Here is a 56,554-nt window from a genome sequence, read left to right on the forward strand (position 1 = left end):
GCTCACGAACCCTGTGCCGGACTTCATCCCGTGCGCCCGGATCAGCGACCTGCTGCTGCGGCCGGGGCAGGAGATCCCCTACGACGGCGGTCGGCTGCGGTTCCCCGAGGTCAAGGTGGCCTACTGGGCGGGCGGCAACCCGTTCCACCACCACCAGGACCTGCGGCGGCTGCGCACCGCACTGTCCCGTCTGGACACCCTCGTCGTGCACGAGACCCACTGGACGCCCACGGCCCGGCACGCCGACGTCGTGCTGCCGGTCGCCACCACGCTGGAACGCGAGGACGTCGCCGCGGGCGCCGGGGACAGCAGGCTGCGGGTCATGCCGAAGATCGTGGCTCCCTTCGCCGAAGCACGCGAGGAGTTCGCGATCTACACGTCGCTGGCGCAACGGCTGGGCGCGGACTTCGCCGAGGGCCTCGACTCGCGGCAGTGGCTCGAGCGGATCTACGAGGAGTGGCGGGCCGCGCCCGGCTCGCCGCCCGCACCGCCGTTCGCCGAGTTCTGGCGCGACGGTGGCGTCGACCTCCCGCAGGAGCCCTACGACGACCCGGTGTTCACCGCGTTCCGCGCCGCACCGGAGGACTTCCCGCTGGGCACCCCGAGCGGCCGGATCGAGCTCGACTCGGTGGTGGCCGGGCAGGCGCGGTGGCGCGAGCCCACGCAGTGGTGGGGATCGCCGGCGGCCGCCGAGTTCGACCTGCACCTGCTGTGCAACCAGCCGTCGCACCGGCTGCACAGTCAGCTCGACATGGCCGAGGCGAGCCAGGCGAGCAAGGTCGCCGGGCGGGAACCGATCCGGCTGCACCCGGCCGACGCCGCAGCACGTGGACTGTCCACAGGGGACGTCGCGCTCGTCCGCAGCCCCCAGGGATCCCTGCTGGCGGGCGTGCTCGTGACCGACGCCCTGCTGCCCGGGGTGGCGCAGATGCACACCGGGGCGTGGTTCGACCCCAGCGCCCCGGAGATCGCCGACTGCGTCAACGGCAACGTCAACGTGCTCACCCGGGACGTCGCCACCTCACCGCTCACCCAGGCAACCAGCGGCGCGCACGTGCTGGTCGCCGTCACGGGGCACGACGGCCCGGTGCCGCCGGTGCGCGCCTACGACCCGCCGAGCACGCGCTGACCGGCCGCGATCAGGGCGGCGTCCTCCTGCGGCGGGTGGACCCGCACGCACAGGACGTCGCGCAGGTGCCGTTCAAGGGAGTTGCGCCGCGACAACGCGGGGTTGCCCAGCGCCGCCACCGCCGTCTGCACGGCCGCGACCACCGACCGGGCGATGGCGACCTTGATCACCGACAGCTGCGGATGCACCGTCTCGTCACCCGACTCGATCCGCAGCAAAGCACCGTGCAGCAGCGTTTCCGCCTGCGCGATCTGCAGGTCGATCTCCCCCGCAACGGCCTGGATCCGTTCGGTGGCGGCGATCGGCCTGCCGAGTGCGGCCGGGACGCGGGACCGGGTGAAGTCGGTGAACGCGGACCGCGCCGCCCGTGCCACGCCGATGTAGAGGGCGGGGTGGCCGAAGCTGCCGGGCCCGGCGACGGCCGCCGGGTCGCGGTAGACGCCGTCGGCACCGCGCGGGATCTCGACGAACGCGTCCAGCGGCAGCGCGACACCGTCGTAGATCACGTCGTGGGTGTTGGAGGCGCGCAGGCCCAGGTGGTCCCAGGTGTCGACCCACGTGATGCCGGGCAGGTCACCGGGCACGAGCACGTGCCCGACTCGGGGTTCGGGATCGTCGGTGACGACCCAGACCTGGTGGTAGGCCAGCGCGGAGGCACCCGTGGCGTAGGCCTTGTGACCGTTCAACACCCAGCCCTCGCCGGACCGGCTGATCGTGGTCTTCGGCAGGCCGCCGCGGGCCGGGGCGCCGAGCTCGGGTTCGGCCCTGATCGCGTTGATCGGCGCCGGTCCCGCGACCGACCGCCGCAGGACGTCGTCGTAGAACGCCTGCGGCCAGTGGGCGTGCGCGGCCTGGGCGGCGTGCGCCATCAGCGTGTTCGCCACGATCAGCGCCACCGACGGGTCGCCCTCGCCGAGCGCGGTGAGGATGCGCGCGGTCTCGCGGGGACCGGCTCCCGGTCCGCCGAACCGCGTGCCGACCGTGGCGGTGAGCAGTCCGGCCCGGTGCGCGACCTCCAGGCCCCGCACCGGGATCGCGCCGCTCTGGTCGTACTCCGCCACGGTCTCGGCCAGTTCGGCGGTGACGGCGGCGAGGTCCGTCGTCACCGCGGGCAGGTCGTAGGCGGTGCTCGTCATGCCTGGCCCGCCGCGTGCCGGCGGTAGTCCTCGCCGTACCCGCCGAGGTGCTCGGCCTGCAGCGTGCCGCGGGTTCCGGTGGCCTCGCGGTGCGCGAGTTCCTGACGCACCAGGGGAAGCACGTGCTTGCCGTAGTCGACGGCGTCGGCGAGCGTGTCGTAGCCCCGGATGCTCACCAGGTCCGCGCCCCGGTCGACGTAGTCCAGAATCGCCGCGGCGACGGTCTCCGGCGAGCCGACCAGCGCGGTCGACGCACCGGCCGCGTTCGTCACGGCGGCTGTCCGAGTCCACAGTGCACGGTCGTAGAGCTCGCTCTTCTCGGCGAACGACAACGCGCGCTGCGACCCGACGTTCTGCGGCGTTCCCGCCGTGAGGAAGCGCTGCTTGCCGTGGGCGGCCTTGCCGAACGTGTCGGCGATCCTGCCGACGTACTCGTGGGCCTTCTTCCACGCCAGTTCGTCGGTCTTGGCGATGATCGGCCGGAACGTCACCCAGATGCGCGGCAGCGTGGTGCGTCCGGCGGCGCGGGCGATCGCGTGCACCCGGTCGATCTCGCCGCGCAGGTCGTCGAGCGGCTCGCCCCAGAAGCTGAAGATGTCGGCCTTCTCGCCGCCGACCTGGAAGGCCTCGTCGGACTGGCCGCCGATGGAGATCGGGATCGGCGACCCGTACGGCGCGAAGCCGGGACCGAAGTCGTCGAACTTGTAGAACTCGCCGTCGTGGCTGAACGGCGCGGGCTCGGTCCACGCCCGCCGCAGCAGGTCGATGTACTCCGAGGTGCGCGCGTACCGGCGTTCCTTGGGCAGGTAGTCGCCCTGGCGGGCCTGTTCGGCGTCGCTGCCGCCGGAGATCAGGTGGACGACCGCGCGGCCCTCGGTCAGCTGGTCCAGGGTGGCGAGCTTCTGCGCGCCCACCAGCGGGAACGTGGTGTTGGGCCGCAGCGCCACGATCGGCCTGATCCGCTCGGTGAGCTGGCCGACCGCCGACGCCACCACGAACGAGTCGGCGCTCGCGGCACCGTAGGGCAGCAACGTGTAGTCGTACCCGCCCTCTTCCAGCGAGCGGACGTACGTGCGGAAGTACTTCAGGTCGATGCCGCGCGTCGGGATCGGGTTCAGCTCCGTCGACGGGTTGAGGTGCGACAGGCTGATGAACTCGACCTTCGGCGAGGCCGACTCGGGGATCTTCGCGTCGAAGACGGGGGCACTGGTCACGTTCTCGACCGTATGGGCCGGTCAGACGGGGTGTCCAAGACAAGTCCGCGAACGGAACCGATAGCCGTGTCTTATCGACTCACGCTCCCTTCGGCACCAGTTGCAGGTGCGGGCGCTGGGCGAAGAAGTCCGTGCCCGCCGTCAACGCGGTCCGCTCGACGTCGGAGGACAGGCCGCGCCGGGCGACCATGCGCAGGTGGGTGGTCCCGGCGTCGGGGAGTTCGGTGTGGACGGTCAGTCCGGACGGGCGGCCGCCGGCGCTCGGCAGCAGCGCGACCCCCAGGCCCGCCCGCACCCCGGCGAGCACGCCCTCCAGCGTCGTGGACTGGCCGACGACCTCGACCCGGTGGCCCTCGGCGGCGAGCACCGACAACGCTCGTTCGCGCAGGCCGCAGGGCTCTTCGAAGGCGACGAGCCGGCACGACGGTTCCGGGGTCCAGCCCCGTGGCGCGTACCAGACCAGCGGCAGCGTGCCGACGAGGTGACCGGCGCCCTGGCCGCTCGGGTCGAGCACGAACGCGAAGTCGACCGTGCCCTTGTTCACCGCGTCGGTGAGCTGCGTGGACCTGCCGATCTCGAACCTCGTGGCGCAGCCGGGGAACGCGGCCTGCAGCGCGCGGATCATCTCCGGCAGGATCTGCTCCGCGCTGTGCTCGGTCGACCCGACCACGATCGTCCTGTCGCGTTCGGCCTCCAGCCTGCGCAGCGAGGCGTCGTGCACCTCGATGATCGCGCGGGCCTCGGCCAGCACGCGTTCTCCCTCGTGGGTGAAGCGCATGGTGCGGCCGTCGCGCTCGAACAGCTTGCGCTTGAGGCCGCGTTCGAGCTGCCTGACGTGCTGGCTCAGCGCGGGCTGGCTGATGTGCCGGACCGCGGCGGCCTTGCTGAACCCACCGCACTCGGCGATCGCGATCAGCGTCCGCAGGTGTTCGAGGTCGAGCGAATTCGTCATGGCTCGATTAGAGCCGACTCGGGCGCGAACCGAGATCCCCGACCGGCATGTGAGAAGTTACCGGCCCGGGTCTTGCAAATTCATCACGAGTCCGCATGGGTAGTCATCCAGAAACACTCTTGGACCGGCGACCCGGCGCCCCGCCAAGGTGATCGCGTGACCACCACCAGCATCGGCGCTTGGGACGAGCCCTCCGGTCTCGCGGCGCGCGGCACCGTCATCCTGCTCACCGGCCGCGGCGAGACCGCGCGCACCTACCAGCGCTTCGGCCGCCGGATCGCCTCCGACGCCTACCGGGTGCGCGTCGTGGAGACCGACCTCGGCGACCTCGAGACCACCCGAAAGCGGGTCGAGGCCCTGCTCGGTGACGCGGATCTGCCCGCTCCCCGCGTGCTCGCGGGCTCCGACACCGGTGCGGCGGTCGCCGCGCGGCTGGGGTCGCTCGCGGACGGCGTCGTGCTGGCCGGGCTCGCGCTGCCGGACAGCGCGCCGGTGGCCGAGTGGCAGGACGAGCTGGAAGCGCGGTCGGCCTGCCCGACCCACCAGCGGGTGCTGTTCGAGGACGAGGACTTCACCCGCGGCGCGCTCGCCGAGCCCGTGCCCGCGGACCTGATCGTCGAGCAGCCGCCGGTGCCCACCCTGGTGCTGCACGGCAACCACGACATCGTCACTCGCCCGGCCGCCGCGTTCGCGCCGTTCCCGGCGGCACGGCTGCGGACCGTGGTGGGCGGGCACCACGACGTGCTGAACGACGTCTCGCACCGGTCCGTCGCGGCGACCGTCGTGCTGTTCCTGGAGAGCCTGAAGCTCGGCGGGGACCTGCCGGACATCGTGGTGTGATGGGGTTTCTCGACGAACTGACGGCGTCCGTCACCGGTGTCTCGACGGCGCCCGACGACCTCGCCGCGGCGGCCACCGACCGTTCGGGCACCACTCCCGACGGACTTCCCGCAGCCGTCGTACGCGCGTCCACTGTGGACGAAGTGCGCCGGACGTTGCGGCTGGCGCACGACCACGGCGTTCCGGTCGTTCCGCGTGGAGCGGGCACCGGGCTGGCCGGGGGCGCCGTGGCCGGGACCGGGAGCGTCGTGCTGGACGTCAGCGGGCTCGACCGGATCCTCTCGATGGACCCGGTCGACGAGATCGCCGTCGTCGAACCGGGTGTGATCACCGCGGAGCTGGACCGCGCCGCCGGTGAGTTCGGCCTGCGCTACGCCCCGGACCCGGCCAGCGCGGCGATCTCCACGATCGGCGGCAACATCGCCACGAACGCGGGCGGCATGCGGTGCGTGAAGTACGGCGTCACCCGCGAGGCCGTGCTGGGTCTGGACGTCGTGCTGGCGGACGGCAGGCTGATCAGCACGGGCCGCCGGACCGTCAAGGGCGTGGCAGGCCTCGACCTCACCGCGCTGTTCGTCGGTTCGGAGGGCACGCTCGGCGTCGTCGTGGGCGCGACGCTTCGCCTGCGTGCGCTGCCCGCGCAGACCTTCACCGCCGTGGCCGCGTACGACAGCGTCGCGGCGGCGGCGACCGCGTGCAGCGAACTGGCCCGGGCCCGCCGTGAACCGAGCCTGCTGGAACTCCTCGACGGCGCCACCCTGGACGTCGTCGACCGCGCCCAGGGCACCGACTACTCCGCGCGCGGCACCGCGTTGGTCATCGCCCAGGCCGACGGCGCGGCCGCCGACTCGGAGATCGCCGCGATCGCCGAGGTCCTGGGCAAGGAGGCCACCTGGCTCTCCGCGGAGGGCGACCCCGACCGGCTGCTGTTCGCCCGCCGCATGGCACTGCCGTCGATCGAACGGTTCGGCCGCGCGCTGATCGAGGACATCTGCGTCCCCCGCTCCCGCCTCGCCGACGCCTTCGAGGGCGTCGGCCGCATCGCACGTGAGCGAGGGGTGGAGATCTACTCGTTCGCCCACGCCGGCGACGGCAACCTCCACCCCATCATCGGCTACGACAAAGCGGCCGACCGGCTGCCCGACGCCGTGCGGGAAGCAGGGGACGACATCTTCGCCCTCGCGCTGGAACTCGGCGGCACGGTCACCGGGGAGCACGGCGTCGGCCTGCTCAAGCGCGACTGGCTGGCGCGGGAGGCCGGTGCGGACGTGCTCGACGTCCACGCCACCCTCAAGTCCGCTTTGGACCCACGCGGAATCCTCAACCCAGGGAAGGGGTTCTGACCTCCGGGCCGACGGGCTGATCACCGCGAAGGGTGATCCGGTGCATCACCCGGTGCTGATCGCCGTAGTCGTCGACTGCCAGGTGGGCGGTGCTGCGGTTGTCCCACACCACCACGTCGCCGGGCGCCCAGCGGTGCCGCACGCTGTACTCCTGGCGACCGATGGCCGTGAAGAAGAGGTCGAGCAGCGCGCGGCTCTCGGTCTCCGACACGTCCTTCACGTGGGTGGTGAAACCGGGGTTGACGAAGAGGCTGCGGCGGCCGGTCTCCGGGTGCACGCGCACGACCGGGTGCGTGACGGGGTCGAGCGACCGGACCCGTTCGCCCTCCCACAGGTTGCCCTCGCCGGACTGCCGGACCTTCAGCAGTTCCTCGAAGTCCTTGCGGCCGTCGTGGACCGCCTCCAGCTTGTCCGCCAGCTCGCGCAGCGGTGGCGACAGCCAGAGGTAGGCCGCCTCGAGGTCGGTCCAGCAGGTGTCGCCTCCCGCGGGCGGCAGGTCGACCGCGCGCAGGACGGAACCCAGCGGCGGGGTGCGGGTGAACGTCACGTCGGTGTGCCACTCGGGGGCCTTGCCGCCGTCGCCGGCGTCGATCACGTAGATCTCGGGGTGGTCCTCGTCGAGGCCCGGCACCACCGGGTGGGCCGGCGTCAGTTCGCCGAGCGAGGCCGCGAACGCCCGGTGTGCCGACGGGTCGAGCCGCTGGCCGCGGAACACGAGCACCTTGCGGTCGAGCAACGCCTGGCGGATCGCGGCCACCGTCTCCGGGGGCAGGTCCTCCGCGAGGTCCACTCCGGACACCTGGGCGCCGATCGCGATCGTCAGCGGTTCGAACGAGAGCGTCATGCCTTCTCCACGAGTTGGTCGGGCCGGGAGGACAGGGTGGCCCGCACCGCGGCGCCCACCTCGCCGCGCAGGGCGGCGTAGCGCGGTGACCCGCGCAGGTCGTCGGCCGGCACCCCGTCGCGGGGCAGGTCGACGGGCAGGCTGAGCGCGATGCGGCCGGGCCGGTCGGTGAGAACGATGACGCGGCTGCCGAGGAACACGGCCTCGTCGACGCTGTGCGTCACGAACACGACCGACCTGCCGTCGCCCGCGAGCGAGCGCACGTCCTCCTGCAGCCGTTCCCTGGTCAGGGCGTCGAGCGCGGCGAACGGCTCGTCCATCAGCAACAACCGCGGCCGGGCGGCGAGCGCGCGGGCGATCGCGACACGCTGCTGCTGGCCGCCCGAGATCTCCCAGGTGCGGCGCGGGCCGAGACCACCGAGACCGACCAGCGACAGCAGTTCCGCCGCCCGCGCAGCCCGTTCCGCCTTCGGCACCTTCGCCCACCTCAGCGCCGTGGCGATGTTGCCGCCGACGGTGCTCCACGGGAACAGGCGCGGTTGCTGGAACACCACGCCGACCTCGCGTCCGGGCACCGGCGGGTGGCCGAGCAGCGTCACGTCCCCTGTGGACGGACGCTCGAACCCGGCCAGCAGCCGCAGCAGCGTGCTCTTGCCCGAGCCGGAAGGGCCCACGATCACCAGGAACTCCCCTGGCGCCACCGCGAGGTCCAGCGGGCCGAGCGCCGGCACGTCGCCCGCCTTGGTGCGGTAGGAGTGCTCGACCCCGCGCAGTTCCGCGACGTCAGCCACGGCCGCCTCCCGGTGTCCGCAGCGCGGCCTGGAACGTCGCGAGGTCCGGCACCTGTTCCACCTTCTTCTGCGCGCGCAGGAACTCGGCCGTGTCGAGCAGCCGGTTCGCGAGCTGGCCTGGCGCTCCCGGGGAGCCGAAGTAGTCGGGACCGCGCTGCTCGGCGTGGTCGAGGTAGATGTTCTGCTTGAGCTGGGCCAGGGCGTCGGCCTCGCCGATGCCGATCTGGCGGCTGACCGCGGCCGCGACCTGTGCGGGGTCGGTCTTGATCAGCTTGAGCGCGTCGTTCGTCGCCGCCAGCCACTTGTCGGCCACGTCGGCGCTGGTGTCGAGGAACTCCCTGCGCGCGACGGTGAACGTGAGCGTGGGCTTGCCGGCGGCCGCGAGTTTCGCGCTGTCGGTGAGCGTCACGCCGTCCTGCTGCAGCACGCTCAGCACCGGTGTCCAGACGTAGGCGCCGTCGATGTCCCCGCGCTGCCAGGCGGCCTGGATGTTCTGCGGTTCGAGGTCGACGAGCGTGACCGACCCGGCGTCGACACCGGCCAGTTCCAGCGCCGCGAGCAGGCTGAAGTGGGCGGTGGAGCTGAACGGCGCGGCGATCTTGCGGTCCGCCAGTTCCGAGATCTTCGTGATCCCGGTGGCCTTGCGCACCACGAGCGCCTCGCTGTCGCCGATGACGTTCAGCAGCTCGATCACCTGGTAGGGGATGTTCAGCGGCGGGCACAGACCCGCGGCGGCCGGGCTGCTGCCGATCACCGCGAGGTCGATCGCACCGCCCAGGAACGCGGTGTTGATGCTCGCACCGGAGTCGAACGCGGTCCACGTGATCTCGTGGTCCGGTAAGGCCTTCTCCAGTGTCTTCTGGTCCTTGACCAGCAACGTGCTGTCGGCGAAGTTCTGAAAGGCGATCCGCACCTTCTTGCCGCCGCCCGGCGACGAGCCACCCACCCCGCACGATGCCAGCACCGGTGCGGACGCGAGCAGGGCGAGCATGCTCCTGCGTGAGATCGGCATGAACGACTCTCCTCGGTCTCAGGCGCGTCCGCGCCACGGGGACAACGCGCGTTGGGCGGCCACGATCAGCGAGTCGATGACCAGGCCGGTGATGCCGATGACGAAGAGACCGAGGATGACGACCGCGGTCTGGTTGAAGCGCTGGGCGTTGAGGACCATGCCGCCGATGCCGTCCGCGCCGTTCACGGTCTCGGCCGCGACGACGGAGCTGTAGGCGATGCCGACGGCGAGCCGCACGCCGGTGAGGATCTCCGGTCCGGAGGCGGGCAGAATGACCGCGCGGATGACGTCGAACGCGTTGGCTCCCAAGGCCTGCGCCGCCTCGACGTACTGCCGGTTGACCCCGCTCACGGCGGCCGCGGCGGCCACGGCCACCGGCGGGAACGCGGCGATCATCAGCAGGTAGACCTTGGGTTCCTCGTCGATGCCGAACCAGATCACCAGCAGACTCAGGTACGCGAGCGGAGGGAGAGCGCGCAGGAACGCGACGGCGGGCTCGGTCACCGCCCGCACGACGGGGATCAGCCCCATCGCCAGGCCGAGCACGAGGCCCAGCAGCACGCCGTAGAAGCAGCCGTAGCCGACCCGCCGCAGGCTCACGCCGAGCCGTTCGGCCAGCGTCGAACCGGCGTAGCCGCCCTGGCCGTTCGTGAAGTCCGATGTGGACAGAAGCTGCTGCCACACCTGGCCGGGGCTCGGCAGCACGGCGGCGGGCCAGATCTGGGCCAGCGCGATCAGCTGCCACACTCCGAAGAGCGCCGCGACGGCGCCAAGCCGCACCAGAAGCCACCGTGACGCCAGGATCTTGGACACGCCGGTGAATGTACTGACGTACACATCGCCGGTCAGGACCATTCCGTATCGTGGTCTCCCGCGAGAACGACTCTTGCGCGAGAGCCCACCGAACCACTAGGGGACACCGAGAATGGCACGGCGGCACGACCCGCACCGCCGCGAGCGGATCATCGAGGCCGCGGTCGAGGTGATCTCCGAGTCCGGCATCGCGGCCCTGACCCACCGCACCGCCGCCGCACGCGCCGACGTGCCCCTGGGGTCCACGACCTACCACTTCCGGAGCCTGGACGAACTGCTCGCCGCCGCCGTGCACACTGTCGCCGAACGCAACGTCGCACGCCTGCGTGACTGGGCGGCCTCACTTCCCGACAACGCCGACCTGAGCACCGAGCTCGCGGGCTTCATCGTCCTGCTGGCGGGCGAGCACCGGCAGACCAGCGTGCTCGCCTACGAGCTGTACGGCAGCGCCCTGCGGCGACCGGCGCTCCGTGCCGCCAGCACGGCGTGGGACGAGATGCTCACCGAGGTGTTCGAGTCCCAAGTGGACACCGTGACGGCACGGGCGCTCACCGCGATGTTCAACGGGTTGCTGTACCAGGCCCTGGTCACGCCGGGCGGTCCCGAGCGCGCGGGCGTCGAACAGGTGCTGCGCCGCCTGCTCCGGTAGCGACCGCGGTCCGCCGTTCACTGCCGCCGTTCACTGCCGCTGATCACGCCAGCGCGCGCCTGGCGTAGGCGCGGACATCGGCGTCGGTGTCGTCGGTGGCGCTCTTGAGCGCGAGGGCCACCGACGGGTCCTGCACCCACCGTGCCAGGGCGCGCACCGCCGCCTTCCGGACGTCGAGGTTGGGATCGCCCGCCAGTCCGATCACGAGTACGGGATCGGTGAGCGCTTTCGCGGCACCGACCCGGACCTCCCACGCGGGATCGTCGCGCAGTTCACCGGCACGGACGTGCAACGACGCCGGGCGCCCGACCCGTTCGGCGGCTTCGAGTGCGGCGGCGCGCACCAACGGGTCCTCGTCGGCGGTCAGGCCGACGAGGACGGCCACGTCCGTGATCCCCTTGGCGACCTGCACCCGCAGTTCCCGGGACGGGTCGTTCGCCGCGGTGGCCAGCGAGCCGTCCTCTCCCAGCGCGACCAGACCTCGCACGGCCGCCTGCCTGACCTCCAGGTCCTCGTCGGTGAGACCGGCCGCGTAGACCCCGGCGGTCCCCAGCTTCAACGCCCACAGCACTTCCAGCGCGATCGCCCGCGCGGGCGAGACCTCCAGAGCCTCGCGCAACGCCTCCGAGGCCGGCACGACCTCGACCAGTTCGCGCAGGCCCGCCGCCGCGACGGCCCGAGTCTCGCTGTCCGACATGGCGGTGACGAGCGCGAACTCGAAGCCCTGCGGCACCGCCTCGGTCAGCGCCGACACCGCGGCCCTGCGCACCACCGGATCCGGATCCGCGAGGTACGGCTCCAGGTCGGCGAGTGCCGGCTGAGCGTCGGTCAGCGCCAGCACCTCCAACACCCGCACCGACTCGACCACGGTGTCCTCCCCCGCCACCTCCTCGACCTCGGACGCAACGCTCACCGACCGCACGCCGAGGTACTCCTCCACACCGGCCCGGTGCGGCACACCGTCGACCGGGACGAGGTAGGGCGAGACCGGGCGCTTGATGAACTCCATGGCGCCATCGGCGTTCTTGCGCAGGTTGAGGTGGTGAAACCAGCGGGCGTCGTCGCGTTCGGGCAGGTCGACGCGCAAGTGGTAGAGCCCCCACCGCGACTCGTTGCGCATCAGTGACGACGCGGCGGCCATCTCCGCGCAGTCGCGGATGAACGAGACCTCGACGCAGCGCATGAGTTCGTGCGGTGAGCGGGCACCCATCGCCGCGATCTCGGCCTCCATCCTGGCGAACGCCTGCAGGGCCAGCGTCAGCTTCGTCTCGCTCTTGGGCGGGGCCACGTAGTCGTTCACGAAGCGGCGCAGCTTGTACTCGACCTGGGGCTGCGGCGGGCCGTCCGGCCGCCGGGAGTGCCGGAAGATCAGTTCGTGCGTCTCGGCCACCTGGTCGGCCGGAAGTGACTGCGGGCGTTCGAAGTGGACGGAAGCGTGCGCACCGGCCAGGTCGCCGAACACGAAGGCGCCGATCATGTAGTTGTGCGGCACGCAGGCCAGGTCGCCCGCGGCGTACAGGCCCGGCACGGTGGTGCGGCCGTTCTCGTCCACCCACACGCCGGACGCGGAGTGCCCGCCGCACAGGCCGATCTCCGAGATGTGCATCTCGATGTCGTGCGTGCGGTAGTCGTGCCCGCGTCCACTGTGGAACGTTCCACGCGACGGCCGTTCGGTGGAGTGCAGGATGCCTTCCAGGGCCGTGATGGACTCCTCGGGCAGGTGCGTGGTCTTGAGGTAGATCGGGCCGCGTTCGGAGGCGATCTCGGCGGCGACCTCGGCCATCATCTGGCCGGACCAGTAGTCGCAGTCGACGAACCGCTCCCCCAGCGAGTTCACCTGGTAGGCACCGAACGGGTTGCCGACGTACGCGCACGCCGGCCCGTTGTAGTCCTTGATCAGCGGGTTGATCTGGAAGCACTCGATGCCCGACAGCTCAGCGCCCGCGTGGTAGGCCATCGAGTAGCCGTCGCCGGCGTTCGTCGGGTTCTCGTAGGTGCCGTAGAGGTAGCCCGACGCGGGCAGGCCGAGACGTCCGGACGCGCCGGTCGCGAGGATCACCGCGCCCGCCGACACCGTGACGAACTCGCCGGTGCGGGTGTGGAAGCCCGCCGCGCCGACGGCTCGGCCGTCCTGCACCAGCACGCGGACGGGCATCACGCGGTTCTCGATGCGCAGGCGTTCCCGCAGCCGTCGTTCGCGCATCACGCGGTACAGGACCTTCTTGACGTCCTTGCCCTCCGGCATCGGCAGGACGTAGCTGCCCGACCGGTGCACCTGGCGGACGTGGTAGTCGCCGAAGGAGTCCTTCTCGAACTTCACGCCGTAGCGTTCGAGCCGCTGCACCATGTCGAAGCCACGGGTCGCGGTCTGCATGACCGTCCGCTGGTTCACGATGCCGTCGTTGGCTCGGGTGATCTCCGCGACGTAGTCCTCCGGCTTCGCCTTGCCGGGGATGACGGCGTTGTTGACGCCGTCCATGCCCATCGCGAGCGCACCGGAGTGCCGGACGTGCGCCTTCTCCAGCAACAGGACGTCGCGGCCCGCCTCGGCGGCGGTGATGGCGGCCATCGAACCTGCGGTGCCACCGCCGATCACGAGCACGTCGCAGGACAGTTCGATGGTCATGCCTTCACCGCCGCGAGGATCGCGTCCCGCCGGCGTTCGACCTCACCGGTGCCGAGGACGACCACGCGGTCACCCAGCAGCACGGCCTCGTCGACGTCGTGCGTGACGAACAGAGTGGTGGTGCCCGAGAGCACCTCGGTCACCAGGTCCTGCATGGACGCGCGGGTCTGCGCGTCCAGAGCGCCGAACGGCTCGTCCATCAGCACGACGGACGGCTGCTGCGCGAGCGTCCTGGCGAGTTGGACGCGTTGGCGCATGCCACCGGACAGCTCGCGCGGCAGGTGGTCACCGAACCCCGCGAGACCGACGCGGTCGAGCCACTCCAGCGCCCGTGCCCGCCGTTGCGCACGCGGGACGCCCTGCAACGCAAGGGGCAGCTCGACGTTGCGCGTCGCGGTGCGCCAGGGCAGCAATCCGTCGTCCTGGAAGACGAGCGCCCGGTCGCGGGACGGCCCGCGCACCGCCTGACCGGCCACGGTGATCGACCCGGCGAACGGCACGAGCCCGGCGACGGCACGCAGCAAAGTGGACTTGCCGCACCCGGAAGGTCCTGCCACCACGACGAACTCGCCGGGGCCGACGTCGAGCGAGAAGTCGGACAGCACCGTGGCGCGGCCATAGCCGACGGTCAGCGAACGGACGTGCACGCTCATCGCAGCGCCTCCCTGGGCAACCACCGGGTGACCCGGCGACCGAGCAGTTCGACCGCGGCGGACGTGAGGTAGCCGAGCCCGCCGATCGTGATCATGCCGACGATCACGCCGGGGTAGTCGACGACGGTGTAGGCCTGCCAGGTGCGGTACCCGACACCGAACTGGCCGGAGATCATCTCGGCCGAGATCACGCAGATCCACGCCACGCCCATGCCCACCGACAGGCCGCCGAACACACCGGGCAGCGTGCCCGGCAACACCACGCGGACCAGCACCTGCGGGGTGCTCGCCCCCATCGTGCGGACCGCGTCCTCCCAGATCGTCGGCAGCGCCCGCACGGCGTGCCGGGTGGACACCAGGATCGGGAAGAACGCCGCGACGAACGTGATGAACACGATGCCCTGCTCGTCGGTCGGGAACAGCAGGATCGCGATCGGCACCAGTGCGATCGCCGGGATCGGCCGCACCACTTCGAGCGGGGGCCGCAGCAGGTCGCCCAGCCACCGCGACCGGGCAATCACCACCCCGAGCGCGACCCCCAGCGCGGCGGCGAGCAGGAAGCCCGCCATGATCCGGCCGAGGCTCGCGCCCAGGTCGTGGTAGAACTCGGCCGCGCCGACCTGCACCGCGAACCGCTCCACGACTTCGACGACCGTCGGCAGCTGGTCGAAGCGCAACCAGGCCCGTGTATCCGACGCGGTCAGCAGCTGCCACAGCGCCAGGACCGCCGCCAGCGACCCGATTCGCACCAACCAGCGCATCACCGCTGCACCGATTCGAGCGCCTGCTGGAACGTGAGGACCTCGCCGCGCTTCGTTGCCGCGGCCCGTGTCGTGAACGGCAGCAGCTCGGCACCGGACCGCACCCAGTGGGCGTGCTCGGCGAACCACCGCGTCCCCGTCTCCGCGTCCGGCACGTACGCTACCCGCAGCTTCTTCCCGCTGTCGCGCAACGACTTCAGCAACTCGGTCGGCGACGCGACGGGCTGCGGTGCCGCACCGTCGAACCACACCTCGCTCGCCGTCCTGGGGTCACCGCCCAGTGAGGCCGGGTTCGTGAGTTCCTCGGTCGGCTCCAGGACGTCGCGCAGCGGCTTGTCGTCGATGAACCGGTCCACGTCGAGCTCGTCGATGTTGCCGATCGACTTGAGGAAGGGCACGTCCTGCTTCAAAGCCTGGCGCAGCACGGTTTTCAGCGACAGGTCGAAGGTCGCGATGCCGTTCGGTCCGTTGTAGAGGTACACGACCTCGACCGGCAGGCCGGTGGCCTTCGCGACGATCTCCGCCGCCTGCAACGGTTGCTCGTGCAGGAACTTCGTCGCGTCGAGCTGCGCGCGCAGGAACTCTCGCAGCACCTCGGGCTGCTGTTGGGCGAACGGGTTGCGCACGACCGTGCCGTGCAGGGTCGGCAGGTTCAGCGCCGCGCCGTCGTAGAGCAGCTCGGCCTGCTTGGCGAACACGAGCTGCCCTGGCCACGCCACGAACTGCGCGAGCGCGGCGACGTTGCCCGACTGCAGCGCCGAGGCGCCGACCGACGGCTGCTGGTTCTCCACCGTCACCTCGGTGTCCCCGAGTGCCCGCACCAGCGTGCCGTGTCCGGCCGAGCCCACGCTCGCCGACACCTTCTGCCCCTTGAGATCCGTGAGGGTCCGGGCCTGCGAACCGGGTGGCACCACGACCATGTTCAGCGCACCGCGGGCGTTGTACCCGGTGACGGCGACCATCCGGGTGCCCTGGTCGCCCTGCTTCTGCGTGCGCGAGCCGTTGATCAGCAGCGGGTAGTCGCCCATCGACCCGATGTCGATCTTCCCGGCGATCATCTGGGCGGTGATCGGCGCGCCCGTGTCGTAGTCCTGCCACGCCACTTTGTAGGTCTTGCCGGTCTTCTTGCCGAGCCCGGCGAGCCGTTGCTCGAAGAACCCCTTGTCCCGCAACAAAGTGCCCGCGGTGACCGTGTTGATCGTCTTCGACTGGTACCCGATGACGACCGGCACCTCGTCACCGGACGCCGCCTCACCCGTGCCGCAGGCGGCGAGCAGGAGGACGGACGCGAGAATCGCGCGCTTCACCGTTTTTCCTTTCACCGCAGCAGGTAGGGCATGTTGATGGTCACCGCGCCCGTGGGGCAGCGGGCGGCGCACGGGCCGCAGTACCAGCACTCGTCGACGTGCATGTGCGCCTTGCCGGTCTCGGGGTTGATCGACAGCGAGTCGAGCGGGCACATGTCAACGCACAGCCGGCAGCCGTCGATGCACTTGGATTCGTTGATCGTGACCGGTACGTCGGCACGGTTGTTGACCAGAGCCATGACTCAACTCCAGGAAATGTGGTGGGAAATATGAGGTTTGCTAGCGGCGGATCTCCGCGCGCATGGTCAGGCGGTCGCCGCGCATGCGGATGAACTCAAGGTCGACCGGCCGGCCGTCGGCGAAGTGGCTGAGCCGTTCCACGACCATCAGCGCCGACCCGCGCGGCACCTCCAGCACCGTCGCGGAGTGCAGGTCGGCGTTCACCGCCTCCAGCGTCACCGCCGCGGTGCCGAGCCGCTGCCCGCAGGTCTGCTCGATCAGCGAGAAGAGGTCGCGGTTGACGAGGTCCTCGCCGAGCACCCGCTCCCCCACGTCCAGCGCGAGGTACGTCAGATCCAGCGACAACGGCAGGCCGTTGAGCCGCCGCAACCGCTCCACGTACACCACCGAGGCGTCGGGTGGCAGCCGGAGTCGTTGCGCCACCGAGGAAGGCGCCCGGATCACGGTCGCCGCCCGCACGTCGTTGGTGACTTCCCCGTGCTCGTGCAGGGTTTCCGCGAGACCCATCAACTGGTTCAGCCCGTGCTCGACCTTGTTCGCCACCACCACCGTGCCCACACCGGGCAGCCGCTCGACGAGCCCCTCCTCGCGCAGGAGGTCCAGCGCCTCGCGAATGCTGTTGCGGGACACCGAGAACTCGGCGGCGAGAAACCGTTCGTCCGGCAGCACACCATCCGGGAACGCACGGCGCACCACCTGCTGGCGGATGACGTCGGCGGCCTGACGCGCCCGGTCGGCGCGCAACCGCCGCGCTGGTCGCGGGCTGCTGCTCATGGCCCACAGCATGGACGGCAGGAGACGATCAGTTTGTTACGCTCGTGTTACGCCGCCTGGTCAGGGCGGCGAGCAGGCAAAAGTCCGCCGCTCCGCCAGTCCATCATGTGGACCCCCGCGAACGGGCCGATACCTCTGAATACGAGGTATAGCACGGAGTTCGTGCTCCGAACAGGGATCAGGTCCGCGCGGCCGATGCGACGGAGGCCCGCAGCTCCCGGATCAGCTCGCGCACGGCGAGAGAGTGCCTCGCGGCGTTGGTGGTCACGTGGACGAGCCGGCGCGTCGGGCGGCCAGGACCGAGGTCGAGGACGGTGACACCGGGCGGCGGGGTGAGCACGGTGAGCCGCGGCAGGATCGCGATGCCGATGCCCTGCGCGACCATCGACAGCACCACGCTGTCGTCGGCCACCTCCAGCCGGCGCGGCGGCAGCCAGTCCTGAGAGGCCCACCAGTGACGGGTGTAGGAGGAGCAGTTCTCCGGCCAGTCGAGCAACGGCAGTTCGCGCGGGTTCGGTTGGTCTGCCGGGTGCACGAGCAGGTACGGCTCGGTGATCAGGTCGCCGTGCCGCAGACCGGGGAGCTCCGCGTTGTCGTCGAGGGTCGCGATCGCGAGGTCGGCGCGCCCGTCCGCCACCTCCCCGGCCGTCCCGCGCCCCAGCTCGGGTACGACCAGGACCTGCGGCCGGAGTTCGGGGAAGCGGGTGGTCAACCGGTCGAGCACAGGCGGCAGCAGGTGTGCGGCGGCAGTGCGGAAGGCCGCGACGCGCACCACGCCCGAGATAGAACCCGACGCCGCACCGCGGGCCTCGGAGCGCAGGAGCTCCAGTTGGCGGAGGATCTGCCGGGCGTGCACGAGCGCCCGCTCACCGGCCGGTGTCGGTGTGGCGCCACGGCGGCCGCGGTCGAACAGCACCGCACCGACTCGGCGTTCGGACTCCCGGACGGCGTGCGACACCGCGGACTGCGAGAGCCCCACCTCCCGGCCCGCCGCCGTGAAGCTCCCGGTGGTCTCGACGGCGATCAGCAGGCGCAGCTCGGACGGGCTCAGGTCCACGACGCCACTATCCATGAACACGCCTCATGGAAAGGGCGGATCGATCGACTTCGCGCTCTGCTCCCACGGTCCGGGAATCCCTACTTTCCCGGTATGAGCACATTCCTCGCCGTCCGCCAGGTGCACCGCCCCCAGGGTGCGCCCAGCGCGGACGACTTCGCCGTCGTCACCGCGGAACTCCCCGCCCTCACCGATGGCCAGGTCCTCGTCGAGAACCTCTACCTCTCCGTCGACCCCTACATGCGGCAGCTGATGGACACCGGCGAGGCGGGTCTGGAGGGCAGGGCGATCGGACAGGTCGTCGACTCGCGGTCACCGGCGTACCCGGCCGGTGCGACCGTGTTCCACCGCGCCGGCTGGGCGACGCACGCGGTGGTCGACGCCGCGGACGTCCGTCCCGTGCACCAGGCCGACGGGGTGCCCCTGAGCGCATATCTGGGCGTGTTGGGCGGAACGGGCCTGACCGCGTTCGTCGGCCTGACGAGGATCGCCCGCCTGCAGCCCGGCGAGGACCTCTTCGTGTCCGCAGCCGCAGGAGGCGTGGGCACCGCGGCGGGGCAGATCGCCCGGCGGCTGGGCGCCGGGCGGATCATCGGCAGCGCCGGGTCCGCCGCCAAGGTCGAACGCCTGCTGGAGCTCGGCTTCGACGCCGCCTTCGACCACCGCGCGGCACCGGTCGGCGAGCAGCTGGCGAAGGCGGCGCCAGACGGCATCGACGTCTACCTCGACAACGTCGGCGGCGACCACCTCGCCGCCGCCATCGACGCGTTGCGCCCGCACGGCCGGGTCGCCTGGTCCGGCGCGATCGCCCAGTACAGCTCGGCTCCCCCGGCCGCGCCGCACAACCTGGCCGACGTCATGTTCAAGTCGCTGCGCGTCGAGGGGTTCCTGGTCCGCGAGCACCTCGACGCGCGGGAGCGTTTCGAACGCTTCCTGGTTCCGCACGTCCGCAGCGGTGCGGTGCACGCGGAGGAGACGGTGGTGGACGGGATCGGCGCCGTCGCGGAGGCGTTCCTGGGCGTGCTCGGCGGGGCCAACACCGGGAAGATGCTGGTGCGCCTGCGGAACTAGGCCCGGCACGCCGGCCAGCCTCCCGGCCCCGCCGCCGCGGGCTACCGGCCAGTGCTCACCGCGAGCCGGTCGAGCAGCCCTTCGAGGTCCCGCTCGCCCTCGCGGGTCTGCACACCGGCGGCCAACTGCTCGTGCGCCCCCGCGACCATGTCCTCGGTGAAGAGCGAGTACAGGAAGCCGTTCTCGACCACGTAGGGCTCGGCCGAGGGCGGCGGGACCGCGGCACGCACCGTCGCCTTGATCGCGGCGACGACCTCGGGACGGACCCGTGCCATCCGGCAGGCCAGGGCGTCGACGAACGAGTCGATCTCGTCGGCGGGCAGCGCCCGGTTCACCAGGCCGTAGCGCTCCGCCACCTCGGCGCCGACGAGCCCGCCGCCGACGAGCAGCTCCAGGGCCCGCGCCGGACCGAGCAGCCGGGCGAGGTGCACCGTGCCACCGCCACCGGGGAGGATCGCCAGGGAAGCTTCGGGCTGGGCTTGACCGGACCTGCCGATCGCGGCGAACCGCATGTCGAGGGACAGCAGGAACTCGTTGCCCGCGCCGCGGGCAAAGCCGGCGATCTTGCCGATGGTGATCTGCGGGAGCTCGCGAACCTCCACGCCCAGCGCCTGCAACACGTTCATCCCCTCCGGGATCACAGCTCCCGGCGCGGCCTCGACGGCGGCGCGGGTGGCGGCGGGCAAGGCGTCCGGGTCGGTGAGGTAGGCCATGTCACCGTGGGCGCTGAAGAACTCAGGGTCGGCGCTCTGGAACACGATGACGCGCACCTCCGCGTCGGCGCGCACCTGGTGCACGAACCCGCGCAACGACGGCAGCAACACGCCGTCCATCAGGTTCAGCGGCGGGTGGTCGAGCGACACGACGGCCACACCGCCGTCCACGGTGACCCCGAGACCCGCCCAACTGCTGTAGTCCATGGTGGTTCCTTCTCCTCAGACTGTCTGTGCCACCCACCGTATGTAGCGCGTCCTGAGGCAAACCATCGCTTTCAATCTCAGAAAATTGATTATCTGAGTCATCGCGGCGGGTCTGGTGCTAGCTTCGTCCTGTGGATCCGTTGGCGGACGCACTGGCGATGTCCGGCGTCAAAGGCGTCCTGAGCACCCGCGTCGAGGCCGGCGGCCGGTGGGCGGTCGCGCTCGAGGACTACCCCGGCACGGCCCTGCACGCCGTGACCGCGGGCAGCGCCTGGCTCGCGGTGGCCGGCCGCGAACCGGTGGAACTGGCCACCGGCGACGTGGTCCTGCTGCCCGGCGACACCCCGCACGGCCTCACCAACGACCCCGCGCCGGACACCGCGCACCGCCGCTGCGAGCACGTGATCGCGCGCGGACGCGGCACCGGTGAAGTGATCACCCTCGGCGCAAAGCCCGCGACCACACGAATCGTGACCATCCACTACGACTCCGACCCGGCGGCACTCACCCAGGTCCTCGCCCTGTTGCCCGGTCTCGTGCACGTGCGCACGGAGACGGGAACCCCAGGTCTGGCCGACGCGGTGCGCATGCTCGCCCGCGAACTCGCCGAACCCCAACTCGCGACCTCGGCCGTGCTGAGGAGCCTGATCGACATCATGCTGGTGCAGATGCTCCGCACGTGGCTCGCGGCCAACCCTCCCGAGTGCTTCGGCACGTGGCTCGGCGCCCTCTACGACCCCGTCATCGGCAAGGCCCTGCGACACCTGCACGCGAACCCGGCCGTCCCCTGGACGACGGCCACGCTCGCGAAGGCCATCTCGGTCTCCCGGGCGACCCTCGCCCGCCGTTTCCCCGCCGCCACCGGGCACACCCCTGCCGCCTACCTCGCGAACTGGCGCATGGAACTGGCCGCCGTCCAACTGCGCGACAGCCACGACTCACTCGAGACCATCGCCGAGGCGGTTGGCTACGGATCGGTTCCCGCGTTCACCCGCGCCTTCACCCGCGTGTTCGGACGCACGCCCGGCAGGTACCGCAGCGACACGCGGAAGCACGCGGGGTCGGCGTTCCAGCTGGACGCTTCGCCCGCGTCGGGCCTGGTGGTCGGCTGACCGGTCCGAGCGGACGGCGGCGATGTCCTGATCTGCCTCTGGCCGTGCAACCTGGGGCGTCACCGCCACACGGCCCCAGCGGACAAGCCGCGCACGCCAGATCTGCCTGCGATCCAACAGTTCGCCGCGAAAGTTCTCGACCCCGATCAACAGAACTTGGCGGCGAAAGATCGAAATCGCGTCGACTGGCCCTCCACACTGGATTCGAGCTATCCAATAGCGCATGAGCACACAAACTGCGCAAGCTTGCCGCATTCGGGGACTCAAGTCTCGGACATTCTCTTACCCCACCGGATTTATCAAAATCCCGTGGGGTAATTCATATTTCGACCACTTCTACCTCAGCATACCATTCCAAAGCGAGTGTCGGCTGAACTGTGCGACGAGCAGTTTCCACTGTTTTCAACATTAGTTGTGCGGGACGAATTTCAAGACACCGGTCGTCATAATGAACCTGCAAGGCGTTCGATCCGCCTCATGGTTGCCGCCACGGCGACGCTCCGTTCCTCGGACATCGGCCCTTTCTTATTGCACCCCAACACGCGCTCGTTACACAGGTGGTCCCGTTAAGCCAGCCGAGTGAACCTCGGCTGGAACGGTCACAACCGAACTCGGGCCACCGATAGGGGAAACGCCGGTCCGGCAGCCGCGCGTCGACAGAAGACGATGCGGGCGGAACCGCGCGCTCACAAGGAAGTAGCCATGACTCGTCGCACGCTGGTCGTGACGTTCACGGTCGTGCTGGTGGTCATCGGCGCGGCCATCGCGTTCCTGTTGCGCGGCAGCGGCTCGGTGACCGACGCGACGACGTCGTCGTCGACCACCGCGCCACCGAGCACGTACGTTCCTCCTCCCCTGACGAAGGAGCAGGCGACGGCGATGGCCGCGAACCTCACGAGCGGGTCGGAAGAGCGGTTGCGGCAAGCGATCGCCATCTCACCGCAACAAGCGCTCGACCCTGCTGTGGCGGGTCAGCTGGCGTCGATCTCGTCGATGGAGCTCGACATCGCGACCTTCCGCGTGGAGGGGGACGGCACAGCTCGGATGACCGCACGCACGAACGGACCGGCCGCGGCGGTGTGGACGGTGGCGCTCGTCGCGGTCGACGGCCAGTGGCGGATCAGCTGGACAGAGGCCACGCCATGACAACACGCGTGCGCAAGCCGACAGCGTACGTCCTGGCGCTCCTGCTGGCGGTGTCCCCTGCCGTTCCGGCACGAGCGCAGCTCACAGCGGAGGAAAGCTGCGCCGGCACCCCGCCGAGTCTGGAGCACACGGACCTCTCGGCATCGCGACGCCCGGTCGTGCTGGTGCATGGGTGGACCGGTGGGCGAATGACGGAGACGGCGACGATTCTGCAGGAGAAACTCGGCAACCGGGTCAGCACGTTCACGTTCGACTACGGTCCTTGGTCGTTGCATTGGGCGTCGGACGCGCACATCGCACCTTGCCTCGCCGTCTACATCAAGAAGGTGGCAGAAGCCCACAAGAACGCAAAGGGCGACGGCAAAGTAGTCGTTGTCGCGCACTCCATGGGCGGTCTCGCACTGCGCTACGCGATGAGCCAGATACCGGCTGGCACGGTGCTGGAAGTGATCACACTCGGCACACCGCACCTGGGGTCGCCGTGGGGTGGACCGGACGTCGCTCCGCTCTACGAGAAGGCCCTCACCCTCCTCGGCAAGGAGGAACCACCTGGCGCGAGCGGTGGGTTTTGCCTCGCCTGGCACGAGAAGGGGGCGCCGCTGCTGGGAGACTGCGGTCCGCTGCCGCCCTACCTGCCAGCCGGGGTGACGGTGACCCAGCTCGCCGGGGACATCACCGTGGACCGCTCGTTGTTCGGGTTCACGATGTACTCGCTTCCGCTGTCGACCGACGGGATCGTGCCCGTGACCTCCGCACACGGATACGCGACATCCGGCGAAGGTGGCGCCAGCCCGCCCGGCCGCGCAACGGTGCGATCGCGCACCCAACCGTGCCGGGCCGACTTCGCCAAGCTCCACGAGACCGCCGCCCTGGCGACTTTCGCGCCCACCGTGGCGTTCGACTTCCTCACCATGCAGGACCTCCAACGAGGCAGCCAGACGCCGACGGTGATGGGTCTGGCGCTCGCAGCGATGTTCATCGCCTCGTGCGGACACAAGAAGCAGCCAGCAGACCCCAAGACGACCGACCAGATCGTCGAGGTGATCAAGGCGATGCCTCCGCCGTTCGTCGACACGTCGGAGGTCCGGTTCGACGGCATCGGCGAGTTCACCCTCGCCCTCACCGCCACAGATCTTCGCGCACGCGGTTACGTCAACAAGGGCAACCAGTACGAGGGCCCGAACGCCGTCTGCGTCCGCTACGCCCGCGAGGGCCAGCCGCTCGGCTTCAGCGTCGAGTCGTCGACCGGCCGCGTCCTGGCGATCAACAACTCCGCGGGGGTCAAGGCCCTGCACACTCAGGTCGGCAACATTCGCGTCAACTCCACCCTAGGTGAGCTGCGCACCGCCTTCGCCGGCCATCAGATCGAGGAGCGCCTCGACCATGACTTCGGTCAGGGCAGCAACGGCGTGATCGTCAACGGCCCGGATGGCTCAATCGCGTTCAGTCTCGACGATGCACCGAACGCCGACTACGCCTCCGGCCGAGCCAGGATCACCTATCTCAACGGCGTCGGGCTGCGAGGCCACGCCCCCACGAGCGCCGAGGACGGCTGCTGAGGCAGGGCTGGCACCAGCAAGGATCAGCGGAGTGACCTGATCGTTGTGCAGCCGTGGGATCCCTAGGGTTCTGGCCATGGTCCAGCATCTGACTCCCCTGCGCCGCAGGGCGATCGCGCTCGGTTCCGCGGAATATCAACTACTCGAACAATGAAGCCTGCCAGCCTCAAGGGCCAGTTCCTGCGGGGCGGGGGAAGCGGATAACGCCCGCGTCTACCCGCAGCCGAAGCGGACCATCTGCCTTTCCCAGGTCTAGCCCCGTCATAGGATCCGGTCATGGCGAACCGTTCGTACCTGTACAGCACCGGAAACCGGCCGGAGTCCTATGAGGATCGGCCGGAGACGATCTCCGGGTTGTCGGAATGGCCCTACGCCATCCCGTTCTCCTTCTTGGTGCTCCTGTCCGGCGATCCCCGGCTGTGCGCGTCCCTGATCGCCGACGGGTTCGACGGCGAGCCCACGGAGAGCAGGACCAAGCTGTACGCCATCAGCGGTGAGTTCGACGCCGGGTTCGCGCGGCTGACGAAGTTCGCCGCCGCCGTGCGCGCCGTGAGCGACGCCGAGGGCCTGCACGCTGGGCTCGCCGAGGCGGAGCGGTTCCTCGACACGCACCGCGACCGGTACGTCCTGCTCGAGACCATCGAACTCGACACCATGATCGAGAGCGGCGAGGACGAGTTGCGGGCGCTCATCGAGAGCCACCTCGACCTGTGCCGGGCGGCAGGCGAGGCCATCGACGCGCTGCCCGACGACGCGGCAGCGGCCGGGGCCGTGCTCGCCGCGGCGGCGGCCCAGCGGTCGGCGCCGCCGCTGGACGCGTTCCACGGGCTCGTGCTGAACGACGACTTCGACAACACCCGTGATGACAGGACAGAGAACCCGATCGGCCTCAGCTGGTGGACCGACGTCCTCTACTTCGCGCTGTGGAACCGGGCGGAGTACGCGGCAAACCAGCCGAATCAGTAACCACGGCGGCCAGGACGGCCTCGCCGATGGCCTCGTGCCCCGCCGGGATGAGGTGAACGTCAGTGTCCGTGCAGACGTACGTCAACGCGCACACCCGCGCCTGTGCCGCTCGGAAAGTGGTCGCTGCAGCTCAAGCTGCATGTCGGTCTTCTTTGATCACCCCACCGAGGATCCACGTGCGGACGGGTCGACGGCAGAGACGTCAGGATCGTGCGCCGCTCCGGTGTGCTCTTGGACGTCTGGCGGTCGCCGGTCGCGGGCCTGGTGAGGCCGGTGCTCGTTGTAGTGCTTCTGGTATGCCGCAAGTACTTGACGCGCGTGGCCTTCTCCCATGATGAGGACGTGTTCGAGAAACGCCAGCGCGTGCAGGCGTACTCCGAGCACGGTGTCGATGTGGAAGAAGTCCGCCGCGATGATCCCCTCAGCCTGCGCAGTCAGAAACCGCGCCAGGTCGGACCACATCGCCGCGGCGCTGGATCGATGCCCGCGCGGTTCAGGACCTCCCCACCGCGGATTCTCTCCTGCGAGTCGGAGTACGGGCGCCTTGATCGCTGCTGCGGTCGATGGACGCCCCGCGCCGACGCTGTGCGTGCCGAAAATCACGTCCGTACAGGTCAAGCGGCATGCTGATACCCAATGAAGGACTCCACCGAGACGGTGTGCCTGGCAGCTGGAAGACTTCGACCGCTGTTCACGGGAGGAGGCGCGCGAGCTTCGCCGGGGCGAGCTCGCGGTAGCTCTCGGTCAGCAGCTCCTTGATCTCGGTCCAGTCGGCGTCAGGTTCGATGATCATGCCGACGACCTGGGTTCCCCAAGCGGCGCGGAAGAACGGGTAGCCGGCACCGACCAGCGAGTCGAACTCCTCGGCCTGTGCCCGGAACGTCATGACCACCGCGGGCTCGGTCAGTTCGGCGGCACGGCTGAACGCGCCGGTACTGCCGGGATGTGCGGTGAAGACGTGCAGGACAGTGCGTTGGCGGATACGCCATCTCGTGCCGACCCAGGCCGGTTCCTCGTAACTCTCGGGCAGGCCGGCGCAGATGCCGCGCAGGGCGGCCAGCACCTCGGGTGGCACGTCGGCGCGGTCGGTCATGGTCGGCAACGCTAGCCGGTCGCCCGGAAGCCGTTGCCGTCACTGGCATCGGTGAGCGTGCGTCCCGTGTTTCCGGGCTCCTTCGACCCCGCCACCCGCGGCCACCTCGACGTGGCCCTGTGCGTGCCGAAAACTACGTCCGCGCAGGGTCTGCCGCCGGCACCGGGCTGGCACGCGCCGGTCAGTCAGCTCGTTCCGGCCGTGCCGGGACGATCTGCGTCCATGGCCAGGAGACGAGCGCGATGCCAACGCCTCCGAGCAGACCAACGACGACAGCGCGGCGAACCAGGACCATCGGAACAGCCAGCACCTTGCAGACCATCTTGTACACCAGCGAAACGATCACCCGAACATGCTCGCGGCCGGAAGAACATCACTGTTCAGAGCTGCGATGGCTTTCCGGGCGGCGCAGAGGGCGGTGAGGTTGCCGCACCAGCGTTCGACGCCCAGTTGTACAAGCAGCGCAACATGGTCCGACGATGCTTCAGCCGGCTCAAGCGGTTCCGCGACCTCGCCACCCGCGCTAGGCCGATCTGGGGCCGGGCCGAGTCGTTGCCGTGATCACGGCAGCTCAGGCTGGCCTGATGCGAGCTGGGGTTTTCCTGCGCTGGGTGGCTCATCCGCTGACCGTCGGGGCCACCGCGGTCCTGTTGCTCAACGACCACGTGTTCAAACAGGCGTGGCCGGGCCTCGTCACCGGCAAGCTCAGTGACGTCGCCGGGCTGGTGGTGGCGCCGCCGGTCCTGGGTTTGTTGTTCGGCCTGTTCCGCGCCGGCCAGGTCGGTGCCGCGGCGGCGACGCTGCTGACGGGAGCCGGATTCGCGTGGGTCAAGCTGACCAGCACGGGAGCCGAGGTGGCGTCGGCGGCGTGGTCTGTCGTCAACGGGCCTTCGGTCGTTCTGGCCGACGCAGGTGATCTGATCGCGCTACCCGCGCTGGGCCTTGCCTGGTGGGCCTGGCGACTGTCTGCGGTGGCTCCGCCGCTGCCGGACCGACCGGCTCACCGGTTGCGGATGGTGCTCGCGATGCCGTTCGCTGTGTTGGCGATCGCCGCGACGTCCGCGCCCGGCACGGAGATACCGTCGGTGGACTCCGTGCAGGTCATGGGCGAGCAGGTGGTCATCGAGGTGGACGGGCGGCTCTACGGTTCCGGCTCCGGTGTCGGCGACTGGACGCCGCTGCCGGAGCCGCCGCTCGGGCAGTTGTCGGAGCGTCAGCAGTTCAAAGCCTGCGTGCCTGATGACACCGCACACTGCTACCGGGTGCACGGCGGTGACCTCGACCTCGGCTCCGTTCAACCACGCGGCGGCGGGTTGTTCGGCGTTGAACCGCCGCCGCTCGGCGGCCGGCTGCTCGGCGTCGACGAAACGACCGACGCCGGTCAGACCTGGCACACCGCCTGGGAGGTGCCAGCCGCCCGGTGGCCGTTCGTCAAGCGCCATCACCCGTTCCCCGGCGGGGTCGAACGCGCGTCCGAACTGGCCAGTGTGGATGTCCAGGTCCGTGCCGTCCCGCGTGGACACGAGGTGATCGTGGCCAACGGCGTCGAAGGGCTGGCGGTTCGCGGTGCCGACGGCGCGTGGCGACGCGTGCCGGTCGTGATCGCGGCGACCGGGCTGAAGTTCCGTCCCGCACCGCTCACGGGGTTCGGCCAGGTGATCGGCGACGAAGTGAGGGATGCCGGAATGATCACTCTGCTCGCCCTGCTGATCGGCATGTCGGTCGCGGTGTGCCGGGCTCGCGCGCGGCTCGGACAGGTGCTCGTCGTGGTGCTGCCACTCGTCTTTCTCCTCGTGGCGGCCGTCCCGATCTACGGCGTGATGGCGTTCGTCAACTTCAACTCTGGTAAGTCGACCGTTCCCGCACTGGTGTTCGCGCTGTGTCTCATCGGAATCGGCATCGGTCTCACGATGGTGCAGGGAGCGGTGCGCCGATCACGTGCGGCGGTGGTGGCCGCGGCCGCCGTGCTGACCGGTCTGGCGTTTCTCGGACCCTCCCTCGGCTGGACCCTCGGTTTTCCACCCGAACGCGGGATCGTCGGCGAACTCGGTCTGATCCTCGCAGCCGGATGCATGGTCCTGGTCGTCGCGGCAGGTTGGTGGGACGGCCCCGACCCGGCGACCACCGACGACTTCGACGCCGACACGCCTGGGCCACCTGTTCCTGGCTCAACCGCCTGAGCAGTTCCCCCTCGCGGAGGCAAGTGATCGGTGGGTGCGTGCTCGTTGTAGTGCCGCTCGTACTCGCGCGGAGCGAGCGTGTCGTAGGCCCGAAGGGTCTTCGCCCAGCGTTCCATGATCGCGTTCGTGCGGGGTATCCGGACACCGGTAGACTGAACCGGTTCACCTCCACGTCTGAGCGGCGCGGGCGCACGGACAGCGGACTGAAGAGACCCGATCTCCGCGAACGTCCGGCACGACACCCTCGTGATCGCGCAGGCGGTTACACTTCGCCGGTCTCCGGGATCGGGCCCGACGACGGGATGAAGGGCGGCCACCACGTGACTTCCACCGCCACCATCCGCGACGTCGCGAGCAGGGCCGGCGTCTCGCTCGGCACGATCTCCAACTACCTCAACGACAACAAGCCGATCGCCGAGGCCACGCGCAAGCGCATCGAGGACGCGATCTCCGAGCTCGGCTTCGTCCCGAACTCCGCGGTGCGCGTGATGCGCGGGGCCCGCAGCCACGTGGTGGCGTTCATCGTCCCGGACGGCGCCAACCCGTTCTTCACCGAGGTCGCGCGTGGCATCGAGGACGTCGCGATCCGCACCGGGCATGTCGTCGTCTCCTGCAACACGCTGGGCGAGCGGGCTCGGGAGGAGCATTACGCGAAGGCGCTCACGGAGATGCGGGTTCGGGCTGCGATCGCCGTGCCGTCCGGCACCTCCGACGAGTTGCTCCGGACGTTGCGCAGGTCTGGTGTCCAGGTGGTCACGCTGGGTGGAGCCAGCGGTGATGCGGCGTTCTCCAGCGTGTCCGTCGACGACCGGCTCGGCGGGTCGATCGCCATGGACCACGCGCTCGACCTCGGCCATCGCGACATCGTCTACTTCGGCGGGCCGGCGGCCGAGCCTCAGATAAGGGACCGCGTCCAGGGGTGCCGGGACAGCCTCAAGAGGCGCCGGATCAAGGTGTCGTCCCTGCGCAGGGTCGACGCGCCCGGTCACTCCCCCGCCCTGCGTTCGCTGGGCGCGGCGCAGGTGCTCGCGCTCTCCCCGCGGCCGACCGCGGTCATCTGCGCCAACGACCTGCTGGCGCTCGCGATGGAGTCCGAGGCGATCCGCCACGGCGTGCGCGTGCCCGAGGATCTGACGATCATCGGCTACGACGACATCGACAGCGCCGTCGCCGCGCCCGTTCCACTCACGACAGTCAACCAGCCGCAGTACGAGCTCGGGCGGCGGGCCGCGGAAATCGCTTTCGCCGCAACGGATGCGCACCCCGTGCACGAGTGGTTCTCGCCTGCGCTCAGGGTGCGCGAGTCGTCGGCCGCGCCTGCTTCGCAGCGCTGACCGGATCGTTCGAGACACACTTTTTCCCGCGCGGCCGCTTGACCTCACAGCTGTGAGCTGCCTAACATCCGCGCATCGGTGAACCGGTTCACCGAGCGCCCGCCGGGGCTTCCCGCCAGCTTCAGTACGTCCGACTCACCGACGCATCGGAGTACCTCCCATGTCCCTCCGCCACAACGCACGTACCACCATCGGCGTGTTGCTCGCCGTCGCCGCGCTGGTCACCAGCGCGTGCGGTTCCGCGACCGGCCCGGCCTCGGTCGACAAGGGTGAAGGCGACTTCACCGCCGACGAGGTGCGCGCCGCCACCGAGAAGCGGGTCGAGCCGGTGTTCGCCGTGCCGAAGAAGCGCGACGGGTACACCTTCGCGTTCCTCAACCCGGGACTGTCCATTCCGACCTTCGTCGAGTGGAAGAACGGGATGAAGGCGGCCGCCGACTTCTACGGCGGCGTCACGCTCGTGGAGTCCGACCTCGCGCTCGACTACCCGAAGAGCGCCAGCGCGTTCGAGACGATCGCCGTGCGCAACCCGACCGTGGTCGGCACCGGAGCGGGCGCCGGCACGCCGGGCTTCCTCGATGCCGTGCGCAAGAACAACATGAAGCCGTTGCTCATCGACCAGGAGCCCGGCTCCGGGGAGACGTTCGACTGGTTCGGCGTGAACAACGTCGACGTCGGCCGGATCGGCGCGGAAGCCCTGGCCAAGAAGGCGAAGGAGCGGCTCGCGGCCGACTGGGCCGGCGCCGACGTGGTCTACCTCGGCGCCAGCGTCTCGAACTGCGCACCGTGCGATGCCCGTGTGCGCAAGGGCGGTGAGGTCGTGAAGCAGGAACTCGGTCTGAAGGACGACAAGCTGCAGAACGTCTCACCGGCAGACGGGTCCGCCGCGGCAGAGGAAGCGGTCATCACCGACTTCCTCACCGCACACCCCAACTCGAAGGTGGTCGTGCTCGGTTACGGCGACGGCGGAGCGGTCGGCGCTCTCAACGCGTTGAGCAAGGCCGGTCGCCTGAAGGACGGACTCGTGGTGAGCCTCGGCGGCGACCCGTCCGGCCGGGCCGCGCTGCGCGACCGCGCGCTGCGCGACACGTTCGTCGGCGCCGTCGACTTCAACCCGTACGCGCAGGGGTGGAACTGGGTCGAGGCGGCGATCGCCGTGCAGCAGGGCAAGAAGTTCGAACCCTACGTCGCCGAGCGCTTCCTGACGTTCGACAACGTCAACATGTTGTACCCCAACGACTAACGTGCCAAGGGAATCTTTCATGAGCGTCACCATCACGGCACCGGGGCAGCAGACCTCCGAAGCCATCGACCGCGCGATGCGGAAACGACGGCTGCTCACCCTCATGCTCGACTACGGGCTCTACGCCGCGCTCGTCAGCCTGGTCGTCTACTTCTCGATCGCCTCGCCGTACTTCCTCAGCACCCGCAACCTGTTCAACATCGCGATGGCGATCGCGGTCACCGGGATCCTCGCCGCGGGCTTCACCGCGGCGCTGATCGCGGGCCAGGTCGACATCTCCATCGGCGCCACGGTCGGCATGAGCGGTGTCGTCTTCGCCGTCCTGCAGGAACAGGCGGGACTGCCGTGGTTCCTGGCGGCGCTGGTCTCCCTCGCCGTCGGCATGCTCACCGGTCTCCTCAGCGGGCTGCTGGTGATCCTGGTGTCGATCAACTCGTTGATCGCGACGCTCGCGATGTCGACGTTGATCACCGGGCTCGGGCTGATCCTCGCCGAGGGGCAGCCGATTCCGCTCACCGGCGGCACGCTGGGCGAGATCGTCAACGCCCGCCCGCTCGGCATCCCGGTACCGGTGATCATCCTCGCCGTCGTGTTCGCGGCCGGCTGGATCGTGTTCAACCGCATGCGGCTCGGCTGGCACATCTACGCGGTCGGCGCGAACCCGAGCGCCGCGCTGCGAGCGGGCATCAACGTCAACAAGATCTGCCTCGGTCTCTTCGTCCTCAGTGGAGGCCTGGCCGCGCTCGGTGGGCTCATCAGCACCGGCCAGGGAGGCAGCGCGTTCCCCGGTTCCGGTGACGCGCTGGCGTTCCAGGTGCTCGCCGCGGTCCTGCTCGCCGGTTTCGGGATCAGCGGCGGCGTGGGCAAGTTCGAGCGCGCCCTCGTCGGCGTCCTGCTGGTCGGCGTCCTGCTCAACGGCCTGGTTCTGATGCAGGTCGAGCCCTACTACCAGTACCTGGCGCGCGGAGTGATCTTCGTGCTGGCCGTGGTGCTGGCCTCCGTCTCACTCAGGAAGTCGGCACGATGACGGCATCGAAGCGCGTCCCGGCACTGTCCGCGCGCAACATCTCCAAGACCTTCGGCCACGTGACCGCCCTCAACGACGTGTCGTTCGACGCCTACCCCGGTGAGGTGCTCGCGATCATCGGCGACAACGGGGCGGGCAAGTCGACCTTGATCAAGACGCTGTCCGGTGTGTACGACGTGGACAGCGGCAGCCTGCGGGTCGCGGGCGAGCAGGTGGAGTTCCGCAAACCGGCGGACGCCACCAAGGCGGGGATCGCCACCGTGTACCAGGACCTGGCGCTGGTCGACACGCGCGACGTCGCCTCGAACCTGTTCCTGGGCAAGGAGTTCACGAAGGGACTCTTCGTCGACCGGAAGCGGATCTACGCCGAGGCCCGCGCCGCGATCGACCGGTTCTCGCTGAAGCTGCCCTCGGTCAAGGTCAACGTCGGCATGCTCTCCGGCGGGCAACGGCAGGTGGTCGCGATCGCCCGCGCGCTGGTGCAGGGCGCCGGCGTCGTGATCATGGACGAACCCACCGCGGCGCTCGGTGTCACCGAGTCCGCCAAGGTCATGGAGATCGCGGCGCAGCTGCGGGACTCCGGCACCAGCGTGCTGGTCATCAGCCACAACCTCCAGCAGATCTGGCCCGTCGCCGACCGCTTCCTGGTCATGCGGCTCGGCCGTGCCGCGGCCGTCCGGCGCAAGGAGGACACCTCGATCGACGAACTCGTCAAGCTCATCGTCTACGGCGCCGGTGACGGCGACGTGCAGGAAAGGACCGCCGGCGCGTGACCACCCGACCCAAGATCCTCGCCTACTACTTCCCCAGCTGGCACAAGGACTCCCGCAACGCCCAGTGGTTCGGAACGGACTGGGAGGAGTGGGAGCTGCTGAAGACCGCGACCCCGCGGTTCCCCGGTCATCGCCAGCCCAGGGTCCCCGCCCTCGGCTACCAGGACGACGCCGACCCGCGCACGTTCGACGTCCAGATCCCGCTCGCGACCGAGCACGGGGTCGACGGGTTCATCTTCGACTACTACTGGTACGACGACGGCCCGTTCCTCCAGCGCGCGCTGGACGAGGGTTTCCTCGGCAGCGAGCGCAACACCGACGTCGAGTTCGCGATCATGTGGGCCAACCACGAGCTGACGAACATCTTCCCCGCCGCGCGGAAGGACAGCCAGCCGACGCTCAAGCGCGGCGAGATCGACCGCGAGCAGTTCGAGCGGATGACCGACCACGTCGTCGAGCACTACTTCTCGCGCCCGAACTACCTGAAGGTCGACGGCAAGCCGTGGTTCTCGCTCTACGAGGTCGGACGGCTGGTGTCCGGACTCGGCTCGCTGGAGGCCACCGCCGAGGCGTTGCGGAGCTTCCGGGACAAGACCATCGCGGCGGGCCACCCCGGACTGCACGTCGACGCCGTCCTCTGGGGGTTCGGCGTGCTTCCCGCGGCGACGATGCTGCCCGAACCGTTCGACCTGATCGACCAGCTCGGTTTCCTGTCGGCCTCGTCCTACGTCTGGATCCACCACAGCGACACGCTGCGGTCGGACTTCCCGCAGGGCGACTGGCTCTCGGTGGGTCGCGACGCGTTCGAGGACTACCGGCGCTCGGCGAAGGCGCTGGACGTCCCGGTCTACCCGAACGTCACGGTGGGCTGGGACTCCTCACCGCGCACCTCGAAGGCGGAGGAGTTCAGCAACGGCACGTACCCGTGGACCCCGGTCTGGGACGGCACGCCGGACGAGTTCCGCTGGGGGCTGGAGCAGGCCAAGGAGTTCCTCGAAGAGCACCCGGTCGATCACCCGCTCGTCACCGTGAACGCCTGGAACGAGTGGACGGAGGGCTCCGCACTGCTGCCCGACCGTGATCGGGGGCTGGCGTACCTGCAAGCGATCCACGAGGTGTTCGGCCCCGCGGAGAAGAACTAATCCTTCGGAACAGTAAGGCGGACAACGATGTCAGCTGCACCACCGAGAACCTTCTTACGCAGACGACGCAGCGCCTTCTTGCTCACCCTCGGGGTGCTGGCGTCGATGCTCGTCGCGGTCGCCTCGCCCGCGCGAGCGGCTGACATCACGGTCGAACGCTGGCGCAGCGGTGAGCTCGTGCTCACCGCCGCGCAGGCCTACGCCGACCCGCTGACCGGGGTCCAGGTCAACGCCACCTTCGCCGGTCCGGGCGGCACGGTCCTCACCCGCCCCGCGTTCTGGGACGGCGGGAACACCTGGAAGGTGCGGTTCGCGCCGACCAGGACCGGCCTCTGGACCATGACCACCTCCGCGTCGAACACCGCCGACTCGGGGCTGCACAACGTGGTCCGCACGGTCGACGCGGTGCCCTACGCGGGCTCGCTGGAGATCTACCAGCGCGGGTTCCTGAAGAAGAGCGCGGACGGCCACCACCTGACCTACGCCGACGGCACGCCGTTCTTCTGGCTCGGCGACACCCACTGGATCATGCCGCACGAGCGGTTCTCCACCTCGAACGCGCCCGGCGTCGCCTCGCAGTTCAAGTACACAGTGGACAAACGCGTCGAGCAGGGCTTCACCGTCTTCCAGTCCGAACCGATCTGGCAGCCGCACGGCGGCACGCACACCGGTCCGGACGAGGAACCGGTCGCGGACCTGACGAACGGGTTCAGCGCGGCGGACCTGCCCGGTTTCGCCAACCTGGACCGCAAGTTCGCCTACGTCGCGGACAAGGGACTGCTGCACGCCAACGCCCAGATCACCTGGGCCAGGGACCCGGCGAACTTCCCGGTCTTCACCGACGCGTTCATGGCCGCCATGGCCCGCTACTGGGTCGCGCGGTTCGGCGCGTACCCGTCGGTGTGGACACTCGCGCAGGAGATCGACAAGAACCACTACAACACCTACAACAGCACGACGCTCTCCAAGTGGTACGCCGTGGGTGACACGATCGCGGCCACCGACGCCTACCAGCACCCGCTGATGCCGCACCAGGAGCACACCGGGTCCACCAACGTGCCGGACTCCACCTTCGCCGGACGCCCGTGGCACACCGGGTTCGCGGCCCAGATCATCGACAAGGGCAACTGGAACAAGACGATCGCCAAGCGGTACTGGGACGTCGCCCCCGCGAAACCCGCGCTGGCCTACGAGACCTCGTACGAGGACCTGGTGTTCAGCGCCGACCACAACATGGCGCTCAGCGCGGGGTACAAGGCCTTCCAGCTCGGCTACTTCGGCTACGGCTTCGGTGTCAACGGCGTCTGGAACGACATCTACTCCGCTCCCGGCCAGCCTCTCGACGCCGGCACCGACTACCTGATCAACCAGGACGGCTACTCCTGGTGGTACGACGGCGCCAACACCCCGACCGGACCACGGCTCACGCACTTCAAGAACTTCTACAAGTCCTTCGACTGGTGGCTGCAGACCCCGCGGTTCGACGACGCGGCCTGGGGCACCGTCGGCGCGGGTGGTTACCTGTCGTCGAACGGCAACAACAACTACGTCGCCCTCTTCGCCAACACCAGCACCGAGACCGGTGTCCTGCGCCAGATGGACGACAACGCGCACTACCGCGCGGTGTGGTTCGACCCCCGCACCGGCTCGTACCAGACGATCAGCAACACCGTCGTCTCCAGCGGCGGCGCCTGGACGATTCCGCCCAAGCCGGGAGACTCGGACTGGGTCCTGCGCGTCACGAAACAGGGTGCGCGGGCGTCGGTGACCGGTGCTCCCACCGCGTCTCTCGCCGCGACCGACCTGAACGGCTCCGCCCAGGTCAGGCTGACGACGGAGACCGGCGGCGCCACGATCCGGTACACCGTCGACGGTTCGACGCCGACCGGGTCCAGCACCGTCTACACCGGACCGATCACCATCGCGGGCACGACGGCCGTGACGGTGAGGGCCCAGGCGACCTCGGCAGGGCGCACCGCGAGCTCGGTGATGACCGAGACCTACCCCGCGCGCCGCGGACTCACCCAGGGCGCGACCTACAGCGCCAGCTCGCAGTGGGACGCGAACCAGGGTGCTGCCCGCGCGTTCGACGGTGACGCCGGCACGAACTGGCAGGCCTGCAACGGCTGTTGGTCGGGCCAGTGGCTGGAGGCGAACTTCGGCGGGAACCGGACGGTCAGCCAGGTGACGGTGTCGGAGTACGACAACCGCACCACCGGCTACCGCGTCGAGTACTGGACCGGCAGCGCCTGGGCCACCGCGTACACCGGCACCGGCGGTTTCGGCACGACGGGTCAGTCGAAGGCGATCTCGTTCCCGGCCGTGACGACGAGCAGGCTGAGGCTCTTCTTCACCTCGGGCACGGCGAACGCCCCGATCATCTACGAGTTCGGCGCGTTCGACCCACCCGCCAACTTCGCCCGCACGGCGACCATGGCCGCCAGCTCCACCTTCAACGGCGACCAGACGGCGGCCAAGGGCGGGGACGGCGACCTCGGCACGAACTGGCAGGCGTGCGGCGGTTGCGCCGGCCCGCAGTGGCTGGAGGCGAACTTCGGCACACCGAGAACCTTCAACCAGGTCACGGTCTCCGAGTTCGGCAGCCGCACGCGGACGTTCCGGGTCGAGTACTGGAACGGCAGCGGCTGGTCCACCGCGTACACCGGGAACACTCCGTTCGGGGAGTTCCGCGCGGTGCACTTCCCGGCGGTCACGGCGACCAGCGTCCGGGTGGTCTTCCTGACGTGGGAGGGAACGGCTCCGATCGTGTACGAGCTGGGCGTGCACTCGACGCTCTCCCCCACGCTCACCACCGGTGCGTCGTTCAGCTCCAGTTCGAACTACGCGGCGGGGCAGGCGGCCGCGCAGGCCTTCGACGGTTCGCTCGCCACCAACTGGCAGGCGGCCGACGGCAGGTACCGCGGTGAGTGGCTGCAGGCGGACTTCGGCGCCAACCGGACGTTCAGCAAGGTCTCGCTCTCGGAGTACGGCGCCCGCACGTCCGGCTTCCGGATCGAGTACTGGAACGGCTCGTCCTGGCAGACCGCGTTCACCGGCTCGACACCGCTCGACCAGTACCGGGAGATCAGCTTCCCCGCGGTGACCGGATCGCGGGTGCGCCTCCACTTCACGTCGCGCACGCTCATCCAGCCGATCATCTACGAGTTCGGCGTGCACGCCTGACACGGGAGGGCGGCGATGGACGACCTGACGGACGTCGCCGCCCTCGCCCGCGTGGTCAGGTGACCCCGGAATCGCGGTAGAAGCCCTCGATGTGCGACCGCACTGCCCGTTCCGCCTCATCAGGCCGTCCGTCGCGCACGGCGGCGAAGATCTCACGGTGCTCGCCCCTCAGACGTTCGGCCATCGAGGCCCAGTCGCCCAGACCGGCCGCACCCGCCCGGACGTAGGCCAGCACGGCTCCACGCACCCCGGACATCACGGCGGTGACGAGTCCGTTGCCGGCGGACTCGGCGAGCACGGCGTGGAACTCGCCGTCGAGCCGCAGGAACTCCTCGGCGCCGATGCCGGGCACGTCCATGCGATCCAGCAGTTCGGCGGCCCTCGCCAGCAGGTCCGCGTCCGGTGCTGCCGCCGCCTCCCGGACGCCCCAGCTCTCGACGAGCACGCGCAACGTCACGACGTCGCGCACCGGGACGCTCCGGCTCGCCACGTGCAGGCGCAGCGCCACCCCGATGCCCGCGGCGGCGTCCGCGACGAGCACCGCGCCCGCGGTCGGTCCCGAGCCTGTCGCGCTGCGGACGACACCGAGCGCCTCCAGCACCCGCACGGCCTCGCGCACCGACGGCCTGGAGACGCCCAGGTTCTCGGCCAGCACCCGCTCCCCCGGCAGCCGCCCGCCCAGCGTGAGGCGGCCCGCGTCCAGTTCGGCCTCGATCCACGCCAGCACGCGTTCATGGGTTCGCACGTCCCGCACTCTATCTGTGGTCAGACCACACAGCTATCATGCTGTGGTCTGACCACACCGACCCGAGGAGAGCGCCCGTGCGGATCGCCTTGTTCGTCACCTGCCTCGCGGACGCGATGGCGCCGCAGGTCGGCAGGGCCACCGTGGCGTTGCTGGAACGGCTGGGGCACGAGGTCGTCTTCCCCGCCGCGCAGACCTGCTGCGGACAGATGCACGTCAACACCGGCTACCGGCGCGAGGCCGAACCGCTGGTGCGCCACCACGTCACCACCTTCGAGCCGTACGACGTGATCGTCGCGCCGTCCGGATCGTGCGTCGGCTCGGTGCGCCACCAGCACGCGGACGTCGCGCGCGGCGCCGGTGACGCGGCGCTGGCCGCCCGCGCCGAGTCCGTGGCCGGGCGCACGTTCGAGCTGACCGAACTGCTGGTCGACGTGCTGGGGGTGGAGGACGTCGGCGCCTACTACCCGCACCGCGTGACCTACCACCCGACCTGCCACTCGCTGCGGATGCTGCGGGTGGACGACAAGCCGCTGCGGCTGCTGCGCAACGTGCGCGGGATGACGCTGGTCGAGCTGCCGGCCGCGGACCAGTGCTGTGGCTTCGGCGGCACGTTCGCGCTCAAGAACGCCGACGTGTCCACGGCGATGCTGGCGGACAAGATGCGCAACGTCCTCGCGACCGGCGCCGAGGTCGCCACGGCGGGCGACGCGTCGTGCCTGACCCACATCGGTGGCGGCCTGTCCCGGCTGCGCACCGGCACCCGTTCGGTGCACCTGGCGGAGATCCTCGCGTCCACGGAGGCGTCGTGACCACGTTCCTCGGCATGCCCGCGCCCCGCGGGGTCGGCCACCTGCGCGGCAGCGAGCCGTTCCCGAAGGCCGCCCGCGCCGCGCTCGCGGACTCCCAGCTGCGCCGCAACCTCGGTCACGCCACGTCCACGATCCGCGGCAAGCGCGCGAACGTCGTCGGCGAGCTCGACGACTGGGAAGAGCTGCGACTGGCCGGGTCCGCGTTGAAGACCGCCGTCATGGCCAGGCTCGACGAGCACCTCGAACGCCTGGAACGCGAGGTGCAGGCGCGCGGCGGCGTCGTGCACTGGGCGCGGGACGCGAACGAGGCCAACGCGATCGTCACCGACCTGGTCCGCGCCACCGGCGAGACCGAGGTCGTGAAGGTCAAGTCCATGGCCACGCAGGAGATCGGCCTGAACGAGGCACTCGAGGCCGCCGGGATCCACGCGCACGAGACGGACCTGGCCGAGCTGATCGTCCAGCTCGGCGGCGACCTGCCGAGCCACATCCTGGTGCCCGCGATCCACCGCAACCGCGCGGAGATCCGCGAGATCTTCCTGCGCGAGATGCCCGGCGTCGACCCGGAGCTCACCTCCGAACCGCGCCGGCTCGCGATGGCGGCCCGCGCGTACCTGCGCGACAGGTTCCTGCGGGCCAAGGTCGCGATCTCCGGCGCCAACTTCGGCGTCGCGGAGTCCGGCACGCTGCTCGTGGTCGAGAGCGAGGGCAACGGCCGGATGTGCCTGACCCTGCCCGACACCCTGATCACGGTGATGGGCGTGGAGAAGGTCGTGCCGACGTGGGGCGATCTGGAGGTGTTCCTGCAGTTGCTGCCGCGTTCGTCGACCGGCGAGCGGATGAACCCGTACACCTCGGCGTGGACCGGGGTGACGCCTGGCGACGGCCCGCAGGCGTTCCACCTGGTGCTGCTCGACAACGGCCGCACCGCGACGCTGGCCGACGAGGTCGGGCGCTCGGCGTTGCACTGCATCAAGTGCTCGGCCTGCCTGAACGTCTGTCCGGTCTACGAGCGCACCGGCGGCCACGCCTACGGCTCGGTGTACCCGGGACCGATCGGCGCCGTGCTGTCGCCGCAGCTCACGGGCGTCGAGGACAACGCCTCACTCCCCTACGCCTCCACGCTGTGCGGCGCCTGCTTCGACGCCTGCCCCGTGCGCATCGACATCCCGTCACTGCTGGTGCGACTGCGCACCCGGCACGTCGACGAGAACCGCGGCGGCGTGCCATCGGCCGAGGCGGTGGCGATGGCGGCGGCCTCGTGGGTGATGTCCTCGCCACGCCGGTTCGGTGCCGCCGAGGCCGTGTCCAGGCTCGGCCGCGCCCTCGGTCGCAGGACGGACCGCATCTCGTCCCTGCCACCGCCGCTGTCGGGGTGGACCTCGAGCCGGGACGCTCCCCGGCCGCCGAAGGAGACGTTCCGGCAGTGGTGGGCACGGGAGAAGGAAGGCCGATGAGCGCACGCGACGAGGTCCTGGGTCGCATCCGGGCGGCGAACGCGGCCGCGGGAAGTCCCGCCCCACCCGCGGTTCCGCGTGACTACCGGCGGGAGGGGCGGTCCGCGGCGGGGTCGGACGAGGTGATCGAACTGCTGACGGACCGGCTGATCGACTACAGGGCGCAGGTGATCGACGCGCGGGCGGGTGACGTGCCCGGGGCGATCAGCACCGCTCTGTCCTCAGTGGACGGAAAGATCCTCGTACCGGCCGGACTGCCTCCCGGCTGGTGCCCGGAAGGCGTGCCGGACTCCGGTTTCTCCCCGCTCGAACTGGACGGGTTCGCCGCCGTGGTCACCGGGTGCGCGGCGGCCTGCGCCACCACCGGAACCATCGCGCTGGACGCGAGCCCCGACCAGGGCCGGCGGGCGATCACCCTCGTCCCGGACGTCCACGTGTGCGTGGTCCGCGCCGACCAGGTCGTGGACACCGTGCCCGAACTGCTGGCGAGACTGGACCCGGTGCGCCCCACGACGTTCATCAGCGGCCCGTCGGCCACGAGCGATATCGAACTCGAGCGGGTGGAAGGGGTGCACGGGCCCCGGACGCTGATCGTCGTCCTCGCCTGAACACGCCTCGCGGGGAAGGCGTCGTCGCCTCCCCCGCGAGGGTCCCCTCCCCCCGGTCTAGCGGACGTCCGCCTCCAGGTGCAGGCTGCGGCCGGCCTCCGTGCGCCAGCTCGCACCGGAGTCGTTGCTGATCAACGCGCTGCCGCCGGAGTGCGGACTCGTGTCGGTGTAGGCGATGCCGTACGAGCCCTTCCCCGACGTGGTGCGCACGACCAGGGCGAACTGCTCACCCGCCCGCACCTTCAGCGGCGACGCCAGGCGCAACGGGACCCACGCGGCCGCCCACGACACCTGGTCCCGCGCGATCACGGAGGACGCGACGGTCTCGCCGGGGACACCGTCGCGGAACCGCTTCAGCTCCAGCGTGAGCCCGGCGTCGGGATAGCCGGTCTGGAAGCTCGTGAACCGGACCTCGCTCAGCCTGCCGTTCTTCGGCACCGTGAACGTCTGCGCCCGCTGGAGGCCTCCGCTGATGTCCCAGTGCGTCCGGTAGCCGGTGTGCCCGGTCGACACGGCGGCGGGCCGAGGCGTCTCGGCCTTCCGCGCCGGGACCCTGACGTCGTAGGAGACACCGCACTCGATCGGCTTGATCGCGCCGGACGCGTCGAACTCCAGCGGCTGCCAGTAGTGCTTGGCCAGCGCCTCGTTCGGCTTGGCGTTCATCCACACGTCGGACTGGTAGAGGTACAGCGGGCCGGCTTTCGTGTCGAGCTTCAGCACGTCCGTCGGCTGGCCACCGCACGAGGTCGTGGTGATGTTGGTGCCGGTGAGGATCGGTCCGGGGGTGTCCCACCGGGACAGATCACCGGAGAAGTCGTCGGAGAGCAGCACCTTCCCGTCCGGCGCGGTCACCGTGACGCTGTCGACGGTGGCGCGTTCCACGGTGTGCTGGCGGAAGCCGACCCTGCCGGTGGCACTGGCCGTGTCGGTCGTCGTGTCGACGAGCACGCCGTCGATGAAGGTCCTGATGGCGGCCCCGGCGACCTCGATCCTGATCTCGTAGCGCTGACCGGTCGTGATGGCCATCGGCAACCCGACGGTGACGGCGCCCTTGCCGGGGATCAGCTTGGTCAGGTTGCCACCGGTCGCGCCGGCGTGCGGGTAGTTGCCGATCAGCCAGCGGTAGTCACCGGAGTTGGAGCTGCGCACGACCAGACCCACCTGGGCGTACTCGCCCTCGGTGGACTGCTCGGGCGTGGCGAGCGCGGTGAAGGTGTAGTCGCGCCACGACTCGCCGTCCTTGCTCAGTCCCACCTCCCCGCCGCCGATCCGCAGGGCGCCACCGGAGACCGACCAGGCGTCCGGGCGCACACCGGTGCCGGTCCACGGTCCGAGAGGGCTGGAGGCGGTGACGAATCCGGTGCCGGTGGTCGTGTAGCCGCGGTTGGGGTCGGAGTAGGTGAGGTAGTAGCGGCCGTCGCGCTTGAAGATCGTCGGCGCCTCGGTGCTGCGGATGCCGACGCGGCGCCACTGCCCCGAGCCGGTCGTGTAGGTGCGGTCGAGCTTCTCGACGATCAGGTCGCCGGCCCGCCGCCAGTCGGTGAACGCGAGGTACGCCGCGCCGTCGTCATCGACGAAGACCTGGTGGTCGCCGTAGTTCACGCCGCCAGGAGGCCCTTCGGCCGGGCCGAGGTCCGGCGCGGCGACCTCGCGGAAGCCGGAGGTCGGGTTCGGCGAGGTGAGGACGCGGTAGCCGACACCGTTGTCATAGGTGTTGATCCACAGCACGTATTTGCGGGTCACCTCGTTGTAGACGACGTGCGGCCGGAAGCAGCCGTAGGTCCTGCCGTCGCACCGGGTCTGCCAGGTCTGGCCGGTCGCGTCGAACAACGGGCCTCGTGGCGTCCAGTTCACCAGGTCGGGCGAGCTGTAGGAGACGAACCCGCAGAACCGCGCGCCCGGAGTGTTCCACTCGAACCCACAGCCGTAGGAGGTGCCGTAGAGGTAGTAGGTGTCACCGAAGCGCTGGATCTGGCCGTCGTGGGCGTCGATCGCGTTGCCGTTCACGTCGAACCGGATCGCGGCGTTGCCGGCGCTGTCCTTGTTGACCAGCTTCACGGTTCTCTCGCCTGAGTGGGCCAGTGCGGGTGGCGCTCCCGCGAAGAGCAGACCGAGCAACACCGCTAACGCCAACACACGTCGGGGCAACACCGTTGTGTCCCTTCATGGTGAGGAGGATGTTCAGGGCTGGAGACGTCGTTCTGCCTTGTCCCAGGAGGACTCGTCGTCGCTGGGCTCGTAGCGGCGGAGGGGCTGGGTGCGTGCGACGAGGTCACGCAGCGCGGCCATGTCTCCTCGCAACGCTCCGAGGGCGCGTGCCTGCACGAGCGCGTTGCCGACCGCCGCGGCCTCCACCGGGCCGGCGACCACCGGCAGTCCGCAGGCGTCGGCGGTCAACTGGCACAGCAGCGCGTTGCGCGCCCCACCTCCGACGACGTGCACGACCTCGACCTCGGTGCCGGAGAGCACGGCGGCCTCGCGGACGCTGCGCCGGTGTGCCAGCGCGAGGCTGTCGAGGACGCACCGCACCACGGCGGGTCGCGACGCCGGCGGGTCACCGTGCCGGGCCGCGGCGGCGACGATGCGCTGGGTCATGCCGCCGGGCGGGATGAACTCCGGATCGCCCGCGTCGACCACCGCGGCCAGCGGCGACTCCCCGGCCGCGGCCGCCAGCAGCTCTCCGAGGTCCGGGTCGCCCCATTCGCGCAGGCACTCCTGCAGCAACCACAGGCCCATCACGTTGCGCAGGTAGCGGACCGTGCCGTCGACGCCGAGCTCGTTGGTGAAGTTCGCGGCCCTGCTTTCGGCAGTCAGCACCGGCGCCGTCAGCTCGACGCCTACCAGGGACCACGTTCCCGTTGCCACGTAAGCGAACCGCGGGCCGGTCGCGGGTACGCCGAGCACGGCGGAGGCGGTGTCGTGCGAGCCGACGGCGATCAACGGCGTGGCTCCCGCGAGGCCTGCCTGTTCCTGGACGTGCGGGAACAGGTCACCGATGATCTCCCCTGGTCGCACCAGCGACGGGAACAGCGCGGGGTCCAGGCCGATCGCGGTGATCAGGTCCTCCGCCCACGCACGGGTGCGCGCGTTCAGCAGCCCGGTGGTCGAGGCGTTCGTCGTTTCCGCGACCTTCCTGCCGGTGAGCCAGTACCCGAGGAGGTCGGGAACGAGCAGCACGCTGCGGGCGGCCTCCAGTTGGGGCGTGCCCGCCGCCGAGGCCAGCTGGTAGATCGTCGTGAACGGGAGTTCCTGCAGCCCGTTCGTGGAGTAGAGATCTGGGAGCCGCTGCTTCAGCTGCGCCGCGACGCCGTCGGTGCGGTTGTCGCGGTAGTGCACGGGATTGCCGAGCAACGCGCCGGTGGCGTCGAGCAGGCCGTAGTCGACGGCCCAGGAGTCGATTCCCACGCCGTCGAGCCGCGGCCCGGCGGCTTTCAGTCCGGTGAGGACGGCCTGGTGCAGCGCGGGCGCGTCCCAGTGCAGGGTGTCGCCGAGCCGGACGGGGCCGTTGGGGAAGCGGGTCACCTCGTCGAGTTCGAGGTGACCCGGCCCGACTTCGGACCTCAGCACGCGGCCGCTCGACGCTCCGAGGTCGACGGCCGCCACGGTGACGGTCATACGCGCACGAACTCCAAGTCCATCAACTCGGCCACGGCGGCCAGGTCGGCGGCGCGGTGACCGGTGCCGAGCGCCCAGTGGTGGTCGACGCCGGACGCGCTCCATCGGTCGGTCCACTCGCCGGGGTCCTCGCCGAAGTCGACGCGGCTCGTGGTGTTGCCGATGCGCAGCAACGGCCCCGGCACGACCGTGCCCTCACTGGTGACCAGCACGTACCGTCCGTCGCGACGCTGGCCGAGGCCGCACAGGGTCACCGGCCCGGGCTTCACGTCGAACTCGACCGAGACGCCCCAGCCGCGCTTGCCGTGGTAGGTGCCGAGGCCGCGCAGCAACGGACGCCGCGCGGAGATCGCCAGGTGGGCGGGACCGTCGTGGCCCATCTCGACCACGTCGTCGGCGAAGTTCAGCGCCTGGAACTCGGTGAACGAGCCACCGGCGCCGAGCCGGTCCATGATCAGCATCGCCAGCGAGTTGCGCAGCTCGTACTCCCCCGCCACCGGGATGCCCCGCGCGGTCAGCAACGACGCGCCCAGGATCAGGCCGGCGCCCAGCCGTTCGTGCTGCTCACCGTCGAGTCCGCGGTGGTAGTAGGCCAGGGAGTCGAGCGCGAAGTCCTCGACGAGCCGGTCCAGCCCGACCGACACCCTGGCACCCCAGGCGAAGTCCTCCTCGTCGACCGATCCGTCCACCTCGAAGAGCTCCCGCGCCAACGCCTTGCGCTGGTCCACTTCGGACTCGGTGACGCGCTCGACGCGCACCCGCAGGTCGTCGAGCTCCAGCACCTCGACGTGCCCGCCGAGCTGGGTGGACACCGAGGTGAGGTCGGTCGAGACGTCGAGCATGCCGGGGTACAGGTGTCCCATCAGGCCGTGCCTGCCGTGCCGGAGCCCGCCCCGCACTCCGGCGGCGCGCACCCAGCGTTCGATCCGCTGCCAGGCCCGGTCGTCCTCCAGGTGGCCGGACACCGAGCGGAACGAGATCCCGGCGCGTTCGAACGAGTTCGCCATCTCCGGCAACGGGCAGGCGCCGCAGTACGCGAGCCACGCGCCCGTGTCGAACGTGACGTGGTCCATCTTCTCGGTCGGCTGCAGGTTGATCAGCAGCACCGGAGCGCCGCTGCGCTGGGCGATCGGCAGCAGCATCGTCGCGGTCATGTAGGTGGTGAGGAACCCGACGATCAGGTCGCATCCCGCCTGCCGCAACCGTTCCGCGGCCTGCGCACCCTCCTGGGCGTCGGAGATGAACCCGACGTCGACCAGTTCGATCGGCGCTTCGGCTCCTCCGATGGCGCCCAGGCGTTCGGACACGCGCGCGGCGGAGCGCCGCAACTGCGGCAGCAGGTCGGGGAACTGGGGCCAGTAGGCACCGAGCCCGCCCGCCACGAGCCCCACCTTCGCAGGGCGCACCGACGTGCGGGTGAGCAGGGCGGGGGTTTTCGCGAGCGAGGTCATCGTTGATCTCCTAGCGCAGGAAGGCGGCGGCCACACCGGCGTCGACGGGCACGTGCAGTCCGGTGGTGTGCTTGAGGTCTCCGCCGGTCAGGACGAAGACGGCGGCGGCGACGTGCTCGGGCAGCACCTCTCGTTTCAGCAGCGTGCGCTGGGCGTAGAACGCGCCCAGGTCCTCCTCCGGCACGCCGTACACCGCCGCCCGCCGTGCTCCCCAGCCCCCGGCGAAGATGCCCGACCCGCGCACGACGCCGTCGGGGTTCACGCCGTTGACCTTGATCCCGTGCTCCCCGAGCTCCGCCGCGAGAAGGCGCACCTGGTGCGCCTGGTCAGCCTTGGCCGAGCCGTACGCGACGTTGTTCGGACCGGCGAACACGCCGTTCTTCGAGGAGATGTAGACGATGTCGCCGCCGAGACCCTGGGCGATCATCGCGCGGGCCGCCGCGTGGGAGACGAGGAACGAGCCCTTCGCCATCACGTCGTGCTGCAGGTCCCAGTCGGACTCGGTGGTCTCCAGCAGCGGCTTGGAAATCGACAGACCGGCGTTGTTCACCACCAGGTCCACGCCCCCGAACGCGAGCGCTGCCGCGTCCACCGCCGCCGCGACCGCGGCCGCGTCCGTGACGTCCAGCGTCACCGGGACGGCGACATCGGCCGAACCCAGCTCCGCGGCCACTTTCGCGGCGGCGTCACCGTCGCGATCGGACACGACGACGCACGCGCCTTCGGCGGCGAGGCGGTGCGCGATCGCCCTGCCGATGCCGGAGCCGGCGCCGGTCACGAGCGCGATCCGGCCCGCCAGCGGCTTGGGCCGCGGACGGCGGGCGAGCTTCGCCTCCTCCAAAGACCAGTACTCGATGCGGAACTTCTCCGACTCCGCGATCGGCGCGTAGGCCGACACGGCCTCGGCGCCGCGCATCACGTTGATGGCGTTGACGTAGAACTCGCCGGCCACCCGCGCGGTCTGCTTGTCGGCGCCGAAGCTGAACATGCCGACGCCGGGCACCAGCACGATCGCCGGGTCGGCACCCCTCATCGCCGGACTGTCCGGGGTCGCGTGCCGCTCGTAGTAGGCGGCGTAGTCGGCGCGGTACTGCTCGTGCAGCTCCTTGAGCCGTGCGATCACGTCGTCCAACGGCGTGTCCGCGGCGACGTCCAGCACGAGCGGAGAGACCTTCGTGCGCAGGAAGTGGTCCGGGCAGCTCGTGCCCAGTGCCGCCAACGCGGCCAGCTTCTCGCGCGAGAGGAAGTCGAGCACTACGTCGGAGTCGGTGAAGTGGCCGACCTGGACGCGGTCGGTGGAGGCCAGGCCCCGGATCACCGGCGCCAGGGCGGCGGCGCGGGCGTGGCGGTCCTCAGTGGACAGCGCCGCGAAACCCGGCCGCACCGGGCCGAACGGCTCCGCCGCGCCGCGCTCGTCGAGGAATCGCTGGGCCTCGGCGATGATCGTGCGGGAGTTCGCCTCGCACTCGTCGCTCGTGGCACCCCACGCGGTGATGCCGTGCCCGCCCAGGATCACGCCGATGGCCTGCGGGTTCGCGTTCTGCACTGCCGCGATGTCGAGCCCGAGCTGGAAACCCGGCCGCCGCCACGGCACCCACAGCACGCGGTCGCCGAAGATCTCCTTCGTCAGCGCCTCGCCGGTCGCCGCCGTGGCGATCGCGATGCCCGCGTCCGGGTGCAGGTGGTCGACGTGCGGTGCCCGCACCAGGCCGTGCATCGCGGTGTCGATCGACGGCGCCGCCCCGCCCTTGCCGAACAGGCAGTGGTCGAACGCCGCGACCATCTCGTCCTCGCGCTCGACGCCGGGGTAGACGCCGGTCAGCGCCCGCAGCCGGTCCAGCCGCAGCACCGCCAGCCCCTGCTCGGTCAGCGTGCCGAGGTCGCCGCCGGAACCCTTGACCCACAGCAGTTCGACGTCCGCGCCGGTGACCGGGTCGACGACGGCGCCGGTCGCGGACGTGTTGCCGCCCGCGTAGTTCGTGGTCGCGGGGTCGGCGCCGAGGCGGTTGCTCCGCGCGAGGAGCTGGTCGACGGTCTCGCGGCTCATCTCGTCCTTCCTGTCGGACATCAGGCTCCCCAGCCGGCCTGCACGCCACCGACGCGTTCGGCCACGATCTGCTGCTGGTAGCCGGAACGGTGGTAGGCCTCGACCGGATCCGGGTCCAGGCCCACGTCGGCGCGCAGGTCGCGCAGCAACGGGCGGACATCGGTGGAGAACGCGTCCATCAGCACGGCGTTCGCGGCGAGCACGTCGCCGGCCTCCTGCGCCTTCTCCAGCGCCGCCGAGTCGACCAGCAGCGCCTTCGCCTGCGCCTCCTGGATGTTGAGGACCGAGCGGATGATCGCCGGGATCTTCGCTTCCAGGTTGTGGCACTGGTCGAGCATGAACGCGATGCCCGCGTCCGTTCCGGTGGCGTTGGCCAGCACCAGCTCGTGCATGATCCGGAACAGCTGGAACGGGTCGGCGGCACCCGCCATCAGGTCGTCGTCGGCGTAGAAGCGGGAGTTGAAGTCGAACGCCGCGAGTTTCCCCGCGCGCAGCAGGAACGCGACGATGAACTCGATGTTCGTGCCCGGAGCGTGGTGGCCGGTGTCGATGCAGACACCCGCCTTCGGGCCGAGCTCGACGCAGTGTGCGAACGAGGTGCCCCAGTCGGGCACGTCGGTGGCGTAGAAGGCCGGTTCGAAGAGCTTGTACTCCAGCAACATCCGCTGGTGCGGCCCCAACCGGTCGTAGACCTCGCGCAGCGCCTCGGCGAGCCTGTCCTGCCGGGCGCGCAGGTTGTCCTGGCCGGGGTAGTTGATGCCGTCGGAGAACCAGAGCTTCAGGTCCCTGCTGCCCGTGGCGTCCATGACGTCCACGCAGTGCACCAGGTGGTCGATCGCCTTGCGACGGATCCTCGGATCGGCATTGGTCACCGAGCCGAGCTTGTAGTCGTCGTCCTGGAAGACGTTCGAGTTGATCGCGCCGATCTCGACGCCCTGTTCCTTCGCGTACGCCGCCAGTGCCGCGTAGTCGTCGACCTCGTCCCACGGGATGTGCAACGCGACGGCCGGGGCGACGCCGGTCAGCCGGTGCACGACCGCCGCGTCGGCGATCTTCTCCTGCGGCGTGCGCGGCACTCCTGCCTGGGCGAACACCATGAACCGGGTACCCGAGTTCGCGTACGCCCAAGACGGCGTCTCGATGCGCAGGTCACGCAGAGTCGCTCGCACGCTCTCTCCTGCTTCCGCCACTGGTCACGCTCCTTCTCCCGCGTACCGCCGGGCGAATTGAAACCTTTCAATGCGCCGACCGTAGGTCGTCCAGGCTGCGCGGTCAAGGGTCCTTGTCGAACGCGGTTCTCCTGGCTAAGGTGCGCGATTGAATCGTTTCAATGTCAACGATGACAGGGGCCGCAGATGAGCTCACGCGAAGCGTTATCAGCACAGGCGAGCACCACCACCGGCATCACGCGCCAGCAGTGGAAGTGGGCCGCGCTGGCAGGCATGGCGTCCTACCTGGACGCGGGGTCGATCGTCGCGCTCGGCGCGGGCCTGCCCCTGTTCCAGGAGATGATGGGCCTGTCCGGCCTCGCCGTCGGCGCGCTCGCGGCGATCGGCCCGAACGCCATCGGCTGCGCGATCGGCGCGTTCATCGGCGGACGGCTCGGCGACAAGCTCGGCCGCAAGCGGATCTACAAGTGGGACCTGCTGGTCTACGCCTTCGGCATCCTCCTCATCGCGGCCAGTGCGAACCCCGCGATGCTCTTCATCGGCACGTTCATCGTCGGCGTCGCCGTGGGCGCGGACGTCCCGACGTCGCTCGCGCTGGTCGGCGAGATCTCCCCCGCCAGGAGCCGGGGGCGGCTCGTGGGCTTCACCCAGGTCGCCTGGAGTCTCGGTCCCGTGGTCGTCCTGCTGATGGCTCTGGCGGTGGCGCCGCTGGGGGTCCTCGGCATCAGGCTGGTGTTCCTGCAACTCTTCCTGGTCGCGATCGTCACCTGGGCGCTGCGCCGCGGTATCACCGAGTCCACCGTCTGGCAGTCGGCGGCGAGCACCGCCACCACCGCGGGCACGAAGTTCGCGGCGCTGTTCCGCGGTGCGAACCTCAAGGCGTTGCTGTGGACCGGCTCCATCTACACGTTCTGGGGCGTCGCGGCGGGTACCGCGGGCATCTTCACGCCGTACATCGTCAAGACCCTCGACGCGGGTTCCCAGGCCGCGGGCGTGGCCCTGGCGTGCGCCCAGTTCAGCATCAGCATCGTCGTCATCATCTTCGTCGTGATGCGGTACAGCGACTCGACCTACCGCGCCCGGCGACTGATGTGGGGCATCGGCTCGATCATGTCCGTGGTGGCGTACGGGCTGTTCCTCGTCTTCCCGTTCACCGTCCCGCTGGTGCTGGCCAACGTGATCCTGTTCGGCATCGGCGGCACCATCGCCGGCGAGGCGACCTACAAGACGTTCTCGCAGGAGCTCTTCCCGACGATGCTCCGCAGCACCGCGCAGGGGTTCACGTTCGGCGTGGCCCGCGTGCTGCTCGGCATCTGGAGCTTCTTCGTCCCGGTGCTCGCCGCGGCGGGCATCGGTCTCGTCGGGTTGCTGCTGGCGGCGTTCCTCGCGATCGCCGGGTTCATCGGCTACGCCTACATGCCCGACACGGTGGGCAAGTCGCTGGAGGAGATCGAGCAGGAACGCGCCGTCGCATAGCCCGCGCATGGTCCGACGAGGCTGGGCAGGTCGCCGCGGTGACCTGCCCTGAAACGTTACAACGAACCACGGATACCCAAGCAGCACAACGTCAACAATCACTTTACGTGCACAACGCGCCGTGGTCGTCCGTCCAGCCACCTCGCCGACAGGAGAGTTATCCTTCCGACCTCGGATGATCACGAGTCGGAACGGAGTCCCTGACAGCGATGGACGAGCCCTTCACCGCCCGAATGAAGGACGTCGCCGCGCTCGCCAGGGTCTCGATCGGCACCGTCTCCAACGTGATCAACCGACCTGAGGCCGTGAGTCCGTCCACCCGTCAGCGCGTGCTCGCCGCCATCGAGGAGCTCGGGTTCGTTCGCAACGACTCCGCCCGGCGGCTGCGCGGAGGCCACGGAAGCACGCTCGCCTACCTCACGCTCGACACCGGCAACCCGTTCTTCACCGACGTGGCCCGCGGCATCCGCGAGGAGGCCGAGCAGCACGGGCTCTCGGTGTTCCTCGGCGACATCGGCAAGGACCCCCACCGCCAGACCACCTACCTCGACCTGCTCGAACGCCAGCGCGCCGAGGGCGTCCTCGTCACTCCGGCCGACGACCACGACACCCGCCTGCGCGTGCTCCCCCAGCGCGGCATTCCGATCGTCCTGGTCGACCGGCAACTCGGCGAGGGCTTCTGTTCGGTGACGGTCGACGACGTGACCGGCGGCGATCTGGCCGCGACCCACCTGATCGACCTGGGCCACCGCCGCCTCGGGTTCGTGGGCGGCAGCGCCGGTGTGCGCCAGATCGGTGATCGCATGACCGGTGTGCGCAACGCGCTGGAGCGCGCCGGCCTCGACCCGTCCGACCTGGTGCTGCTCCCGAGCGAGGACCTGGACGTGAACGGCGGCCGCAGAGGCGGCGAACGGCTCGCTGGGCTTCCCGGAGATCGCAGGCCCAGCGGCGTGGTGTGCGGCAACGACCTGGTCGCGCTCGGCCTGCTGCAGCAAGCACTGCGGCTCGGCATGAGGGTCCCGGAGGACATCGCGATCGTCGGGTACGACGACATCGAGTTCGCCGAAGCGGCGATGGTGCCCCTGACCTCGGTGGCGCAACCACGCCACCTGCTCGGCAAGACGGCCGCCGCCCTGCTACTGGCCGAGATGGAGCACGATCCGGGCCACCGGCACAGACAGGTCGTGTTCCAGCCGGAACTCGTGGTGCGTGCCTCCAGCCGACGCCACCTCTGACAGAACCTGGATGCAGAACGCTCACTTTGAGTAGCGGCAGCGCCGATCGACGACGTTCCCTTGACGTCCCGTCAGCACCTCCCTAGCCTCGACGTTTTGAAACGTTTCATTCGTTCCGGGGGTGACCGTGCCCGTCACGTGGCGAGCCAAGATGATCAGCCCGGTCGACGACGTGACCGCTCCGAAGCTGCGCACCGAGTTCCGCCTCGACCGGGGGCACGGCGTCGTCACGTCCGCCACCCTGCACGTCAGCGCCTTGGGCGTGTTCGAGGCGTTCCTGGGCAGCGAGCCCGTGAGCGACGACGTCCTGTCCCCCGGCTGGAGCTCCTACGAGTGGCGGCTGCGTTACCGCTCCTACGACGTGTCGCGCCTGCTCGGCCAAGACCCGTCCGTGCTCGGGATCCGGCTCGGCAACGGCTGGTACCGGGGCAGGCTCGGCTGGACCGGGCGCAGTGCGTTCTACGGCGACCGGCTCGGCGCCATCGCCCAACTGGAGATCACTTTCGCCGACGGGCACGTGCAGACCGTCGTGACCGACGAGAGTTGGAGCGCGGGACCGTCCGAAGTGACCGCCGACGACCTGTACGACGGCCAGACGACCGACGCCCGGCTCGCCGACGACACCTGGCTCACGCCGGCCGCGACCCTTCCCGGCTGGGGCGCGGTGGAGGTGCTCGGCCACGACCTCGACACGCTCGTCCCGTACATCGGCCCGCCGGTGCGCCGCCAGGAGTCGCTCGCTCCGGTCTCCGCTCACGTGGCGCCGTCCGGCCGCACGATCCTGGACTTCGGCCAGAACCTGGTGGGACGTCTCAGGGTGCGCGTCCGGGGCGAGGCGGGCAGCGTCGTCACCGTGCGGCACGCCGAGGTGCTGGAGGACGGCGAACTGGGAACGCGACCTCTGCGCTCGGCACTCGCCACGGACAGGTTCGTGCTGTCCGGCGGCGAGGACGAGTTCGAGCCTTCGTTCACGTTCCACGGCTTCCGCTACGCCGACGTGCACGGCTGGCCGGGCGAGCTCGCACCGGACGCGGTCGAGGCGATCGTCGTTCATTCCGAGATGACGCGCATCGGTACGTTCGAGTGCTCCGACGCCGACCTGAACCGCCTGCACGAGAACGTGGTGTGGAGCATGAGGGGCAACTTCCTCGACGTGCCCACGGACTGCCCGCAACGCGACGAACGGCTCGGGTGGACCGGCGACCTGGCGGTGTTCGCACCGACCGCCGCCTACCTCTACGACGTCGCCGCGTTCCTGGAGGACTGGTCGGCCGACCTGGTCGCCGAGCAGAACGCGGCCGGCGGACGGATCCCGTTCGTCATCCCGGACATCCTGAAATGGGGCGCTCCCGCGGAGTTCGGACCGCCTCGGACAGCCGCGGTGTGGGGCGACGTCGCCGCGTGGATGCCCTGGGCGCTGTGGCAGGCGTACGGCGACAGGGATCTGCTGGCACGTCAGTGGCCGATGATGGTGGCCCACGTGCGGCACGCGGCCGGCCTGCTGTCCGAGAACGGCCTGTGGGACAAGGGTTTCCAGTTCGGCGACTGGCTCGACCCGGACGCTCCCGCGGACGATCCCGCAGCAGCGAAGGCGCATCCCGGCGTGGTCGCCACGGCCGCGCTGCACCGCTCGGTGTCCATGACGGCCAAGGCGGCTCAAGCCCTGGGTCACGACGCGACCGAGTTCATCGAACTGGCGCAGCGGATCGGCGACGCGTTCCGTTCGTCCTACGTGGACGAGAACGGCACCGTCACGAGCGACTGCCAGACCGTGTACGCGATGGCGATCTGCTTCGACCTGCTCGACCCCGACCGCGAACGAGCCGCCGGAGTCCGGCTCGCCGACCTGGTCGAGAAGGCGGATCTGCGCATCTCCACGGGGTTCGCCGGCACGCCGTTCGTACTCGACGCGCTGACCCGCACGGGACGCGCCGACCTGGCTCACGCGATGCTGGTCCAACGAGCGGAACCGGGCTGGCTGTACCCCGTGACGATGGGAGCGACCACCGTCTGGGAGCGCTGGGACTCGATGCTGCCCGACGGATCGATCAACCCCGGTGAGATGACGAGCTTCAACCACTACGCGCTCGGCGCCGTCGCCGACTGGATGCACCGGGTCATCGGCGGCATCGCCCCGCTCGCCCCCGGCTACTCCTCCGTGCTCGTGGCCCCGGTCCCCTCCCCCACGATCACCTCGGCCGGCGCGAGCCTGCACACCCCGCACGGACTGTTCGCGGTCGAGTGGACCTGCGAGGACGGCCCTCTGAGCCTGCGGGTGACCGTGCCGGACGGCGTCACCGCCTTGGTGCGGCTTCCGGGCGAACCGGACCGCACCGTGACGGCAGGGACCCATCATTTGTGGTGTTCATACCGAACCTGAGCGAGCGCCACCGGTCAGCGAGGCAACAGGGATCGAACGAGAACGTGCTCCTTCAAAGGGTCGTCGAACTTCACCAGTTCGAGCCCCGCGGCGGCAGTCCACCGCAAAGAGTGCACCGAGCCGTTGCGGATCGGGGCGGTGCGGACGGCCGGATCGTGCGGCGCGATGTGCGCTATCACGGTCTGGATCAACGCGGCGTGCGTCGTGACCACAACGCTGCGCCCGGAGTGTTCGGTGGCGATCTCGGTGAGCGCGGTGGTGGCACGGGCGAGCACGTCCGCCGCCGGCTCCGCGTCCGGCAGTTCGCCGCCGGGGAAGCGGTCGGCGATCTCCCGCGTGGTCAAACCCTCCGCACTGCCGTAGGACTGTTCGACCAGCAACGGGTGGCGTCGCGGTTTGGGGAGGTCCAGGTAGCGCGCGATGATCTCGCCGGTCTTGGCCGCGCGGCGCAGCGGCGAGCTCACGACGGCGTCCACCTGGCGGACCGACAGCAGCAACGCCGTCGTCTTGGCCTGCTGCTTGCCGCTCTTGTTCATGGGGACGTCGATGCGTCCCTGCAGCCGTCGTTCGCGGTTCCAGTCGGTCTCGCCGTGCCTGACCAAGTACAGGTTCGTTGAACTCACGCGCGCACCCCCTCTCCGATTCGCCAAATCATATGGAATCGTCTGAAGAAGGGGCGGCCGCGTTTCACAATGTGCGACGTTTGTGAGGTCCCTAACACGTTTCGCTTCTTGTGATCGTAATCCGGAAAAGCGGCGGCCGTCACATTCAGCTGGATCAGGCGGGCCGGGGTGAGCGCGACGTGCCGCCGGAGCTGTCGTTTCGCCTCACCACGAGCCGGAGCTGAACTGACGCAGGCGGCCGGTGATCAGGTCCTCGGCCTCGCGCACGATCCGGTCGACGAGCTCACCCACCGTGGGAATGTCGTCGATCAGCCCCTGCGCGAGGCCCGCGCTCCAGATGCCGGCCTCCAGGTCGCCGTCCTCGAACACCTTGCGGCCCCGCGATCCCGCCACGAGGTCGCGGACGTCCGGGAACTCGCCACCGTCGTCGAGCACGTCGACCACCTTGCGACTCACGGAGTTGCTCGCGACCCGCGCGGTGTTGCGCAGCGGCCGGAAGATCAGTTCCGTGTCCAGCTCGCTGTTCGCGACGATCTGCTCCTTGACCCGCTGGTGCACGGGAGCCTCCTGGGTGCAGAGGAAGCGGGTGCCCATGTTGATGCCCTCGGCCCCGAGCGCCAGGGCGGCCACCAGTCCCCTGCCGTCCGCGAACCCGCCGGACGCGATGACCGGGATCGTCAGCCGGCGGACGGCCGCGGGGATCAGCACCAGACCGGGCACGTCGTCCTCGCCGGGGTGGCCGGCGCACTCGAACCCGTCGATGCTCACCCCGTCCACGCCGATCTCCTCGGCCTTCACGGCATGGCGGACGCTGGTGCACTTGTGCAGCACCTTGATCCCGTGAGCGTGGAACTCCGGCAGGTGATCACGCGGGTTCGCCCCGGCCGTCTCCACGACCTTCACGCCGGACTCCACGATCGCGCGCCGGTACTCGTCGTACGGCGGCGGGGTGATCGACGGCAGGATCGTCAGGTTCACGCCGAACGGCCGGTCAGTCAGCTCCCGGCACCGGGCGATCTCCCGCACCAGCGCCTCCGGGGTCGGCTGGGTCAGCGCGGTGAGGAACCCGAGGGCACCCGCGTTCGCGACCGCCGACACCAGCTCGGCCGTGCCCACCCACTGCATCCCGCCCTGGACGATGGGGTGCTCGACCCCGAACATCTCGCAGAATCGCGTCCTCAGCACGCCGCATCCCCTCTACAGCCCGTACGTCTTGCCGATGATGTCCCGCTGGATCTCGCTCGTCCCGCCGTACACGGTGGACACGACGGCCGAGCGGAGCAGGCCTTCCATGCCGTACTCCGTCGCGTACCCGTAGCCGCCCATCATCTGCATGCCTTCCAGGGCAACGTGTTTGGCCAGCTCGGTGCACTTGAGCTTCACCATCGACGCCTCACGGGCGAAGACACGGCCGGGTTCGGCGTCGATGGATAGGGCGACGTCGTCGAGAAGCAGCCGGGCGCACTCGATCTCGGTGGCCATGTCCGCGATGCGGTGCTTGAGCGCCTGGAACGAGCCGATCGGGCGGCCGAACTGCTCGCGCTGGCGCACGTAGACGAGGGTGTCGTCGAACGCGCGCCGGGCCACCCCGAGCATCAACGCGCCGAGGATCATCCGTTCCAGGTTGAGCCCGGCCATCAACTGGGTCCACGCGGCCCCCACCGTGCCGACGACCGCCGAGTCCGGCAGGAAGCAGTCGGTGAAGTAGAGGTCGTTGACCTCGCGGCCGCCCATCGTGTCGATGCCCTTGATCTGCAGGCCGTCCGCGCCGGTGGGTACCAGGAACTGGGTGAGGCCCCGGTGCCGCGACTCCTCCTGCGACGTGCGGGCGATGAGCAGGACGTGGTCGGCGATGTGCGCGTTGGAGCACCACGTCTTCTGTCCGTTGACCACGTAGCCGCCGTCGACCTTGTCGGCCCGGCAGGTCAGCGCGCTCACGTCGGACCCGGCGCCGGGCTCGGACATGGAGATGGCCTCGACGCGCCCTTTGACCACGCCGTCCAGCACGACGCGTTTCTGTTCCTCCGTGCCGAACTCCGCGTACGC

49 protein-coding genes (2 of these 49 running past the window's edge) are annotated in these 56,554 nt (G+C 70.1%); 22 read left to right on the top strand and 27 right to left on the bottom strand.

Annotation, left to right across the window (positions count from 1 at the left end; genetic code table 11):
- Positions 1–1,129: the 3' portion of a molybdopterin-dependent oxidoreductase gene (locus ACFWNN_RS02275; RefSeq protein WP_382437999.1), read on the top strand. The gene continues 1,100 nt to the left of window position 1, outside the view; only the last 1,129 of its 2,229 coding nucleotides appear in the window; its start codon lies beyond the left edge, outside the window; it ends in the stop codon at positions 1,127–1,129.
- Here ACFWNN_RS02275 and ACFWNN_RS02280 read toward each other — a convergent pair.
- From ACFWNN_RS02280 to ACFWNN_RS02290, 3 genes are all read right to left on the bottom strand, one after another.
- Complete coding sequence (locus tag ACFWNN_RS02280; protein ID WP_382438000.1) at positions 1,105–2,265, bottom strand: acyl-CoA dehydrogenase family protein; 1,161 nt, start codon at positions 2,263–2,265, stop codon at positions 1,105–1,107. The genes ACFWNN_RS02275 and ACFWNN_RS02280 overlap by 25 nt on opposite strands.
- Positions 2,262–3,479, bottom strand: coding sequence for an LLM class flavin-dependent oxidoreductase (locus ACFWNN_RS02285; protein ID WP_382438001.1), 1,218 nt, complete (start codon positions 3,477–3,479; stop codon positions 2,262–2,264). Before ACFWNN_RS02285 ends, ACFWNN_RS02280 begins: the two co-directional genes overlap by 4 nt.
- Positions 3,480–3,558: 79 nt before the next feature.
- Positions 3,559–4,431 (bottom strand): LysR family transcriptional regulator, encoded by an 873-nt coding sequence (locus ACFWNN_RS02290; protein ID WP_382438002.1) that lies wholly within the window; start codon positions 4,429–4,431, stop codon positions 3,559–3,561.
- Positions 4,432–4,587: 156 nt separating this feature from the next.
- Between ACFWNN_RS02290 and ACFWNN_RS02295 the strand changes: the two genes are divergently transcribed.
- Positions 4,588–5,271: an alpha/beta hydrolase gene (locus ACFWNN_RS02295; RefSeq protein ID WP_382438003.1), complete on the top strand. Its 684-nt coding sequence runs from the start codon at positions 4,588–4,590 to the stop codon at positions 5,269–5,271.
- Entirely contained in the window at positions 5,271–6,614 is a 1,344-nt protein-coding gene (locus ACFWNN_RS02300) for an FAD-binding oxidoreductase (protein WP_382438004.1), read from the top strand. The genes ACFWNN_RS02295 and ACFWNN_RS02300 overlap by 1 nt, the downstream gene beginning before the upstream one ends.
- Here the strand turns inward: ACFWNN_RS02300 and ACFWNN_RS02305 are convergent.
- The 4 genes from ACFWNN_RS02305 to ACFWNN_RS02320 are packed head-to-tail and all read right to left on the bottom strand — an operon-like array spanning position 6,592 to position 10,074.
- Positions 6,592–7,458: a TauD/TfdA dioxygenase family protein gene (locus tag ACFWNN_RS02305; RefSeq protein WP_382438005.1), complete on the bottom strand. Its 867-nt coding sequence runs from the start codon at positions 7,456–7,458 to the stop codon at positions 6,592–6,594. The genes ACFWNN_RS02300 and ACFWNN_RS02305 overlap by 23 nt on opposite strands.
- Positions 7,455–8,249 carry an ABC transporter ATP-binding protein gene (locus tag ACFWNN_RS02310; RefSeq protein WP_382438006.1) on the bottom strand — a complete coding sequence of 265 codons (795 nt, stop codon included), beginning with the start codon at positions 8,247–8,249 and terminating at the stop codon, positions 7,455–7,457. The genes ACFWNN_RS02305 and ACFWNN_RS02310 overlap by 4 nt, the downstream gene beginning before the upstream one ends.
- On the bottom strand, positions 8,242–9,261 hold the full coding sequence (locus ACFWNN_RS02315; RefSeq protein WP_382438007.1) for a glycine betaine ABC transporter substrate-binding protein: 1,020 nt from the start codon (positions 9,259–9,261) through the stop codon (positions 8,242–8,244). The genes ACFWNN_RS02310 and ACFWNN_RS02315 overlap by 8 nt, the downstream gene beginning before the upstream one ends.
- An 18-nt stretch (positions 9,262–9,279) precedes the next feature.
- Positions 9,280–10,074, bottom strand: a complete 795-nt coding sequence (locus tag ACFWNN_RS02320; protein ID WP_382438008.1) for an ABC transporter permease — start codon at positions 10,072–10,074, stop codon at positions 9,280–9,282.
- Positions 10,075–10,186: 112 nt separating this feature from the next.
- On the opposite strand from ACFWNN_RS02320, the gene ACFWNN_RS02325 reads away from it, so the two are divergent.
- Positions 10,187–10,723 carry a TetR/AcrR family transcriptional regulator gene (locus ACFWNN_RS02325; RefSeq protein ID WP_382438009.1) on the top strand — a complete coding sequence of 179 codons (537 nt, stop codon included), beginning with the start codon at positions 10,187–10,189 and terminating at the stop codon, positions 10,721–10,723.
- Positions 10,724–10,766: 43 nt separating this feature from the next.
- Here the strand turns inward: ACFWNN_RS02325 and ACFWNN_RS02330 are convergent, their stop codons facing one another.
- From ACFWNN_RS02330 to ACFWNN_RS02360, 7 genes are all read right to left on the bottom strand, one after another.
- On the bottom strand, positions 10,767–13,349 hold the full coding sequence (locus ACFWNN_RS02330; protein WP_382438010.1) for a fumarate reductase/succinate dehydrogenase flavoprotein subunit: 2,583 nt from the start codon (positions 13,347–13,349) through the stop codon (positions 10,767–10,769).
- The gene (locus ACFWNN_RS02335; protein ID WP_382438011.1) at positions 13,346–14,002 is read right to left on the bottom strand and encodes an ABC transporter ATP-binding protein; all 657 of its coding nucleotides are present in this window, start codon (positions 14,000–14,002) and stop codon (positions 13,346–13,348) included. The genes ACFWNN_RS02330 and ACFWNN_RS02335 overlap by 4 nt, the downstream gene beginning before the upstream one ends.
- Entirely contained in the window at positions 13,999–14,763 is a 765-nt protein-coding gene (locus tag ACFWNN_RS02340) for an ABC transporter permease (RefSeq protein WP_382438012.1), read from the bottom strand. The genes ACFWNN_RS02335 and ACFWNN_RS02340 overlap by 4 nt, the downstream gene beginning before the upstream one ends.
- A complete protein-coding gene (locus ACFWNN_RS02345) occupies positions 14,763–16,070 on the bottom strand; it encodes an ABC transporter substrate-binding protein (protein WP_382438013.1) in 1,308 nt (435 codons plus the stop codon). Before ACFWNN_RS02345 ends, ACFWNN_RS02340 begins: the two co-directional genes overlap by 1 nt.
- 11 nt (positions 16,071–16,081) lie before the next feature.
- On the bottom strand, positions 16,082–16,309 hold the full coding sequence (locus tag ACFWNN_RS02350) for a ferredoxin family protein (RefSeq protein WP_191299662.1): 228 nt from the start codon (positions 16,307–16,309) through the stop codon (positions 16,082–16,084).
- Positions 16,310–16,349: 40 nt separating this feature from the next.
- Entirely contained in the window at positions 16,350–17,084 is a 735-nt protein-coding gene (locus ACFWNN_RS02355; protein WP_382438014.1) for a GntR family transcriptional regulator, read from the bottom strand.
- A 178-nt stretch (positions 17,085–17,262) separates the two neighbouring features.
- Positions 17,263–18,156: a LysR family transcriptional regulator gene (locus ACFWNN_RS02360; protein ID WP_382438015.1), complete on the bottom strand. Its 894-nt coding sequence runs from the start codon at positions 18,154–18,156 to the stop codon at positions 17,263–17,265.
- Between the two features lie 78 nt (positions 18,157–18,234).
- Here ACFWNN_RS02360 and ACFWNN_RS02365 point away from each other — a divergent pair, with 78 nt between their 5' ends.
- The gene (locus tag ACFWNN_RS02365) at positions 18,235–19,212 is read left to right on the top strand and encodes an NADP-dependent oxidoreductase (protein WP_382438016.1); all 978 of its coding nucleotides are present in this window, start codon (positions 18,235–18,237) and stop codon (positions 19,210–19,212) included.
- Positions 19,213–19,253: 41 nt separating this feature from the next.
- On the opposite strand, the gene ACFWNN_RS02370 is transcribed toward ACFWNN_RS02365, so the two are convergent.
- Positions 19,254–20,132, bottom strand: a complete 879-nt coding sequence (locus tag ACFWNN_RS02370) for an enoyl-CoA hydratase/isomerase family protein (RefSeq protein WP_382438017.1) — start codon at positions 20,130–20,132, stop codon at positions 19,254–19,256.
- Positions 20,133–20,263: 131 nt separating this feature from the next.
- Here ACFWNN_RS02370 and ACFWNN_RS02375 point away from each other — a divergent pair, with 131 nt between their 5' ends.
- The 4 genes from ACFWNN_RS02375 (at position 20,264) to ACFWNN_RS02390 (ending at position 24,915) form a co-directional block, all read left to right on the top strand.
- Positions 20,264–21,244 (top strand): cupin domain-containing protein, encoded by a 981-nt coding sequence (locus tag ACFWNN_RS02375; RefSeq protein WP_382438018.1) that lies wholly within the window; start codon positions 20,264–20,266, stop codon positions 21,242–21,244.
- A gap of 702 nt (positions 21,245–21,946) precedes the next feature.
- Positions 21,947–22,390 (top strand): hypothetical protein, encoded by a 444-nt coding sequence (locus ACFWNN_RS02380; protein ID WP_382438019.1) that lies wholly within the window; start codon positions 21,947–21,949, stop codon positions 22,388–22,390.
- The gene (locus tag ACFWNN_RS02385) at positions 22,387–23,949 is read left to right on the top strand and encodes an esterase/lipase family protein (protein WP_382438020.1); all 1,563 of its coding nucleotides are present in this window, start codon (positions 22,387–22,389) and stop codon (positions 23,947–23,949) included. The genes ACFWNN_RS02380 and ACFWNN_RS02385 overlap by 4 nt, the downstream gene beginning before the upstream one ends.
- A gap of 276 nt (positions 23,950–24,225) precedes the next feature.
- A complete protein-coding gene (locus ACFWNN_RS02390; protein ID WP_382438021.1) occupies positions 24,226–24,915 on the top strand; it encodes a hypothetical protein in 690 nt (229 codons plus the stop codon).
- A 156-nt stretch (positions 24,916–25,071) separates the two neighbouring features.
- Here ACFWNN_RS02390 and ACFWNN_RS02395 read toward each other — a convergent pair whose 3' ends face one another.
- From ACFWNN_RS02395 to ACFWNN_RS02405, 3 genes are all read right to left on the bottom strand, one after another.
- Positions 25,072–25,377, bottom strand: coding sequence for an integrase core domain-containing protein (locus ACFWNN_RS02395; RefSeq protein WP_382438022.1), 306 nt, complete (start codon positions 25,375–25,377; stop codon positions 25,072–25,074).
- 229 nt (positions 25,378–25,606) lie between these two features.
- Positions 25,607–26,008, bottom strand: coding sequence for an MmcQ/YjbR family DNA-binding protein (locus tag ACFWNN_RS02400; protein ID WP_382438023.1), 402 nt, complete (start codon positions 26,006–26,008; stop codon positions 25,607–25,609).
- A 181-nt stretch (positions 26,009–26,189) separates the two neighbouring features.
- Positions 26,190–26,354, bottom strand: a complete 165-nt coding sequence (locus ACFWNN_RS02405) for a hypothetical protein (RefSeq protein WP_382438024.1) — start codon at positions 26,352–26,354, stop codon at positions 26,190–26,192.
- 238 nt (positions 26,355–26,592) lie between these two features.
- On the opposite strand from ACFWNN_RS02405, the gene ACFWNN_RS02410 reads away from it, so the two are divergent.
- The 7 genes from ACFWNN_RS02410 (at position 26,593) to ACFWNN_RS02440 (ending at position 36,890) form a co-directional block, all read left to right on the top strand.
- Positions 26,593–28,188: a hypothetical protein gene (locus ACFWNN_RS02410; protein ID WP_382438025.1), complete on the top strand. Its 1,596-nt coding sequence runs from the start codon at positions 26,593–26,595 to the stop codon at positions 28,186–28,188.
- Positions 28,189–28,508: 320 nt separating this feature from the next.
- The gene (locus ACFWNN_RS02415) at positions 28,509–29,522 is read left to right on the top strand and encodes a LacI family DNA-binding transcriptional regulator (protein ID WP_382438026.1); all 1,014 of its coding nucleotides are present in this window, start codon (positions 28,509–28,511) and stop codon (positions 29,520–29,522) included.
- A gap of 160 nt (positions 29,523–29,682) precedes the next feature.
- Positions 29,683–30,765: a sugar ABC transporter substrate-binding protein gene (locus ACFWNN_RS02420; protein WP_382438027.1), complete on the top strand. Its 1,083-nt coding sequence runs from the start codon at positions 29,683–29,685 to the stop codon at positions 30,763–30,765.
- Positions 30,766–30,784: 19 nt separating this feature from the next.
- Complete coding sequence (locus ACFWNN_RS02425) at positions 30,785–31,792, top strand: ABC transporter permease (RefSeq protein WP_382438028.1); 1,008 nt, start codon at positions 30,785–30,787, stop codon at positions 31,790–31,792.
- On the top strand, positions 31,789–32,565 hold the full coding sequence (locus tag ACFWNN_RS02430; RefSeq protein WP_382438029.1) for an ATP-binding cassette domain-containing protein: 777 nt from the start codon (positions 31,789–31,791) through the stop codon (positions 32,563–32,565). The genes ACFWNN_RS02425 and ACFWNN_RS02430 overlap by 4 nt, the downstream gene beginning before the upstream one ends.
- Positions 32,562–33,707 (top strand): glycoside hydrolase family 99-like domain-containing protein, encoded by a 1,146-nt coding sequence (locus tag ACFWNN_RS02435; RefSeq protein ID WP_382438030.1) that lies wholly within the window; start codon positions 32,562–32,564, stop codon positions 33,705–33,707. Before ACFWNN_RS02430 ends, ACFWNN_RS02435 begins: the two co-directional genes overlap by 4 nt.
- Positions 33,708–33,785: 78 nt before the next feature.
- The gene (locus tag ACFWNN_RS02440) at positions 33,786–36,890 is read left to right on the top strand and encodes a discoidin domain-containing protein (protein WP_382438031.1); all 3,105 of its coding nucleotides are present in this window, start codon (positions 33,786–33,788) and stop codon (positions 36,888–36,890) included.
- A 55-nt stretch (positions 36,891–36,945) separates the two neighbouring features.
- Here the strand turns inward: ACFWNN_RS02440 and ACFWNN_RS02445 are convergent, their stop codons facing one another.
- Entirely contained in the window at positions 36,946–37,635 is a 690-nt protein-coding gene (locus tag ACFWNN_RS02445; protein WP_382438032.1) for a FadR/GntR family transcriptional regulator, read from the bottom strand.
- Between the two features lie 77 nt (positions 37,636–37,712).
- Here ACFWNN_RS02445 and ACFWNN_RS02450 point away from each other — a divergent pair, with 77 nt between their 5' ends.
- Genes ACFWNN_RS02450 through ACFWNN_RS02460 form a run of 3 tightly spaced genes read left to right on the top strand, consistent with a single transcriptional unit; the run spans position 37,713 to position 40,512 of the window.
- Positions 37,713–38,447: a (Fe-S)-binding protein gene (locus ACFWNN_RS02450; RefSeq protein WP_382438033.1), complete on the top strand. Its 735-nt coding sequence runs from the start codon at positions 37,713–37,715 to the stop codon at positions 38,445–38,447.
- A gap of 14 nt (positions 38,448–38,461) precedes the next feature.
- On the top strand, positions 38,462–39,904 hold the full coding sequence (locus ACFWNN_RS02455; protein WP_382438396.1) for a LutB/LldF family L-lactate oxidation iron-sulfur protein: 1,443 nt from the start codon (positions 38,462–38,464) through the stop codon (positions 39,902–39,904).
- Positions 39,901–40,512, top strand: coding sequence for a lactate utilization protein C (locus ACFWNN_RS02460; RefSeq protein ID WP_382438034.1), 612 nt, complete (start codon positions 39,901–39,903; stop codon positions 40,510–40,512). The genes ACFWNN_RS02455 and ACFWNN_RS02460 overlap by 4 nt, the downstream gene beginning before the upstream one ends.
- Positions 40,513–40,569: 57 nt before the next feature.
- On the opposite strand, the gene ACFWNN_RS02465 is transcribed toward ACFWNN_RS02460, so the two are convergent.
- The 5 genes from ACFWNN_RS02465 to rhaI all read right to left on the bottom strand — a co-directional run bounded on the left by ACFWNN_RS02465 (position 40,570) and on the right by rhaI (position 48,794).
- Entirely contained in the window at positions 40,570–42,570 is a 2,001-nt protein-coding gene (locus ACFWNN_RS02465) for a family 43 glycosylhydrolase (protein WP_382438035.1), read from the bottom strand.
- A gap of 123 nt (positions 42,571–42,693) precedes the next feature.
- On the bottom strand, positions 42,694–44,127 hold the full coding sequence (locus ACFWNN_RS02470; RefSeq protein ID WP_382438036.1) for a rhamnulokinase family protein: 1,434 nt from the start codon (positions 44,125–44,127) through the stop codon (positions 42,694–42,696).
- A complete protein-coding gene (locus ACFWNN_RS02475; RefSeq protein WP_382438037.1) occupies positions 44,124–45,578 on the bottom strand; it encodes an arabinose isomerase in 1,455 nt (484 codons plus the stop codon). Before ACFWNN_RS02475 ends, ACFWNN_RS02470 begins: the two co-directional genes overlap by 4 nt.
- A 10-nt stretch (positions 45,579–45,588) precedes the next feature.
- Positions 45,589–47,646 (bottom strand): bifunctional aldolase/short-chain dehydrogenase, encoded by a 2,058-nt coding sequence (locus ACFWNN_RS02480; RefSeq protein ID WP_382438038.1) that lies wholly within the window; start codon positions 47,644–47,646, stop codon positions 45,589–45,591.
- Entirely contained in the window at positions 47,646–48,794 is a 1,149-nt protein-coding gene (rhaI, locus tag ACFWNN_RS02485) for an L-rhamnose isomerase (protein WP_382438039.1), read from the bottom strand. Before rhaI ends, ACFWNN_RS02480 begins: the two co-directional genes overlap by 1 nt.
- Before the next feature lie 186 nt (positions 48,795–48,980).
- On the opposite strand from rhaI, the gene ACFWNN_RS02490 reads away from it, so the two are divergent.
- From ACFWNN_RS02490 to ACFWNN_RS02500, 3 genes are all read left to right on the top strand, one after another.
- Positions 48,981–50,270: an MFS transporter gene (locus ACFWNN_RS02490; RefSeq protein ID WP_382438040.1), complete on the top strand. Its 1,290-nt coding sequence runs from the start codon at positions 48,981–48,983 to the stop codon at positions 50,268–50,270.
- A 209-nt stretch (positions 50,271–50,479) separates the two neighbouring features.
- Positions 50,480–51,505, top strand: coding sequence for a LacI family DNA-binding transcriptional regulator (locus ACFWNN_RS02495; protein ID WP_382438041.1), 1,026 nt, complete (start codon positions 50,480–50,482; stop codon positions 51,503–51,505).
- 121 nt (positions 51,506–51,626) lie between these two features.
- Positions 51,627–53,885: a family 78 glycoside hydrolase catalytic domain gene (locus tag ACFWNN_RS02500; RefSeq protein WP_382438042.1), complete on the top strand. Its 2,259-nt coding sequence runs from the start codon at positions 51,627–51,629 to the stop codon at positions 53,883–53,885.
- Between the two features lie 14 nt (positions 53,886–53,899).
- On the opposite strand, the gene ACFWNN_RS02505 is transcribed toward ACFWNN_RS02500, so the two are convergent.
- From ACFWNN_RS02505 to ACFWNN_RS02515, 3 genes are all read right to left on the bottom strand, one after another.
- On the bottom strand, positions 53,900–54,508 hold the full coding sequence (locus tag ACFWNN_RS02505) for a histidine phosphatase family protein (protein ID WP_382438043.1): 609 nt from the start codon (positions 54,506–54,508) through the stop codon (positions 53,900–53,902).
- Positions 54,509–54,712: 204 nt separating this feature from the next.
- A complete protein-coding gene (locus tag ACFWNN_RS02510) occupies positions 54,713–55,693 on the bottom strand; it encodes an NAD(P)H-dependent flavin oxidoreductase (protein ID WP_382438044.1) in 981 nt (326 codons plus the stop codon).
- Positions 55,694–55,705: 12 nt separating this feature from the next.
- On the bottom strand, positions 55,706–56,554 hold the 3' portion of the coding sequence (locus tag ACFWNN_RS02515) for an acyl-CoA dehydrogenase family protein (RefSeq protein WP_382438045.1). The gene runs 264 nt beyond the window's last position; the window shows 849 of its 1,113 coding nt (coding positions 265–1,113); its start codon lies off the right edge, out of view — the gene reads right to left on this strand; it ends in the stop codon at positions 55,706–55,708.

Source organism: Lentzea sp. NPDC058450 (genome assembly GCF_042721395.1).
GTDB lineage: Bacteria > Actinomycetota > Actinomycetes > Mycobacteriales > Pseudonocardiaceae > Lentzea.

What these genes read in the sequence shown, in the direction of transcription:
- ACFWNN_RS02280 (WP_382438000.1), bottom strand. Translation starts at nt 2,265, where the DNA reads ATGACGAGCACCGCCTACGACCTGCCCGCGGTGACGACGGACCTCGCC.
- ACFWNN_RS02290 (WP_382438002.1), bottom strand. Translation starts at nt 4,431, where the DNA reads ATGACGAATTCGCTCGACCTCGAACACCTGCGGACGCTGATCGCGATC.
- ACFWNN_RS02300 (WP_382438004.1), top strand. Translation starts at nt 5,271, where the DNA reads ATGGGGTTTCTCGACGAACTGACGGCGTCCGTCACCGGTGTCTCGACG.
- ACFWNN_RS02305 (WP_382438005.1), bottom strand. Translation starts at nt 7,458, where the DNA reads ATGACGCTCTCGTTCGAACCGCTGACGATCGCGATCGGCGCCCAGGTG.
- ACFWNN_RS02315 (WP_382438007.1), bottom strand. Translation starts at nt 9,261, where the DNA reads ATGCCGATCTCACGCAGGAGCATGCTCGCCCTGCTCGCGTCCGCACCG.
- ACFWNN_RS02325 (WP_382438009.1), top strand. Translation starts at nt 10,187, where the DNA reads ATGGCACGGCGGCACGACCCGCACCGCCGCGAGCGGATCATCGAGGCC.
- ACFWNN_RS02330 (WP_382438010.1), bottom strand. Translation starts at nt 13,349, where the DNA reads ATGACCATCGAACTGTCCTGCGACGTGCTCGTGATCGGCGGTGGCACC.
- ACFWNN_RS02335 (WP_382438011.1), bottom strand. Translation starts at nt 14,002, where the DNA reads ATGAGCGTGCACGTCCGTTCGCTGACCGTCGGCTATGGCCGCGCCACG.
- ACFWNN_RS02340 (WP_382438012.1), bottom strand. Translation starts at nt 14,763, where the DNA reads ATGCGCTGGTTGGTGCGAATCGGGTCGCTGGCGGCGGTCCTGGCGCTG.
- ACFWNN_RS02350 (WP_191299662.1), bottom strand. Translation starts at nt 16,309, where the DNA reads ATGGCTCTGGTCAACAACCGTGCCGACGTACCGGTCACGATCAACGAA.
- ACFWNN_RS02355 (WP_382438014.1), bottom strand. Translation starts at nt 17,084, where the DNA reads ATGAGCAGCAGCCCGCGACCAGCGCGGCGGTTGCGCGCCGACCGGGCG.
- ACFWNN_RS02360 (WP_382438015.1), bottom strand. Translation starts at nt 18,156, where the DNA reads ATGGATAGTGGCGTCGTGGACCTGAGCCCGTCCGAGCTGCGCCTGCTG.
- ACFWNN_RS02365 (WP_382438016.1), top strand. Translation starts at nt 18,235, where the DNA reads ATGAGCACATTCCTCGCCGTCCGCCAGGTGCACCGCCCCCAGGGTGCG.
- ACFWNN_RS02370 (WP_382438017.1), bottom strand. Translation starts at nt 20,132, where the DNA reads ATGGACTACAGCAGTTGGGCGGGTCTCGGGGTCACCGTGGACGGCGGT.
- ACFWNN_RS02380 (WP_382438019.1), top strand. Translation starts at nt 21,947, where the DNA reads ATGACTCGTCGCACGCTGGTCGTGACGTTCACGGTCGTGCTGGTGGTC.
- ACFWNN_RS02385 (WP_382438020.1), top strand. Translation starts at nt 22,387, where the DNA reads ATGACAACACGCGTGCGCAAGCCGACAGCGTACGTCCTGGCGCTCCTG.
- ACFWNN_RS02390 (WP_382438021.1), top strand. Translation starts at nt 24,226, where the DNA reads ATGGCGAACCGTTCGTACCTGTACAGCACCGGAAACCGGCCGGAGTCC.
- ACFWNN_RS02395 (WP_382438022.1), bottom strand. Translation starts at nt 25,377, where the DNA reads ATGTGGTCCGACCTGGCGCGGTTTCTGACTGCGCAGGCTGAGGGGATC.
- ACFWNN_RS02400 (WP_382438023.1), bottom strand. Translation starts at nt 26,008, where the DNA reads ATGACCGACCGCGCCGACGTGCCACCCGAGGTGCTGGCCGCCCTGCGC.
- ACFWNN_RS02410 (WP_382438025.1), top strand. Translation starts at nt 26,593, where the DNA reads ATGCGAGCTGGGGTTTTCCTGCGCTGGGTGGCTCATCCGCTGACCGTC.
- ACFWNN_RS02420 (WP_382438027.1), top strand. Translation starts at nt 29,683, where the DNA reads ATGTCCCTCCGCCACAACGCACGTACCACCATCGGCGTGTTGCTCGCC.
- ACFWNN_RS02425 (WP_382438028.1), top strand. Translation starts at nt 30,785, where the DNA reads ATGAGCGTCACCATCACGGCACCGGGGCAGCAGACCTCCGAAGCCATC.
- ACFWNN_RS02430 (WP_382438029.1), top strand. Translation starts at nt 31,789, where the DNA reads ATGACGGCATCGAAGCGCGTCCCGGCACTGTCCGCGCGCAACATCTCC.
- ACFWNN_RS02455 (WP_382438396.1), top strand. Translation starts at nt 38,462, where the DNA reads ATGCCCGCGCCCCGCGGGGTCGGCCACCTGCGCGGCAGCGAGCCGTTC.
- ACFWNN_RS02460 (WP_382438034.1), top strand. Translation starts at nt 39,901, where the DNA reads ATGAGCGCACGCGACGAGGTCCTGGGTCGCATCCGGGCGGCGAACGCG.
- ACFWNN_RS02470 (WP_382438036.1), bottom strand. Translation starts at nt 44,127, where the DNA reads ATGACCGTCACCGTGGCGGCCGTCGACCTCGGAGCGTCGAGCGGCCGC.
- ACFWNN_RS02475 (WP_382438037.1), bottom strand. Translation starts at nt 45,578, where the DNA reads ATGACCTCGCTCGCGAAAACCCCCGCCCTGCTCACCCGCACGTCGGTG.
- ACFWNN_RS02480 (WP_382438038.1), bottom strand. Translation starts at nt 47,646, where the DNA reads ATGTCCGACAGGAAGGACGAGATGAGCCGCGAGACCGTCGACCAGCTC.
- ACFWNN_RS02490 (WP_382438040.1), top strand. Translation starts at nt 48,981, where the DNA reads ATGAGCTCACGCGAAGCGTTATCAGCACAGGCGAGCACCACCACCGGC.
- ACFWNN_RS02495 (WP_382438041.1), top strand. Translation starts at nt 50,480, where the DNA reads ATGGACGAGCCCTTCACCGCCCGAATGAAGGACGTCGCCGCGCTCGCC.